The 57,671-nt window shown below is 46.0% G+C and carries 51 protein-coding genes and 2 pseudogenes (1 of these 53 only partly in view); 41 read left to right on the forward strand and 12 right to left on the reverse strand.

Annotation, left to right across the window (positions count from 1 at the left end; all coding sequences use genetic code 11):
* The 22 genes and pseudogenes from B9N86_RS13145 to B9N86_RS13245 all read left to right on the forward strand — a co-directional run.
* Positions 1-779, forward strand: partial view of a pilus assembly PilX N-terminal domain-containing protein gene (locus B9N86_RS13145; protein WP_208919674.1) — the 3' portion only. The gene continues 349 nt to the left of window position 1, outside the view; 779 of the gene's 1,128 nt are visible here — the last part of the coding sequence; its start codon lies beyond the left edge, outside the window; the stop codon is at positions 777-779.
* 23 nt (positions 780-802) lie between these two features.
* Positions 803-1,261, forward strand: a complete 459-nt coding sequence (locus B9N86_RS13150; protein ID WP_208919675.1) for a carbohydrate-binding protein — start codon at positions 803-805, stop codon at positions 1,259-1,261.
* A 40-nt stretch (positions 1,262-1,301) separates the two neighbouring features.
* A complete protein-coding gene (locus B9N86_RS13155; RefSeq protein WP_208919676.1) occupies positions 1,302-1,883 on the forward strand; it encodes a PulJ/GspJ family protein in 582 nt (193 codons plus the stop codon).
* Positions 1,884-1,924: 41 nt separating this feature from the next.
* On the forward strand, positions 1,925-3,586 hold the full coding sequence (locus B9N86_RS13160; protein ID WP_208919677.1) for a GspE/PulE family protein: 1,662 nt from the start codon (positions 1,925-1,927) through the stop codon (positions 3,584-3,586).
* Between the two features lie 7 nt (positions 3,587-3,593).
* The gene (locus B9N86_RS13165; protein ID WP_208920341.1) at positions 3,594-4,634 is read left to right on the forward strand and encodes a type IV pilus twitching motility protein PilT; all 1,041 of its coding nucleotides are present in this window, start codon (positions 3,594-3,596) and stop codon (positions 4,632-4,634) included.
* A complete protein-coding gene (locus B9N86_RS13170; protein WP_208919678.1) occupies positions 4,634-5,842 on the forward strand; it encodes a type II secretion system F family protein in 1,209 nt (402 codons plus the stop codon). The genes B9N86_RS13165 and B9N86_RS13170 overlap by 1 nt, the downstream gene beginning before the upstream one ends.
* Before the next feature lie 54 nt (positions 5,843-5,896).
* Complete coding sequence (locus B9N86_RS13175) at positions 5,897-6,415, forward strand: prepilin-type N-terminal cleavage/methylation domain-containing protein (RefSeq protein ID WP_244563073.1); 519 nt, start codon at positions 5,897-5,899, stop codon at positions 6,413-6,415.
* 59 nt (positions 6,416-6,474) lie between these two features.
* Positions 6,475-6,570, forward strand: a pseudogene (locus tag B9N86_RS30275) (prepilin-type cleavage/methylation domain-containing protein); the annotation flags it as partial.
* Positions 6,571-6,773: 203 nt separating this feature from the next.
* Positions 6,774-7,529 (forward strand): prepilin peptidase, encoded by a 756-nt coding sequence (locus tag B9N86_RS13180; RefSeq protein ID WP_208919679.1) that lies wholly within the window; start codon positions 6,774-6,776, stop codon positions 7,527-7,529.
* Between the two features lie 18 nt (positions 7,530-7,547).
* Positions 7,548-8,630, forward strand: a complete 1,083-nt coding sequence (pilM, locus tag B9N86_RS13185; RefSeq protein ID WP_208919680.1) for a type IV pilus biogenesis protein PilM — start codon at positions 7,548-7,550, stop codon at positions 8,628-8,630.
* The gene (locus B9N86_RS13190) at positions 8,630-9,199 is read left to right on the forward strand and encodes a PilN domain-containing protein (protein ID WP_208919681.1); all 570 of its coding nucleotides are present in this window, start codon (positions 8,630-8,632) and stop codon (positions 9,197-9,199) included. The genes pilM and B9N86_RS13190 overlap by 1 nt, the downstream gene beginning before the upstream one ends.
* Positions 9,200-9,210: 11 nt before the next feature.
* A complete protein-coding gene (locus tag B9N86_RS13195) occupies positions 9,211-9,984 on the forward strand; it encodes a hypothetical protein (protein WP_208919682.1) in 774 nt (257 codons plus the stop codon).
* A gap of 18 nt (positions 9,985-10,002) precedes the next feature.
* Positions 10,003-10,359 (forward strand): annotated as a pseudogene (locus B9N86_RS30280) (response regulator); the annotation flags it as partial.
* A gap of 1,170 nt (positions 10,360-11,529) precedes the next feature.
* Positions 11,530-11,817, forward strand: a complete 288-nt coding sequence (locus B9N86_RS13205; RefSeq protein WP_208919684.1) for a hypothetical protein — start codon at positions 11,530-11,532, stop codon at positions 11,815-11,817.
* Positions 11,818-12,001: 184 nt separating this feature from the next.
* On the forward strand, positions 12,002-12,352 hold the full coding sequence (locus tag B9N86_RS13210) for a hypothetical protein (protein WP_208919685.1): 351 nt from the start codon (positions 12,002-12,004) through the stop codon (positions 12,350-12,352).
* 373 nt (positions 12,353-12,725) lie between these two features.
* On the forward strand, positions 12,726-12,884 hold the full coding sequence (locus B9N86_RS30285) for an alcohol dehydrogenase catalytic domain-containing protein (protein ID WP_280174995.1): 159 nt from the start codon (positions 12,726-12,728) through the stop codon (positions 12,882-12,884).
* A 169-nt stretch (positions 12,885-13,053) separates the two neighbouring features.
* Positions 13,054-14,154: an ATP-binding protein gene (locus B9N86_RS13220; protein ID WP_208919686.1), complete on the forward strand. Its 1,101-nt coding sequence runs from the start codon at positions 13,054-13,056 to the stop codon at positions 14,152-14,154.
* Positions 14,142-16,553, forward strand: coding sequence for a DUF5682 family protein (locus B9N86_RS13225; RefSeq protein WP_208919687.1), 2,412 nt, complete (start codon positions 14,142-14,144; stop codon positions 16,551-16,553). The genes B9N86_RS13220 and B9N86_RS13225 overlap by 13 nt, the downstream gene beginning before the upstream one ends.
* Positions 16,538-17,734 (forward strand): VWA domain-containing protein, encoded by a 1,197-nt coding sequence (locus tag B9N86_RS13230; protein ID WP_208919688.1) that lies wholly within the window; start codon positions 16,538-16,540, stop codon positions 17,732-17,734. The genes B9N86_RS13225 and B9N86_RS13230 overlap by 16 nt, the downstream gene beginning before the upstream one ends.
* Positions 17,735-17,815: 81 nt before the next feature.
* On the forward strand, positions 17,816-21,373 hold the full coding sequence (locus B9N86_RS13235) for a DUF4132 domain-containing protein (protein WP_208919689.1): 3,558 nt from the start codon (positions 17,816-17,818) through the stop codon (positions 21,371-21,373).
* Positions 21,374-21,377: 4 nt separating this feature from the next.
* Entirely contained in the window at positions 21,378-23,237 is a 1,860-nt protein-coding gene (locus B9N86_RS13240; RefSeq protein WP_208919690.1) for an SWIM zinc finger family protein, read from the forward strand.
* Positions 23,224-23,502, forward strand: coding sequence for a hypothetical protein (locus tag B9N86_RS13245; RefSeq protein WP_208919691.1), 279 nt, complete (start codon positions 23,224-23,226; stop codon positions 23,500-23,502). The genes B9N86_RS13240 and B9N86_RS13245 overlap by 14 nt, the downstream gene beginning before the upstream one ends.
* Before the next feature lie 113 nt (positions 23,503-23,615).
* Here B9N86_RS13245 and B9N86_RS30960 read toward each other — a convergent pair whose 3' ends face one another.
* On the reverse strand, positions 23,616-23,714 hold the full coding sequence (locus B9N86_RS30960; RefSeq protein ID WP_208919692.1) for a hypothetical protein: 99 nt from the start codon (positions 23,712-23,714) through the stop codon (positions 23,616-23,618).
* 184 nt (positions 23,715-23,898) lie between these two features.
* Between B9N86_RS30960 and B9N86_RS13255 the strand changes: the two genes are divergently transcribed.
* From B9N86_RS13255 to B9N86_RS13265, 3 genes are all read left to right on the forward strand, one after another.
* Positions 23,899-25,260 (forward strand): erythromycin esterase family protein, encoded by a 1,362-nt coding sequence (locus B9N86_RS13255; protein ID WP_208919693.1) that lies wholly within the window; start codon positions 23,899-23,901, stop codon positions 25,258-25,260.
* Positions 25,261-25,849: 589 nt separating this feature from the next.
* Entirely contained in the window at positions 25,850-27,352 is a 1,503-nt protein-coding gene (locus tag B9N86_RS13260) for a thiol-activated cytolysin family protein (RefSeq protein ID WP_208919694.1), read from the forward strand.
* A 42-nt stretch (positions 27,353-27,394) separates the two neighbouring features.
* Positions 27,395-27,532, forward strand: a complete 138-nt coding sequence (locus tag B9N86_RS13265; protein WP_208919695.1) for a hypothetical protein — start codon at positions 27,395-27,397, stop codon at positions 27,530-27,532.
* A gap of 361 nt (positions 27,533-27,893) precedes the next feature.
* On the opposite strand, the gene B9N86_RS13270 is transcribed toward B9N86_RS13265, so the two are convergent.
* The 4 genes from B9N86_RS13270 to B9N86_RS13285 all read right to left on the reverse strand — a co-directional run bounded on the left by B9N86_RS13270 (position 27,894) and on the right by B9N86_RS13285 (position 31,744).
* On the reverse strand, positions 27,894-28,220 hold the full coding sequence (locus B9N86_RS13270; protein ID WP_210190670.1) for a YmaF family protein: 327 nt from the start codon (positions 28,218-28,220) through the stop codon (positions 27,894-27,896).
* Between the two features lie 391 nt (positions 28,221-28,611).
* On the reverse strand, positions 28,612-29,817 hold the full coding sequence (locus B9N86_RS13275) for an MFS transporter (protein WP_208919697.1): 1,206 nt from the start codon (positions 29,815-29,817) through the stop codon (positions 28,612-28,614).
* Positions 29,818-29,838: 21 nt separating this feature from the next.
* Positions 29,839-30,657 carry a MerR family transcriptional regulator gene (locus B9N86_RS13280; protein ID WP_208919698.1) on the reverse strand — a complete coding sequence of 273 codons (819 nt, stop codon included), beginning with the start codon at positions 30,655-30,657 and terminating at the stop codon, positions 29,839-29,841.
* 76 nt (positions 30,658-30,733) lie between these two features.
* Positions 30,734-31,744, reverse strand: a complete 1,011-nt coding sequence (locus tag B9N86_RS13285) for an alpha/beta fold hydrolase (protein ID WP_208919699.1) — start codon at positions 31,742-31,744, stop codon at positions 30,734-30,736.
* Between the two features lie 134 nt (positions 31,745-31,878).
* On the opposite strand from B9N86_RS13285, the gene B9N86_RS13290 reads away from it, so the two are divergent.
* Positions 31,879-32,778 carry a LysR family transcriptional regulator gene (locus B9N86_RS13290; RefSeq protein ID WP_208919700.1) on the forward strand — a complete coding sequence of 300 codons (900 nt, stop codon included), beginning with the start codon at positions 31,879-31,881 and terminating at the stop codon, positions 32,776-32,778.
* Positions 32,779-32,911: 133 nt separating this feature from the next.
* Here the strand turns inward: B9N86_RS13290 and B9N86_RS13295 are convergent, their stop codons facing one another.
* The gene (locus B9N86_RS13295) at positions 32,912-33,781 is read right to left on the reverse strand and encodes a LysR family transcriptional regulator (RefSeq protein ID WP_208920347.1); all 870 of its coding nucleotides are present in this window, start codon (positions 33,779-33,781) and stop codon (positions 32,912-32,914) included.
* A gap of 125 nt (positions 33,782-33,906) precedes the next feature.
* Here B9N86_RS13295 and B9N86_RS13300 point away from each other — a divergent pair, with 125 nt between their 5' ends.
* The 3 genes from B9N86_RS13300 (at position 33,907) to B9N86_RS13310 (ending at position 36,142) form a co-directional block, all read left to right on the forward strand.
* Positions 33,907-34,896: a zinc-binding dehydrogenase gene (locus B9N86_RS13300; protein ID WP_208919701.1), complete on the forward strand. Its 990-nt coding sequence runs from the start codon at positions 33,907-33,909 to the stop codon at positions 34,894-34,896.
* Between the two features lie 234 nt (positions 34,897-35,130).
* A complete protein-coding gene (locus B9N86_RS13305; protein WP_208919702.1) occupies positions 35,131-35,517 on the forward strand; it encodes a hypothetical protein in 387 nt (128 codons plus the stop codon).
* The gene (locus tag B9N86_RS13310) at positions 35,504-36,142 is read left to right on the forward strand and encodes an O-methyltransferase (RefSeq protein WP_208919703.1); all 639 of its coding nucleotides are present in this window, start codon (positions 35,504-35,506) and stop codon (positions 36,140-36,142) included. The genes B9N86_RS13305 and B9N86_RS13310 overlap by 14 nt, the downstream gene beginning before the upstream one ends.
* Positions 36,143-36,229: 87 nt before the next feature.
* Here B9N86_RS13310 and B9N86_RS13315 read toward each other — a convergent pair whose 3' ends face one another.
* Entirely contained in the window at positions 36,230-37,198 is a 969-nt protein-coding gene (locus B9N86_RS13315) for an Ldh family oxidoreductase (RefSeq protein ID WP_208919704.1), read from the reverse strand.
* Between the two features lie 260 nt (positions 37,199-37,458).
* Here B9N86_RS13315 and B9N86_RS13320 point away from each other — a divergent pair, with 260 nt between their 5' ends.
* From B9N86_RS13320 to B9N86_RS30290, 3 genes are all read left to right on the forward strand, one after another.
* Positions 37,459-37,839 carry a VOC family protein gene (locus B9N86_RS13320; RefSeq protein WP_208919705.1) on the forward strand — a complete coding sequence of 127 codons (381 nt, stop codon included), beginning with the start codon at positions 37,459-37,461 and terminating at the stop codon, positions 37,837-37,839.
* 269 nt (positions 37,840-38,108) lie between these two features.
* Entirely contained in the window at positions 38,109-38,897 is a 789-nt protein-coding gene (locus tag B9N86_RS13325) for a phosphotransferase (protein WP_208919706.1), read from the forward strand.
* An 87-nt stretch (positions 38,898-38,984) separates the two neighbouring features.
* Positions 38,985-39,221, forward strand: coding sequence for an SMI1/KNR4 family protein (locus tag B9N86_RS30290; protein ID WP_280174996.1), 237 nt, complete (start codon positions 38,985-38,987; stop codon positions 39,219-39,221).
* A 327-nt stretch (positions 39,222-39,548) separates the two neighbouring features.
* Here the strand turns inward: B9N86_RS30290 and B9N86_RS13335 are convergent, their stop codons facing one another.
* Positions 39,549-40,772 carry a leucine-rich repeat domain-containing protein gene (locus tag B9N86_RS13335; RefSeq protein WP_208919707.1) on the reverse strand — a complete coding sequence of 408 codons (1,224 nt, stop codon included), beginning with the start codon at positions 40,770-40,772 and terminating at the stop codon, positions 39,549-39,551.
* A gap of 379 nt (positions 40,773-41,151) precedes the next feature.
* Between B9N86_RS13335 and B9N86_RS13340 the strand changes: the two genes are divergently transcribed.
* From B9N86_RS13340 to B9N86_RS13355, 4 genes are all read left to right on the forward strand, one after another.
* Positions 41,152-41,985: a class I SAM-dependent methyltransferase gene (locus B9N86_RS13340; protein WP_208919708.1), complete on the forward strand. Its 834-nt coding sequence runs from the start codon at positions 41,152-41,154 to the stop codon at positions 41,983-41,985.
* Positions 41,986-42,205: 220 nt separating this feature from the next.
* Positions 42,206-42,631 carry a glycosyltransferase family protein gene (locus B9N86_RS13345; RefSeq protein ID WP_208919709.1) on the forward strand — a complete coding sequence of 142 codons (426 nt, stop codon included), beginning with the start codon at positions 42,206-42,208 and terminating at the stop codon, positions 42,629-42,631.
* Between the two features lie 134 nt (positions 42,632-42,765).
* Positions 42,766-43,410, forward strand: coding sequence for a nucleoside/nucleotide kinase family protein (locus B9N86_RS13350; RefSeq protein WP_208919710.1), 645 nt, complete (start codon positions 42,766-42,768; stop codon positions 43,408-43,410).
* A gap of 156 nt (positions 43,411-43,566) precedes the next feature.
* A complete protein-coding gene (locus B9N86_RS13355; protein WP_208919711.1) occupies positions 43,567-43,947 on the forward strand; it encodes a winged helix-turn-helix transcriptional regulator in 381 nt (126 codons plus the stop codon).
* A gap of 48 nt (positions 43,948-43,995) precedes the next feature.
* Here the strand turns inward: B9N86_RS13355 and B9N86_RS13360 are convergent, their stop codons facing one another.
* Positions 43,996-45,066, reverse strand: a complete 1,071-nt coding sequence (locus B9N86_RS13360; protein WP_208919712.1) for an SDR family oxidoreductase — start codon at positions 45,064-45,066, stop codon at positions 43,996-43,998.
* Between the two features lie 301 nt (positions 45,067-45,367).
* Between B9N86_RS13360 and B9N86_RS13365 the strand changes: the two genes are divergently transcribed.
* The 5 genes from B9N86_RS13365 to B9N86_RS13385 all read left to right on the forward strand — a co-directional run bounded on the left by B9N86_RS13365 (position 45,368) and on the right by B9N86_RS13385 (position 51,363).
* Positions 45,368-45,799: a DUF2798 domain-containing protein gene (locus tag B9N86_RS13365; RefSeq protein WP_425298586.1), complete on the forward strand. Its 432-nt coding sequence runs from the start codon at positions 45,368-45,370 to the stop codon at positions 45,797-45,799.
* Positions 45,800-46,139: 340 nt separating this feature from the next.
* Positions 46,140-46,724 carry a hypothetical protein gene (locus tag B9N86_RS13370; protein ID WP_208919713.1) on the forward strand — a complete coding sequence of 195 codons (585 nt, stop codon included), beginning with the start codon at positions 46,140-46,142 and terminating at the stop codon, positions 46,722-46,724.
* A gap of 1,730 nt (positions 46,725-48,454) precedes the next feature.
* On the forward strand, positions 48,455-49,279 hold the full coding sequence (locus B9N86_RS13375; RefSeq protein ID WP_208920353.1) for a MerR family transcriptional regulator: 825 nt from the start codon (positions 48,455-48,457) through the stop codon (positions 49,277-49,279).
* Between the two features lie 71 nt (positions 49,280-49,350).
* A complete protein-coding gene (locus tag B9N86_RS13380) occupies positions 49,351-50,373 on the forward strand; it encodes a serine hydrolase domain-containing protein (protein ID WP_208919714.1) in 1,023 nt (340 codons plus the stop codon).
* Positions 50,374-50,718: 345 nt separating this feature from the next.
* Positions 50,719-51,363, forward strand: coding sequence for a DNA alkylation repair protein (locus B9N86_RS13385; RefSeq protein ID WP_280174997.1), 645 nt, complete (start codon positions 50,719-50,721; stop codon positions 51,361-51,363).
* A gap of 325 nt (positions 51,364-51,688) precedes the next feature.
* Here the strand turns inward: B9N86_RS13385 and B9N86_RS13390 are convergent, their stop codons facing one another.
* From B9N86_RS13390 to B9N86_RS13400, 3 genes are all read right to left on the reverse strand, one after another.
* Entirely contained in the window at positions 51,689-54,139 is a 2,451-nt protein-coding gene (locus B9N86_RS13390) for a sialidase family protein (RefSeq protein WP_208919716.1), read from the reverse strand.
* A gap of 89 nt (positions 54,140-54,228) precedes the next feature.
* Positions 54,229-55,824, reverse strand: a complete 1,596-nt coding sequence (locus B9N86_RS13395) for a response regulator (RefSeq protein WP_208919717.1) — start codon at positions 55,822-55,824, stop codon at positions 54,229-54,231.
* Positions 55,805-57,643: a sensor histidine kinase gene (locus B9N86_RS13400; protein ID WP_208919718.1), complete on the reverse strand. Its 1,839-nt coding sequence runs from the start codon at positions 57,641-57,643 to the stop codon at positions 55,805-55,807. The genes B9N86_RS13395 and B9N86_RS13400 overlap by 20 nt, the downstream gene beginning before the upstream one ends.
* Positions 57,644-57,671: the final 28 nt, after the last annotated feature.

The raw sequence follows: 57,671 nt of genomic DNA on the forward strand, positions 1-57,671 counted from the left end.
ACACCATCTTCGTGAAATCAATTGCCACAGTAGGGAACGTTACAAATCAAGCCACATTGACCTTAGAACCCGATGCACCAATTGTTCCTATGAATCATGCGATTTTTGCCTCAGAAAATATTGATACCAGCACTTCGGATACAGAAATAAATAATGGTGGTAGTGTTGTTGCTGGTGGTGTGATCCAAGGATCCGATAAGATAAGCTTTCAGAATGGAGGTGGTCCTCCACAATCGGGTTATCCTGCAGAAAACTTTCCGCCGGTTATCCCTTTTCCAGATACAAGTTCGTGGGGCGATCCAGTAGCAATTGGCGCAGACGCAACGATTAGTAAAAGTGGAAGATACGATGATCCTACAGGAGTTATAAGATTTTTCATCAATATAACAAACGATAAAGACCTCTATATTGTTTTTAATCATTTTAAACCGACTACAGCCGAAATCCACATTTCAGGTGCTGGCAATGGAATCATTAATATTTACGCGAACAGTATAGATATAGCTTCTTCCTTTACGATCTATAATACATCCAATAAAAAAGTAATTCTTTATGTAAAAGATTCCATTAAATTTGTCGGATCATTTAATCTGCACGGTGTTCTTCTGTATGCTCCAGAAGCCAATTATACTGCGACAAGTGGATCTACGAGTATTACAGGTGCAATGGTAACGAAGAATCTTAGTTTAGATGGTAATACAGTAGTCAACTATGACGCTAATATCGCAAACCTCATTGCAGGAACACGTAAATTCAAGAAAGTGAAATGGAGTAACTAGCCATGTATAGGGGGGGGGATCGATTGAATGCATTAAGACAAAATAAGGGGTTTACGCTGATTGAAGTCTTAATCTCTTTTGTATTGCTCGCCATTTTGGCAACGGTTACATTAAGTCTTTTCTCGCAAGGTTTTCAGTCCATTACGAAATTTGGGAACCGGAGCGAATCGATGCATCTGACCCGTAAGGATATTGAACAAGCAACGAGTGGAACCGATGGAAATTTGACGATTAATAAGGTTTCTGGCGCTGGTGCTCCGATCACCATAAATGGTGAGACGGTGAATAAGCAAATAACGGGGGCCTCGGGAAGTAGTTTGGATCTATTTATTGCAACCCCACCGCAGTGGGCGGCCACCGTTGATTATACGTTGAACGATCAGGTTAGATACAAGGGTAAGAATTACAAATGTTTAAGACCTCACACATCAAGTATTAGTAATGCGCCGGACATGGAGGGTTTTTATTGGACAGATATTTAGTAATAACGAACATGCTGTTCTTGTTAGTGTTAACGGAATCATGTTCAGAATGGGGGCGAAAATGCAGAGCTGGAAGCTGAATCAGAAAGGTCTAACCCTGTTTGAATTATTAGCATCGATTGTGTTATTGACGATTGTCGCATCTTTAGCTTTTTCCGCCTACAAGTTCGGTGTAAATGCATTTCAACGAGCCAATGAGAAAAGCGAGCTTCAAGACGAAGTACGGATTGCTTCGCATGTGATAACGTCGAAGACACGCTTCGCTAGTGAAGTTGAATTATTGAGTGATTGTCCAGCAACCTTCAAGCCAGGTTTCAACTATATCTGCATTAATCAGAAGAATGGGAGAAGTATTGAAGAGCATGTGTATGATACCGCTTCAGCTTCTCATGTGACACATAAGATCGTAACCGAAAACTTAAAGGATCCGATTACCTATACTGTTGAATTTGGCAAGACAAGCTCTTCCATTCTCGCCTACAAAATCATAAGCAACAAGAATCAGCAGAGATTCGAAGTGAATTCCGAAGTATCCCTGCTCAACATAGAATTAAACAAAAAAACGATTACAACAGTGGGGACTTCATCATTTTTTGCCCTGGCCTACAAAGAAAGCGCTTAAATTTTTTGGATCCCTATTAATTTGAAGGTAGGTGATAAAGGATGAATAAACCTCACAAAAGACTTGGAGATTTGCTTATCGAGGCGGAACTAGTCACGAATGAACAATTAGAGACTGCCCTTCGAGAAAAGAAGGCGAATCAGAAAATAGGAGAAACCTTGTTGCAATTAGGCTTTATTAGCGAGCAAAGGTTAATCGAGGTGCTGGAATTCCAACTAGGCATCCCCTACGTGAGTCTGTTTAAATATCCTATCGATACGAAGCTGCTTAACATCGTGCCGAAAGAAACGGCTGAACGAAATAAGCTGATCCCGCTGAAAAAAGAAAATAATAAGTTATTTGTTGCCATGGCGGATCCAATGGATTTCTACGCGATTGACGATCTGCGATTATCGACAGGATTCCAAATTGAAGTCGTTATCGCAACCAAAGAAGATATCCAGAAATCCATCAATAAATATTACAGTTTAGTGGATAACATGGATGATTTGCTCGGGATGGATCTGAAATCCAAAGACAAGGAAGAAGATACCGTAACCGACGAGAATTCACCTGTTGTGAAGCTGGTTAATCAAATGATTCTTGTTGGTTATCAGCAGCGGGCAAGTGATATACATATTGATCCTGGAGAAGCAGAGGTTGTGGTTCGGTATCGAGTCGATGGGATATTGAGAACGGAGCAGAAATTTCCTAAGAACATGTTAAGTATGATCGTAGCCCGCATCAAGATCATGTCTAATCTGAACATTACCGAATTTCGTGTCCCGCAGGATGGAAGGATCAAAATCATCATGGATGGCAATGCGGTGGACCTGCGTATTTCTACCCTTCCTACGGTTTACGGTGAGAAGGTGGTTATGCGGATTCTGGATCTTGGCAGTTCAGCGATTGATTTGAAGCGGATGAATTTTCACCCTACCAATTATGAGCGCTTCGTTCAAATGATTGACAAGCCAACAGGTATTGTACTCATTACGGGTCCGACAGGATCAGGGAAATCGTCGACATTGTATTCAGCGTTAAGCCAATTAAACACACCCGATGTGAATATTATTACGGTTGAAGATCCCGTCGAATATCGCTTGCAGGGCGTCAATCAAGTACAGGTAAATGCAAACACAGGGATGACATTTGCCAAAGGTTTACGAGCCATCTTGCGTCAAGATCCTAACATCGTAATGGTAGGGGAGATTCGGGATACAGAAACTGCAGAAATTTCGGTGCGTGCTTCACTTACAGGTCATCTTGTATTAAGTACCATTCATACTAATGATGCGATTAGCACGATTACACGCTTAATTGATATGGGAATAGAGCCTTTTCTCGTAGCCGCATCACTGTCTGGCGTAGTTGCCCAGCGGCTTGTCAGACGTATATGCCAGGAATGCAAAACAATCCATATGCCTACGAATCGTGAACAAGAGATTTTTAAAAATCGCGGATTACAGGTGGATACAATTGCTCGTGGCAAAGGCTGTGGAGCCTGCAATATGACAGGTTATAAAGGACGAATCGCCATCCACGAAATTCTAGTTATTGATGATGAAATCAGAAGAATGATTATGAATAATCGATCGATTGAAGAGATTAGACAAATTGCAGTGAACAAAGGGACCATTTTTCTCCTGGATGATGGGTTGATGAAGGTGAAAGAAGGTTATACAACCACGGAAGAAGTGCTGCGTGTCGCGATTAGTGAGTAGAGGTGAGATGGCGTTGGATTCATTAGAGCAATTATTACGAATGGCCTTTGAGAGTAAGGCCTCTGACTTGCATTTAACCGTGGACGTGCCTCCCATTGTGAGAATTCATGGTGAACTGAAACAGCATGGCGAGGACAAGCTTACTCCAGAAGATACAGTGAAAATGGCTAAAAGTTTAATGACAAAAGAGCAATGGGATGTTTTTCAAGAGAAGAGGGAGTTGGACTTTTCTTTCGGGATTAGAGATTTAACTCGCTTCCGTGTCAACGTCTATCACCAACGTTCGAATGTTGGTATCGCACTTCGACTCATTCCGACGGAAATTCCAGAGCTTGATAACTTACATGTACCGGAAGTATTGCGTCAACTGTCTACGAAGGCGCAAGGATTGATTTTAGTAACTGGACCAACGGGGAGTGGAAAGTCTACAACATTAGCCTCCCTGCTCAATGATATGAACCAAAAAATGCGAAAACATATCATTACGTTAGAAGATCCGATTGAATATTTGCACAGCAACCGCTACTCGGTCATTAACCAACGGGAAATCGGCTATGACTCACATAGTTTTGCGAATGGATTGCGCGCTGCGCTTCGTCAAGACCCGGATGTCATTCTTGTCGGAGAGCTTCGGGATTTGGAGACGATCTCCATTGCGATCACGGCCGCTGAGACGGGGCACTTGGTGCTGGGGACGCTGCATACACCGAATGCACCCGCGACAATTGATCGTATACTCGACGTGTTCCCCCCGAATCAGCAAGGGCAAATTCGGATTCAGTTAGCCTCCGTATTAATTGGCATATTGTCACAGCGCTTATTTCCTACGATGGATAATCGCGGCAGACATGTCGCAACAGAATTGTTGATCAATAACCATGCGATCGCGAATTTGATACGAAATGAGAAAGTGCACCAAATCTATAACTTCATGCAGACAGGCAAATCCTATGGCATGCATACACTCGAAATGTCGATGAACGAACTTATTGAGAAGAGGATTATTACGAGAGAGGTTGCAGCACCTTACTTTAGGGAGATGAGTTAATGGCGCAATTTGAGTACATCGGGCGCGATAGATCCGGCAAGGCTCGTAAAGGGAAAATAACGAGTGCCGCCCGCAAAGATGCCGTCATGGTTCTTCGTGAGAAGGGGATTGCGGTATCGGACATTGTTGAGCTGGAGACCACGGTGTTCAATCAAGAGATTTCGATCGGTAACCCTGTTAAAACCCAAGATTTTGTAATCTATTTGCGGCAATTTTCAACTTTGATCATAGCGGGTGTATCGGTCGCTGAGGCAACGAAAATATTGGCTCAACAAACCGAAAGCAAGGCACTTCGCAAAGCATTGATGAATGTTGAAGAAGAGCTGCGCTCGGGGAAGCCGTTATCTGTCGCTGCAGCGAATCATGAGAAAATTTTCCCGCCGATGTTCATCAACTTGGTACAAGCTGGGGAAGCCACCGGTAATCTGGATGAGACGTTGGATCGACTTGCTGTTTATTTTGAGAAACAGCATTATACCCGGCAAAAGGTGAGATCTGCTTTAACGTATCCAATTGCTATTGCAATCATCGCGATTGCGGTTGTGATCTTCCTATTAACGAATATCGTTCCGACTTTTGCATCGATGTTCATGCAATTTGACGCTGAGTTGCCAGCGATCACGAAGACCGTCTTGGCGATTAGTGAGTGGGTGCAGGCATTCTGGTGGCTTATGTTACTTATCCTCGCTGGCATCGTGATCGGGATCATGCTAATCCTACAAAAGCCATCCAGTAAATATTATTTCGACTATGCCATATTGAAGGTTCCAATCTTCGGAAAATTAGTACAGAAATCCGTTATCGCAAGGATGACGAGAACCTTGAGTTCTTTATTTAAAAGTTCCGTTCCAATCCTTGAAGCTCTCGTCATCGTGGAAAAGGTCGTAATGAATGAAGTAATGAATCGCGTATTGAAAGAATCAAGGAAATCGCTTGAAGGAGGAAAATCACTGTCAGACCCCATGAAACAGCATTGGATTTTCCCACCGTTAGTGACGCAAATGATCGCGATTGGGGAACAATCCGGTTCCTTGGACCTCATGCTGGAGAAAATATCTGACTTCTATGAGAAGGAAGTAGATGCAACGGCAGATGCCTTGAAGGGTCTAATCGAGCCAATCATGATCATCCTGCTTGCTGGGATGGTAGGGTTCATCGTGCTATCGATCATGGTGCCGATGTTCGATATTTTCAACCACGTCAAATAGGTTATAGTGGCAACATTATAATAGATTAATTTTAAAAAATTGGGAGGTATTCAAATGGTTCATGCAATGAGGAAGGCATTAAAAAATGAGAAAGGGTTAACGTTGATTGAGTTACTAGCGGTTGTAGTCATCTTGGGGATTATTGCGGCAATTGCGATTCCGGCGATTGCTGGAATCATTGACAACAGTAGGAAGGATGCACACGCTGCGAATGCAATTCAAATGATCAACTCAACAAAATTAGCAGTTGCAGGAGATGATCGTGCACGTCCAGATGTTACTGATACAATAAAATATATTTCGTTAGATTGGTTAGAACAGAATGGTTATATTGATCAAGTAATAGATCCAGATGGTGATGTTACATCATATAATAGAGGCACTCCAGTAGCTACTGCGATTCCAACTGGTACAACGGTTCCTGCTGGGTCTCACGTACGTGCAACGTTTGATCCTACAACTAATACTATTACGTATGCTGTATTTTTACTTAACGGTACTAGAGGGGTACAAGATACTGCTACAGGCGGTTATGTTGCTGAGGTAGATGTTGCCCGTGCTAAAGTACAATAAATCAATTTAATATGAAACATAAGTTCAATTTATAAAAAAACCAATAAGGCCTCACCCTTATCGAACTGCTAGCTGTTGTTGTCATTCTTGGCATCGTTACAGCCATCGCAATTCCAGCAATAGGTGGAATCATTGACAATAGCCGCAAGGATGCTATGTACGTGTACATGCCATTGGTAACACGCACGAATATAGTGTATTTACCAATACAAACACACGAGGCATTCATAAAGCCGACAGTGACGACGGCACCAATGCCGACGACTACGTTCCAGAAGCCAACATCGACCGTTCATCCGTTCACAACTAAACACTCCCCCTTCCGGGGGAGTGCTATTCTCATCAAGGGGAAAGAATCATGACCATTTTCTACTATAGTTATGCAGCAATTATTGGCTTATTTTTAGGTTCCTTCTATAATGTGGTGGGACTTCGGGTACCGCAAGGGGAGTCGATTATTCGACCGCGTTCGCATTGCACGAATTGTCAACACACATTAGGTCCAAGTGAACTCGTCCCTTTTTTTTCATATCTATGGTTAAAAGGTGCTTGCAGAAGCTGTGGCACGAAGATATCTCCCTTATATCTCATCACTGAAGTCGGCACGGCTTTGCTGTTTGCGATGGCCCCGTGGGTTATGGGGTGGTCGCTTGAATTACTCGTAGCATGGAGCCTAACCTCACTTCTCGTTATTATTACGATTACAGATTTACGTTATATGTTGATTCCAAATAAAATATTGATCGTGTTTGTCATTCTATTTATTCTTCTTCGATTTCTTGTTCCACTCCATCCTTGGTGGGATATGTTTGCCGGAGCGGCGAGTGGCTTTACATTGCTATTATTGATTGCCCTCATCAGCAAGAACGGCATGGGTGGTGGAGACATTAAGTTGTTTGCTGTCTTGGGGTTAGCATTGGGATGGAAGGGTGTTCTGCTCGCTTTCTTGTTCTCTACGTTTTACGGAACGCTGATTGGGGTTGTTGGAATGATCCTCGGTAAGGTTCACAGAGGTCAGCCGATGCCTTTTGGTCCAGCGATTGCGGTGGGAACCATGACCGCTTATTTGTGGGGAGATGCGTTTATTAATTGGTATTATCAGTCCTTTTTTTGATCTAGTGGAGGAGAAAATATGATTGCTAGCAGACGGGATAAAGCAAATCAAACACGTAAGGAACGTCCAGCGAATGGACTGCGTGGCTCAATCAAAGGCAACAAAAGTAGCATTCCAAAAAGGAAGATGGTTAGCTTCGTCATTAAAGATCATGTCATTCGTTATATCGATTCGAAAAAGCCAGATTTTTATGGCGTTGTTGCTTGTGGCGAGCACTTTTTGCCGTCTGGTGTTATTCAAGATGGAAAAATTGTGGATGTTGATCGCTTTCGGACGATCTTAAGAGATTGTGTTCGTAAGTGGAATTTGAAGGATCGTGAAGTCCAATTTCTTGTACCCGATTCGCTTGTAATCGTTCGTAAGATCGAAATACCTACAGATGTTCAGGACGACGAGATCAAAGGGCATCTATATCTAGAATTGGGAACGAATATTCATTTGCCGTTTGATAACCCGATCTTTGATATTGACTTTCTCGGTCAGAAAGAAGATACAAAAGAAATTTTATTATTTGCAGCTCCAGAGGATGTAATAACGGAGTATACCCAAATTATGAAAAGTGTCAATCTGAAACCAGCCGTAGCGGATGTATCTTCATTAGCAATATATCGGTTGTTCCATAAAGTCTATGGGGAATCAGATCATGTATTTCCTGACGGATCGACAACCCTTTCGGTTCAATTCGATTTACAGACTGTTACGGTTAGTGTGCTCAGTCAACATAAGTTGCTATTATTACGCCAATTTAAAATGAATCTCTCATTAGAGAACTGGGAACGAAAAATAGATAGACATGGGGCATCGGTGCCAGTATGGATCGGTGAAGAGAACTATTTGAAATATGAAATTAATGTGATGATGGGCGAAATTCAGCGTGTAATCAACTTTTATCGGACTTTAACGCAGCATGATGACGAGATTGAAATCATCCTGCTTACGGGGGATTACCCGGATCTTGAAGGCATTGGTCAAAACCTGCAGCAGGCGTTCGGGAAGGCTCCGCTGTTATTTCGCAACGAATTATTCGATACCCAATCGAAAGAATTAATTACTCCCAAATACTATTTGGCGCTTGGTTTGTCCTTAAAGGGGGGCGTCTAATGCTAAGTGACATTAATTTACTTCCACAGCGAGAGCAGCGTAGCATTTTTTTTATTCTAGCTTTATCCATTATTTTATCCATTGGACTTATCGGTGGGGGGATACTATTCTATCAGTACCAATCGTTATCGAAAGAAAAAGATGCGAAGCAGTCGGAGAGCAAGATCATTGCGGAGCAGATTGAGAAAGCAACGGCGCAACTTCTAACAGCTTCTCTCCAATCCATGACAGGACAGTATCAAGAAATTGTAAATACGCTTATAAAACTGCCCATTCAAACTGTAAAGATTCTGAATGACATGACGGCTGCTTTGCCGCAAAATGGTTATTTTAAATCGTATACCTATCAAGATACAGGTACCATTTCGCTGATAGCAACTTTCAGCAGTATGGAAGAGACAGCACAATACCTCCATCAGCTAACAGTCTCGGATTGGGTGAAGCATATTGAGATTAGTTCTGTCTCTAGACAGGATAATGAGACAGAATCCACCCTCTATGAAGCAAATTATACGGTTCAGTTGAAAAGAGAAGCTTTCCCGAGCGCGAAAGGAGCTGATGGAAATTGAACGCGAAACATATGAAAGTGCTTGTTTTAGCCGCGTTAAGTCTGATCGTCCTTTCTGGGTTGTTGATCTTTTACATGAATAAAGTTAGCCCGACGCAAAAAGAAGTTAGAACTATAGAAAAACAAATTACGCAGGATATAAAATTGCTTGAAACCTTGCAGAAGCAGATAGAAGAGCAACAGAATGTGAAAGTGGATACCGTAGCATTACAACAGAAGGTTCCAGTTCAAGCACTTGTTGATCAATTATTGCTCGACATTAGGGCGCTAGAGAAATCATCTTTGAATACTGTTCAAAATATCGGTGTTAGTTACTCCAAGACAACGATGACAGAACTATTTCAAGCTTCGGGGGTGAGTCTAGAGGCCGTAAATTCAAGTCCAAAGGAGAATTCAACGAATGAATCAATAGCATCGAACTCCAAGGAAACAGAAGAAGGAGTAGCAACGATGGAAACAGAAGCCCAAGCATCACCTTCGCCTAATAATGCAAGCGTTCAACCTGAGATTTATAAAGTGGTACTCGGGATGACTGTAAAAACACCAACATTTGCAGATCTCGAGAAATTTATTCTTGGGTTGGAGAACTTAAAGCGTGTTATAAAGGTCGATACGCTAAATTTAACGGAAGAGGTTGATACCTATAGTCTTTCAATTTCTACCTTCTACGTTCCACAAATGGAAGGTGTGGTCGAGGAGCTGCTACCAGCATCTTATCCTTTACCAAGCGGGAAAATAAACCCATTTAACGTAAACAAGCCGATAATCAATACTCCAGGAAGTTAAGAAAGAGGGTGAACTGCTATGTCACTTCGGATTCTTATCGTTGATGATACGAAATTTGTACGTTTGATGTTAACGGATATATTAATGAAATCAGGGTATGAGGTTGTGGGTCAAGCAGAGAACGGTGTCATTGCCGTCGACAAGTTCAGAGAGTTGCGGCCCGATCTGATCATTATGGATATTACGATGCCGGAGATGGACGGAATCACGGCGTTAAAGGAGATTAGGGCCATCGACCCGAAGTCTGTCATTTTAATCTGCTCCGCGATGAGTCAGCGGGATCTCATTTCCAAGGCATTAAAGGCAGGGGCGAACAATTATGTGATGAAGCCGTTTGAACCTGAGTTAGTGAAGGAAATCATTCTAGAAGTCATGCCGCTGATCGAGAACAATAAAAAAGAGCAGGCCTCCATCTTAGCCTCGGCTGAACCCGAAAATGTGCAAGAACTCGTGTTGAGGGTAGACCAGGCATCTCAATTGCATAAAATTGTGGCGGCAGAGACAACAATTGTACCTGTTACAGAGCAGATCAGTGAACAAGATAGCCTAACTGAAGCAGTCGTAGAGCCTATAGCAGCCTCTCTTCCAGAACCAGAACTAGAATTATCAATAGGAGCACTAATAGAAGCACTAATAGAACCTCGCCTAGAAGTGAAGGAAGCACTTGGCTCGGAAACGCCCGATTTGGCGGAACAGGTAGATTCCGTGTCGGAAGCAAGCCTATCTCAAGAAGCGGAAGAAGAGTTCGGCTCATTACTTAAAGGCATTAAAAATGCGGCTCCAACGTTACCCACTATAGATCATGAACGAAGTAACGCTGATCTATTGGAAGACATAACAGCTGCGTATACGGAAGCCGCAGCTTCGATAATCGTGGAAGATGAGACAAGCATTATTATGGATTCTTTAACAACTGATACTGCGATTTCAACCCATCGTCTGGATGTTAAACACGATCATATTCCCGAGGAGTCTAACTCCGGGTCGACAGAAGAGCAGCAAGCCAGCGCAGAAGAGGAAGCATCTTTAGACGAAAACATCAAAGAACAGACCGGAACAATTCATGCCGATGAGAGCGAAGCAGATGAACAAGAAGCATCACCTTCCCGTTCATTGAATCCTGCCGATTGGTTTGAACAAATGATTTTTTCCAATTCCAATAAAACGGAGGATGCTGAGATGGCAAGAAATCCGCAAATGTTAGATTCTGAGGTCGGACAGGAACATCATATGGCAACAATTGATCAAGCAAGCAGTTCTAGCCTGCTGCCAGAACTGAAACGTAAGAATATGAGGAACTTCGCAAGCAGTATCATGTGCAAGTTCTCAGAACAGGTCGATGAGAAAGAAATGGATTATTTCGTTGTCTACAACGAATTTGACAAGTCGATTCGAATCGATATGATCTCTCCAGATGAGAAGCGTAACAAAATTCAATTATCCCTGGACGGGTTCACTTTTATTATGGAATGGCTCGAGCAGAAGGGTGTACGCATCGATAAAGTCCTTGATTAAGAGAATCCATCAAAGTTAAGGAGGACAATCATGAAGAACAAGCAAATCAGTCAATTAACTTTGTGCGATTCTTATAATCATTCTCAGATCATACCTATATCCAATGCGCGGCAAATCTTTAACAAAATCGTTAAGGTATACGTGAGCCGAGAAGATATCTATAATTCTTCGAAGACGCCAAGAGAGTTCCAAGCTTATCAAAATATTGATAGCGAAACCTTGCTCATTGTCGTGAGTATCCGCAGTGATTGGTGGACGCCTTGGAAAGGCATAGTGACGGAGGATGTCTACTTTTATCGTGAACCTTTCGCGCAATGAAGTACAGAAATGAATGAAGAAGTGGGCACCTCCAATCAGGGAGAGGCACGCTTCTTTTTTTGTTCTTGCAAAATGGGCCGCTGAGAGAACAGACCTATGGTTGAAATTGTGAAAAGGTTGTACAGTGGAAATGTCGAATACAGTTATTAACTGTAACAATCAATATAGAAAAGGAGTTAACGACATGAACATCAAGAATGCATTTGAAGTCGCCAAAGAAATGGAAGCTTTAGCGAACGGATATAATGAATTAGCTGCAAGAGAATCGAGTGAAGAAGTTAGACACATATATACTGAAATGACCTATCAATTGGACGAGCTGCAATCCAAGCTGCTTCAAATCTCGAATTATTATCCTGAGGATCAAGTAGAGAAGAGCGTCACGCTTACGAGAGAAATCGAAGAGCTCCCTACGGGCAGTAAGCTTACCTTGCTGCACGCCTATGCTAACGATAATCTAGCACTCGTCGAAGATGAGGGGATGGAGCTGTATTTGGTACCATGGGATGCTCTTGAAGAAGAGTTGACTATGTAAATGTAGAGATTGTTCTGAGTGAATATTTTATTTATAGTTGAATCAATTTCATAAGTCACAAGCCTTGATTTAACAAGGTTTTTCAGACATAGAAAAAGGAGTCTCTCCCCAAATTTCGAATAGGTTAAGCGACTAAAGAGACGAGGTGAACTCCCTAGCCATATATTCGACACGAGTTTTTTTCTGCTATCGGATGGTCTTATAGCGGCGATGAATTAAATAAACAGAGGCTTATTCTTAAGCTTCTCAGGATGTCGAGATTTTCTCGACATCTATTTTTATGCCAGTAATTTAGACAAAAAAATTCCCCGAGATTATAAAAGAACATCCTACCTCTATTGTTGAATATGCCGATTTTCAGTCGAGCACTTCAATAGCTTTTGACGATTTTTCGTTTGAATTACCTCTCATACTGGGATGGGATGCAGCTGGAACCGTCATTGAGGCAGGGGAAAAAGTGAAAAAAGTCCGAGCTGGGGATATGCGGGATTTATCGACATTCCACCCTGGCCGTGTCTACATAAAAGCGTAATAAGTGTGTAAATACGCTACAAACTATGTCCTTGGACTTAGGTTTGGTGCCGCTAAAAAGGACATTTCAACTATTTTTTGGCGTTTTTAACGAAGAGAAAGAGGTATTGTGTTAATATGGAATAAATAGGAACATACGATCTGTTTATGCGAGAGGAGACGTCCTGACGATGGAGATGCTGAAACCACCCGCTGAGACACTATACGAAAAGCAGTTGCGGGCGCTGCGCGAGGAGGACACGGGCAAACGCCCCCCGAACTGGCTGTTGTCCCCGGCATATGTGCGGGACTTCATAATTGGGCGGGACGAGCCTGCCATGCTTGATAGCGAGCCGATCGAAATCACGCGCAAATTTTACGGCAATGACGTGCTGATCGAGCGCGCGGTCGTGACGCTGGCGGGCAACCGGGGCCTGATGCTGGTGGGAGAGCCGGGCACTGCCAAAACGATGCTCAGTGAGCTTTTGGCGGCGGCCGTATCGGGCACTAGCCTGAACACGATCCAAGGGACGGCCGGCACGACGGAAGACATGATCAAATATTCTTGGAACTATGCGATGCTGCTTGATAAAGGCCCCTCCGAGGCGGCACTGGTGCCGTCCCCGCTATATACCGGCATGAAGAAGGGCATCCTGACGCGGTTCGAAGAGATTACACGGAGTCCGTCGGAGGCACAGGACAGCTTGATCAGCATCCTAAGCGATAAAGTGATGAGCATTCCCGAGCTTGAAGGGGGCGTGCTGTTCGCGCAGCCTGGCTTCAACGTCATTGCTACGGCGAACATCCGGGACAAGGGGATCAACGAGATGAGCGGCGCCCTGAAGCGCCGGTTCAACTTCGAGACGATCAAGCCGATCGGCAATGTGAAGATGGAGGCCAAAATCATCGAATCCCAGGCCCGTAGCCTGCTGCAGCATAGCGGCATCGAGGTCGAAATCGATACGGAGGTGGTGGAGCTGCTGGCCACGACCTTCATGGAGCTCCGCACCGGGATGACCCGCGAGGGCTATAGGCTGGATTCGCCGCAGGCAACGATGAGCACGGCGGAAGCCGTGTCCGTGTATGTCCAGAGCGCGATGACGTCGTACTACTATGAAGGGAAGGACATCGCGCTGGATCGGCTTGTGCAGAACATGCTCGGCACAATCGCCAAGGAGAACGAGAAGGACCTGTCGATTCTCAAAACGTATTTCTCGAAGGTCGTGAAGATGCGGTCTAAGGATGAAGGCATCTGGAGCCGGTATTATGAGGAGCAAAAATGGATTGGTTAAGCCAGGTGACGGACGCGGATGTCGCGGCATTAAAAGGCCTGTTTGACGCCAAGGTACACGATCTGGGCAGCGGCACGGTCTACTTTCCGGTCCGGCACCATAGCCCGGCCTGCTGCCACCACCTGGTAAAGCTGATCGATGAATACCGGCCCGAGGCGATCCTTATCGAAGGGCCGGAGAGCGGGAATCCGCTGATCGGGGTGCTTGCCGACGAAGCCACGGTCCCCCCGGTCGCCCTCTATTACACGTACGAGCACGAGGCGGGAAGGGATGCCTGTTATTATCCGATGCTCGCGTGTTCGCCGGAATACGTGGCCCTTAAGGAAGCGGTCAAGCGAGGCATCCCAGCCAAGTTCATCGATCTGGACTACCATCACCTGGCAAGCTGCCATGCTGAGCCGGAGAATACGGAGAAGCTTGAGGCATCCACGCAGGATGAGACGCTGCTGGCCGGATCGGCCTTTATTCAGCGCCTGTGCGCGAAGCTGAACTGCCGCAGCTTTGACGAGCTGTGGGAGAAGGTATTCGAGATTGGCGGACTGGCGAAAACGACGCGCGATTTCGTTCAGGACGTATTTACGTACTGTACGCTGTCCCGCATGTGTTACCCGGAAAGCCGGCTCCTGGCTTCCGGCGATCTTGCGAGGGAAGAGCGCATGCGGGAGCGGATCGCGGAGGCGCGCCGGCAGCATGAGCGCGTGCTTGTCGTCACCGGGGGCTTCCATACGTACGGACTGATCGCCGAAGCGGCGGAGCCGGAAGCTGGGCGCCGGACCTCGGAAAAGCCGGACATGAGCGCCGGACAGGTGCAGCACCAGATTTATCCGATGGCCTACACGTTCCCCGAAGCGGACCGGCTGAACGGATATGCCAGCGGCATGCCGTACCCGAATTACTACGGCATGGTCTGGGAACGTCTTCAGCGCGGGAAGGAACAGCCTTATGGGCTTGTTGCCGTTGACCTAATCGCCCGGCTGACCCGCAAGCTGCGGAAGCTCAATGAGGGCGTATCCACCAGCGACGCGATCGAGGCCTACAGGATGGTGCAAGATCTTGCAGCTTTGCGGGGAAAAAGGGAGGGCGGCGTGTACGAGCTGATGGATGCGGCCCTGTCCTCGTTCGTAAAAGGCGAGCAGTCGCTGGCTACGGAGCAGCCCCATACGGAGCTTGGGCGGATGCTGACCGGGGATGCCGTCGGCACCGTTGCGAGAAATCCTTTTCATGTGCCGATCGTGGAAGATTTTAAGGAGCGGTGCAAGGAAGCAAAGCTCCGGATCGAAACGACAGGACGGCACAAAAAAGTGCTGGACCTCTATGCCAAAGCCGGACATCGCCGGTTAAGCCAGCTGTTTCAGTGCTTGGCCTATCTCGTTCCGACGTTTGCCGAGCGGCTGTCCGGACCGGACTGGACCGCCATGCGGGATATGAGCCTGGTTCGGGAAACGTGGGAGTATGCCTATTCCTCACGCATTGAAGCGCGTTTGATCGAAAACTCCCTGTACGGCGGAACGCTCAGGGAAGCTGCCACGCGCAAACTGGAAGAAGAAATGCAGGGCATCCCGGACCACCATAGCGGCGAGATGGCCCAAAGAATGCTGCAGGCCTTGCTGATGGGGCTGCAAGACACCGCGGCCCGGCTGTACGATCAGGTTCGCTCCGCACTGCGCAAGGATGGAAATTTTCTGTCGCTCTGCGGCAGCTTGCATGCGTTAAATCGAATCCGACAGCATGGCCGATTGTTGGGCCTGACGGAAGATCCGCGGCTGCCGGAACTGGTCGCGGAGGCATACGACAATGCCGTGGATAAGTTAGCGCAGCTGGCGCGCGCGAATTCGGACGAGCATGAGCCGATCATCCAAGGACTTAAGCTGCTGTCCATGCTCGCTGATTCTCCGGACCCGCAGTTCGGGGACGATGTGTTCCGGTCACATATGAACGAGCTCCTTGCCGATCCCGGCCTGCCTGCTCAGCTTGAAGGCGTCTGCGTAGCCATTTCTTCCGGTCTGGAGGATCGGCCGCGGCGGGAAATCGTCGAGCGGGCCCGTGCTTATATTCGCGGGGCCCCGGAACGCATGCGCCAGACGGCCCTTTATTTGCAGGGTGTCTTCGCCGTCTCGCGCGATGCGTTCCTGTACGAGGACGAGCTGTTATCCGAGCTGAACTACTTGGTCGGACAGCTGCCATATGAGGAATTCGTCGGCATGGTCCCCGAGCTGCGGCTGGCGTTTACGTATTTCACGCCGCTGGAAATTGCGCTGATCACCGAGCGGGTGGCGGGGTTGTTCCGCGTGCAGGCCGACGAGCTGGATGCGCCGGCGATGGATGAGTTGGATCTGGCACAAGCCCGGGCGTGGGACGAGGCCGTCAGGAAGGAGTTTGAAGCATGGAAGCTGATTTGAAGCGGCATAGCGGTGAGGGACCGGAAGCCGGGCCAGAGAGCAATTCCCCAAGCACCGCCTCCGAGTCGCTGAACCGTTGGCGGCTCATCCTTGGGGAAGCCGCAAATGAAGGACTTGCCCGGTCGGACGAATTCGATCCGGAGCATTTCCGGTATGCCGAAGTGGATGAAATTCTGGATTACCTGTACAGCCGCGAGCATGGCGAGGAGCAGGGCTACCGGAAAGAAGGCGGACGCGGCCCGTCGAATCTGACCGTTCCGTCCTGGCTGTACAAGGTCCGGGAGCTGTTTCCCAAGCCGACCGTCGAAATCCTGGAAAAGCAGGCGTTGGACCGCTACGGCTTGACCGAGCTGCTGACCGACAAAAAGCTGCTGGAGTCGCTTGAGCCGAACATGGGACTGCTGAAAAACATCATGCAGTTCAAGGGACGCATGAAGGGTGAGGCGCTGAAAAGCGCGAAGGACATCGTGCGCCGGGTCGTGGAGGATCTGCGCCGCAAGCTGGAGACCCAAGCGAGGGCGAGCATTATGGGCAAACGCTCAAGGTACGCGGACAGCCCCGTTCGTTCGCTGCGCAACCTCGACTTCAAGCGAACGATTGCAAAAAACCTGAAAAACTACGACCGGGAAAAACGCCGGCTGGTGATTGAGCGTCTTTATTTTGACGGCAACGTCCAAGCACGGAACAAGTGGAACGTCATCATCGGCGTGGACGAAAGCGGCAGCATGATGGATTCGGTCATTTACAGCTCCGTCATGGCCAGCATCTTTAGCCGATTGAACGCCTTGCGCACAAAGCTGTTCATTTTCGATACCGAGGTGGTGGATCTCAGCGACAGGCTGGAGGACCCGGTGGACGTGCTGATGAACGTGCAGCTTGGCGGAGGCACCCACATCGCGAAGGCGCTGCGTTACGGCGAGACGCTGATCGAGAATCCCGGCAAAACGATCTATATTTTGGTCAGCGACCTGGAGGAGGGATACCCCATCCAGCATATGTACAAAGCGTGCAAGGATATCGTCGATGCGGGCTGCAAGCTGCTGGTGCTGACCGCGCTCGATTTCGAAGGAAATTCCGTATACAACAAGCACGCGGCCCAGGTTCTGGCCGATCTTGGAGCGCACGTCGCTGCCATTACGCCGAACGAGCTTGCGGACTGGATCGGGGACATTGTCACTTGAACATCCGTTCTTCCGCCGGATAACGATAAGTTGAATCGCAACAGCCTTGCTGTTTAAAACAAACCTTTCATGGAGGTATGAATGATGATTACCGCAGACCGCACCATCGAAACGCTGGCGGAAAAATTCGCCCAGGTATGCTCCGATGAATATTCCCTGAAAACGGACCGGAGCGAGCAAATTTACGATTACATCATGGGAAACACCGACACATTCCCCGATATGCTCGGCAAAAAGAGCCATTATACATACTTGAGCACGGAAGCGCTCATGAAGCTGGGCCGGAAGGACGAAGGGGATGTCTTTTTCCGGGCAGGAGCGATCCTGATTCATCTGGAATCCGACTACCGAAATTCCTGGAGAGAAAGCGCGTTCTCCCTGTGCTTGGGCGACGATGCGAAGGCATATGGACTGGCAGGAAAAACGAAGGGCAACGACCGGATGGGCAAAGTCGCGGCACGATTGGAGAACATCCGTACCTATGCTGGCAATAGCGAGATCGTGGATGAGCTCAAGCGCAGCTTGACCAAGATGCAGAGGCATCTGGAAAACCAAAAAACGAATCATGCGAATAACAGCAACGACATGGTGGAAGCGCTGCTGCTCTTCCATGCCTACAGCGGATTGCCTGGCGATGCCAAGCATGACGCTAAGGTTCAGTCCTTCAACAACGAGCTTCCCGAGCTGTACCGGGCCGTGCTGGCAAGAGACGCGTCCTTGGTGAGGCGACTGCTCCATACGTTGTTTGAGCCGCTCGTCGTCGGATACGCGCAGACGAAGGATAACCGATCATGGCAGGAGCTGGATCAGGAGTGGTTGGAGCAGAAGCGCAAGGCGATCATGGCGAATCGATACCCGGACGCCTCGACGGGCGGGAAGGACCGCGTCACGCCGAGCGTGCTCCAGAACACGCTGATGCTCGCTTGCACGTCCTTGCTGTACCTGGTCAACGTCGCGGGCGGCAAAGAAGCCTTCCTGGACAAACAGGACGACACCGGACTTGCGTTGCTGGAAGGTCTGCGCGAGCTGCATGAGATATATCCGCTGGAAGTGCGCCATTACCTACTCAGCATGGACTATCGCGCCAAAAATACGGAAGAGCTGTTAAGCGGCCTGTTGCCGGTGGACGAGCCCTTCCGGCTGATCGAGCAGCTGTGCACCGATTTGTACAGCCACTATGTGCCGTGGCAGGCGCTGCAAGCGTCCATCGCGGGCGATCCGGAGCGGGCCAAGCGTGCATTCGACCTTTCGCGTTCCGCCTATTTCAGGGCATTCATCCATAAAGTGCTCGACGATCATGGCGTAGCGCTGCCGCCGGAAGCCGGCACGGTGGAGGATGCCGTGTTTGCCGCCTTGCGCCACCCGCTCGAAGCGGGACGCCACGGCTTGAATGCTGCACGGTACCTCTCAGGAGAGACATCGCTAGAGGACTACTGGAAAGACAACGTGAACCGCGCCCTGTTCACCCATCTGAACCGGAACCCGAAACGCATCGCCAACCTGATCAAGATCACGTTCCTGCCGGTGGAATCCGAAGCGATGCGCCGTTTCGCGGTGCTGCTCTCGCGTCCCGAAACAGGCACGATGGAGGCGCTGTCCGATCTGTATTCCTCTTATGCCTTTAGCGGACAGCAGCTGCTCAAGGCGCACGGCGATGACCCGGAGGTAAACCGCGACCATTTGCTATCCAGCCTGTTTCAGCTCAACGGCATGCGCGATTACAGCTATCGCGCGGTCCCGCACGATGAATATGCGCAAATCGTCGAGCAGAACCTGGAATTCGCGTTCAGCCAGTACAAATCGCTGCCTGCCGATACCCGCCTGCTAGCGCTGGACATTGCGTTCGGGGAAGGGAAGCAGCTCACGCTGGAGCAGATCTCCAGTACGCTTCGCCTGGGCCTTCAGGACTCGTCAAAGAAGGCGAATGCGCTTGCCGCAGCAAAATTCAACCGTACGCCGGACCCGGAGCTCTACATCCACGTTTACCGCAACGAGAAAAAGGCCGGCATCAAGGAAATGGTGCTGAACGCCATCCGCAGCCTGGAACAACCCCAAACGGTTTACCAGTCGCTGCTGACTAGCGAAAAATCCGCCGACTGGAAAACGCTGATCCGGATTTTGATGGATACGGCGGAGCTCGGCCCGATGCATGCGCATGCGGCGCTCGCGGAGCAAGCCGATGCCAAGAAACGGTCCCGCATCGGCTGGCTGTCCGCCAGCGAGCTGCCCGATCTCACAGGCGCCGATGGAGAGGTGCTGGATGAACGGATCAAAACGTATATTCTTCTTCAATCGGTCGATCATAGCGCCGCTCCGAACGAAGGATTGAACGAAGTGCGCACGTATGCCACCGCGGATTCTCTGGCACGCTTTGCGATGGAGCTGCTACAGGTTTGGATTCAGGAAGGGGCCCCGGCCAAGGAAAAGTGGGCCATGTACCTGTCCGCGCTGTTCGGTGACGTGCAGCTGGTAAGTATCTTCATGCGCCAGATCAAGGAGTGGACGGAAAACAGCCGCGGCGCGATTGCGGCCGATGCCGTCAAGGTGCTGGCCTACCTGAAGGAACCGGCCGCACTGATGGCCATCGACTCGATCAAACGCTCCGTGAAGAATCGCCAGGTGAAGACCGCAGCGGAGGAAGCGCTGCTGCTGGCTGCGGAACAAATGGGGCTCACGGCCGAGCAGCTGGAGGACCGCCTGGTGTCGTCGCTCGGCTTCGACGAGAAAGGAACACAGCGGCTCAGCTACGGCGAGCGCTCCTTCCTGATCAAGGTCAACACCGATCTTCAGCTCGTGGTGTGGAACGAAGAGGCCGGCAAAGCGGTCAAGTCGCTGCCCGCTCCCGGACAGAAGGATGATCCAGACTTGGCGTCCATGGCGAAGGCATGGTTCACTCAGCTGAAAAAGGACCTTAAAACGATGGTGAACGTGCAAATGCAGCGTTTGGAGGAATCGCTGTCCAAGCAGCGCTTATGGACGGGCGAAGATTGGAAGCGCCTGTTTGTGGACAACGTCATCATGCAGAAGTTCGCGGTCGGCCTGATCTGGGGCGTTTATGAGGATGGAGGCTTGACGCTGACCTTCCGTTACATGGAGGACGGCACGTTCAACACCGTGGACGAGGAAGAATACGAGCTGGATTTGGCGTCCAGGATCGGGCTCGTACACCCGTTGGAACTAGAGGCTTCCGTCATCGAGGCCTGGAAAACCCAGCTGGAGGATTATGAAATCGTTCAGCCGTTCGCTCAGCTGCAGCGGGAGACGCACGCCATCCTGGAAGAAGAGCAGGATAAAGGCGAGTACGAACGGCTGCCGGACGCGGAACTATCCCCGACCGGGTTTCCGAAGGCGCTCGAAAAGTATGGCTGGATCAAAGGGCAGCCGATGGACGGCGGCTGGTACCACGAGTTCTACAAAAATTACGGCGACATGAAGGCCGAGCTGACATTCAGCGGAACGAGCATATCCTATTATGAGGGCCTTGAGGATATCACGCTGGAGTCGCTCATTTTCTTCAAGGCGGGCAAGGAGAGAGATTATTCCTATTATAGCGACCGCAAGCCGATCCCGCTCGGAAAGGTTCCCGGGCGAGTATTCAGCGAAACGGTTTATGACATTTTGAGAGCGGCGGGGCGTTGAGCGCGTGACAAACTTAGAAGCGAAATTCCGGCTGTTTGCGGAGAACTGCACCGAGGATTACCTGATCCGGTACGCCAACAAAGGGCTTTACAAGCGCTCCTTAAAAGACATCGATCAAGGCGTCAGCGTGCAATATGCGTGGAATGCCTCGTCCGTAAGCTGCCGGCTTAGCGAGGGCACGACTTGTACGCTGGAGGACCGGCTGGATCAATGGCAATGCTCGTGCCCGTCCGAGCGTATCTGCAAGCATGTGCTCATTGCGATCCTGTATTACCAGAAAGAACATGGCGGCGATGTGTCGGCAATAGGGACGGCGGCATCGGAGCCTGCCGAAGCAAGCGATCCATCCGTCCGGCCGGATGCTTCCGGCAACCAGCCGGACGGGACGGTGCTTGCGCAGAAGGCTGCGGATGCGGATGCTTCCTCCCAAGCGCAGACAACGGCATCCGTTGATGGCACGCCTGCACCGAAGTCTCACGTCTCATCCAGTCGGTTTCAGTGGCTGCTGTCCTCTGACCTGAAGCGGCTGATCAAGCCATACAGCGCCGCGGTCGTGGAGGAAGCGTTGTTCCGGCTCGGATACCCTGCCGAGATTGAGGTGATCCGGGACCCGCTGTTGCTCACGGTCCGGCTGGTCAGCCAGCAGGTGGAGGTTTCCTTTACGGAGGAGCCGGATCTCGGCAAGGCACTCTTCAAGCCGAAGCAGGCGGCAGGAACCTCGGCCAAGCTCGAAGCGCTGCTGCGCTACCGGAAGCTGCATGGGCTGGATGACGCCGAAGCGTTGGGCGAAAGGGCTTATGAGGCCAAGTTTTCGTTACAGACGGTCCGGGAATGCCGCGAAATACTGGCTGGCATGCTGCGGACGGGACTGGCCCGATTGCCGCAATCGTTCATGGCGCAGCTGGAGACGCTGGCGGTAGCTGCCCACAGCGGCAACCTGCCGGACATTGAACGCAGCCTGCGCGGCATTCAGGGCGAGCTGCAGCTCTTCCTGAACCGGCATGTCCGCTTTTCCATGCCATCCCTGCTGGATCGGATTACCAAGCTGTATCTCGCGCTCCAGGTGCTGGAACAGCAGCGGGTATCGGCCATGCAGCAAAGCCAGCTCATCGGCAGCTTTCGAAGCAAGTACTTTACCGTCCCCGAGCTGCATCTGTACGGGCTCGGAGCGGACGCCTGGGAGACCCGATCGGGCTATCGGGGCATCACGTATTATTTTTACGGCCTGAATGACCAGGAAGTGTACACATACAGCGACGTGAGGGCAACGTATTACGATAACCAGCAATTCAGCTACACCGACCGTTATGCATCCAAAATTCCATGGCTGCCGGGCGTAAGCTTCCGGGAATGGGCAGGGGAGGAGCTCCGGTTCCGCAACGTTAAGGTGAACGAGGAGCGCCGTCTTTCCTCCGGAGAAGGAGCCAAGCTGGAGCTGCTTGGACGAAAACCCGTGGAAGAGGTACGTTTCGGGGAGCGGCTGATGCAGGACCCGGCTCAGATTACCCGGGAGGAGCACGCAACGGTCGACCTCTTTGCTGCACCGCGCGAACGGCTGGCACTGGTGCGAATCGCTCGGATCGCGGACCAGTCCTTCCACGCGCAAACCCAGGAGTTGCACGTCACTGTGGAGCACGAGTCAGGGGAAACCCTCGTCATGGTCTTTCCGTATGACAAGGATTGGGAGACAGCCATACATCGGCTGGAAAAAGGATACGGCTTGTCCAAACTGGAGCATTTCACCGCATTCGTTCGCATTCAGGGCGGGCGCATGTTTCCAATCAGTTTCCTAAAAGAGGACAAAGTGATTAGCCTGAAGCTGGACGTCGGATTCGGCAGGAGGGGTGCATTTGCGAGAATATAGTTCTTTGCTGGAGCAGTTGGAAGCTTGGACGAGCGAATTGTTGCTGCGCGGCGTTGCCCAAATCGGTCTTAAAGACGTTGAACGGCTGCAGGAGCTGCTGGCAGGGGCGAAACGCTGGGACATGGCATTTTTGCAAGAGCTGATGGAACCATTGATCGATAATGGACGCAAAATGGCCTTGGGCGAAGGAGACGAAACGCTGCTGCTGTTTCAATACTGCCGTCTGGCTCAGTACGTGCAGGCCGGTTTGCAGGAACGGGTCTGAAATCAGGAGCCCTTCCCGTTGGCCCCTAGGGACACGGAACGGAGTGGCAGAAATCATTGGTTAGAGGGCAGGGAAGAAGCATTCCAATGAAACATTTGTCGCAAAATGTGCTGTTACTCCATCAATTTCTGGAGCGTTTCAATTAATTCTTGTTTCGAAATTTTGTAATTTTCTCCAATCCAATTCTTTAATATCTCGATTAAGCCACTCATGTAAAAGTCGCACGCCTTATGAAGATAGATTCCAGTAGACTCAAGTCAGTTGCCACAAAAAAGTGGATTGGCTGGCTCCCGTCGATTTTCACTCTAACTTTATACTTTCTTTAGAAATCCCTGTTACGATGTCTCTGCAGATAAAGAGAAATCATAGTGGACTTCTAAGGAGGAGAATTTCAGCATGCAAGCAGTACAACGATTAAAAGGATTGATAGCTCTGGGGCTGGCATTTACGCTTATTCTATCCCCAGTCAACGCATCAGCAGCAGTAGCACCACAAAAGAACGCTGGAATGAAGGAGGATGTACGCAAGATTACATCACTAACGTCATCAGACTACAAGGATTTAGAGTTCTTGAAGCCGATTTTGAAGGATAAAACGGTCGTCAGCCTCGGCGAGAACTTCCACCGTGTTGCGGAATACAGCAGCATGAAGACGCGACTGATCAAATATTTGCACGAAGAGCTGGGATTTGACGTGATCGCATTTGAATCAGGACTTGGGGATGCCTTCATGACGGGCGAGAATGCCGGCTCATTGACCCCGAAAGAAATGATGCAGCGTTCGATTTTCCCGATCTGGCATTCCAAGGAGACGCTGAATCTGTTCGAATACATAAAGAAGCAGCAGGGAACCAAAAACCCGCTCCATCTCGCAGGTTATGACATGCAATTCACTTCGGGATACTTAACACAGTTTATTGCCGGTTGGATTTCCAAGGTGGATAAGGAGCAAGGACAACAGTATTTCAACTTCGAGATGCAAGCAATGACGGATTTGTATAAAGTGCTTAACCAATATGGCATGGACGACGGCCATCCAGAGGCGAAGGAAGCGATTAAGAAGGTCAAGGAAGCGTACGAACCGAACTATAAGGCATTGATCCAATTCATCCAAAAGCATAAGAAAGAACTCGCCGCAGCTTATCCAGCCAACCCGCATATGGTGGATATTGCGGTCAAGACGCTCGAAGATCGGATCAAGTTCATCGAGATGGGAATGTACGATACGAAGGAAAGCTATGAATTCCGCGACCGGATCATGGCCGACAACGTCGAGTGGTTAATGAAGGTGATGTATCCCGGCAAGAAAGTGATTTTATGGGCACATAATGATCATTTGGCTAAGAATACATCCAAGATTCAGACGAAAGAGCAAGGGAAATGGATCGGCAGCTTTACCAGCATGGGCGAACTGCTCAATAAGAAGCTGAAGGATAAAGCTTATGTGGTCGGACTATATATGAACAGCGGCAAAGCGAGCACCATTACGACACAGAAGATCTTCGATATCAAGCCGATGCCGAAGGGAAGTCTGGAGGAGCTGATGATGCGCAGCGGCTATAAAATTGCCTTTGCCGATCTATCCAAGCACAAATCCCCGAACCAGAGCAACTCCTGGATGTTCAAGCCGATCTATGCAGCGGAAGATGGCATGACCTCCGAGATCATCGCGCCGATGTCGATGAAATTTGTTCCGAAAGAGCAGTACGACGGCATTATCGTCTTCGATAAAGTGAAGGAACCAACAACGAAATTCTAATCTTGTCCATTGGAGACTCGATAAATCTAAAATTTATAACAAAAAGTGCCTGTAGTCCATATAGGCACTTTTTGTTATAGGGAATAGGGGATGTTCTCAAGTTCTTGTCACTAACAACGAACGCCCAGCGGCTACCAGATTAGATTCGTTGCGCTCAAGTTATTCGATTAAGCGATCAAGGCCGGTAAACTGAGTCACTTGGTCGGGTACGAAGGAACGCATGAATTCTTCGTTCAACCCTACTGAAACACCAGTAATAGTCGGTCGATCAAAGATTTGACCCATCCTTCCAACAGCAGGTCTGAACCCTCGAATTCCGGCTCCAGAATCTCCTTCTTTCCGTTAGCCTATGTAACAATTTGGAAAAAGTGTATGGAGGTGAACATTATGCCCCAGCGGACAATCAATTGTGGATTGAAACCTACCTAAGCGATAGGGCAAAGCCATCGGAGAATATGCTAGAAATATTTTGTGTTATAAAAATTACGGAGCTCTTTGTCATATAAATATAATAATTTCGCACTAAAATACCGATAAAATTATTATAGTACTATAGTACTATAATATACATAACAAGGGGTAGATTTGTATGAGGAATTCAAAACATGTGAAGGGAGCAAAAGTACTCGTAAGTCTATTAATGAGTTTACATATGTTCGCTTTTTCGAGTATTTCCTTCGCTGCAACAAACGAACCCAATGATATTGATACCGGGATCTCAGGCCTGACTTATAATCGCAATGAAGTTTTGGCCGTAAAAGGGGATCAAATCAGTAGTTTTGTTCCCAAAGAAGGCATTCAGTCCAATGGGAAATTTATCGTGATCGAACGGGACAAAAAATCACTCACAACGTCACCTGTAGATATTTCAATCATTGATTCAATCACAAATCGCACTTATCCAGGCGCAATACAGCTTGCAAATCAGGATTTTGCGGATAATCAGCCTAACCTGGTTATGTCGGCAAGAAAACCGTTAGATATTAGCATTGATCTGCCTGGGTTGAAGAACGAAAATACAATTACTGTTCAAAATCCAAATTACGGCAATGTTTCTAGTGCCGTTGATCAGCTCGTGTCGACTTGGGGTGAGAAGTACTCCGGTACGCATACGCTGCCTGCGAGATTGCAGTATGCAGAATCTATGGTTTACAGCCAAAATCAAATTTCCAGCGCACTGAATGTGAACGCTCAAGTGCTTAACGGTACACTCGGAATCGACTTTAACGCGGTCGCAAACGGCGAGAAAAAAGTGATGGTGGCTGCGTATAAGCAAATCTTTTATACCGTAAGTGCAGCCCTTCCTAACAATCCATCAGACTTGTTTGATGACAGTGTGACTTTTGCTGAGTTAGCCCGCAAAGGGGTAAGCAATGAGACTCCGCCACTCATGGTATCTAACGTAGCTTATGGCAGAACGATTTATGTAAAATTGGAGACGACTTCCAAGAGCAATGACGTACAAACGGCATTTAAGTTATTGCTCAATAATCCTAGCGTACAAACGAGCGGACAGTACAAAGATATTTATGAAAACAGTTCGTTTACGGCTGTTGTATTGGGTGGCGACGCGCAAACACATAACCAGATCGTCTCGAAAGACTTCAATGTCATTCAAAGTGTAATCAAGGACAATGCACAATTCAGCAGCAAAAACCCTGGTTACCCGATTTCATACACGAGTGTCTTCTTGAAAGACAATTCCATTGCTGCAGTTCACAACAATACAGAATACATCGAGACGAAAACGACTGAATATACGAAGGGTAAAATAACCCTTGATCATAGTGGTGCATATGTAGCTCAGTTCGAAGTATCTTGGGATGAATTCACATTTGATGAAAATGGACAAGAGATCTTGACTCGTAAAGGTTGGGAAGGAAATTGGCGTGATAAAACAGCGCATTTCTCGACAGAGATTCCAATTCCGCCTAATGCCAAGAACATCAAAATTTTTGCAAGAGAATGTACAGGTCTTGCTTGGGAATGGTGGAGAAATATTATTGATGAAACGAATGTACCGTTAACCAGCAATATCAAAGTATCGATTTGGGGTACAACGTTATATCCGTATACCTCCATTACTTACTAGTCATTACTGAAAATCTCCCCATTCATTTGGGGAGATTTTTTCATGTGGAGCTATGGCGATACAATAATCCCATTCCGGCATTATCAGGGTGATATTTACTTATCCGGCACCAATGAAGCAGTGATCCCAAAGATGATTGAGGTTGTGACTGAACTAGGGGCGGATGTGCTGAAAGGGTAATTGTTCAATACTTATATAAAGAAGGTTTCTCGGCTGCCGCTTTCCGAGCTCTGAAGCTTGTCGTATTACGTTTACGAAACATGATAATTTAATGATATAGATTGATGAGCAGGCGCTTCGGTAGCTTTCTTATTCTATTAAGCTAACGGGCAGTTTAACGTCGAGATCGGTCAGGAGAAAAAAGAAAGCTCAGTCCGAGTGAGTTATTCAGATCACCCGAATCACTGCCAGTAATTATCGTAGAAGGCATTTTAGCAGTGGGATTTGAACCACCTAGATTGTGCGACTGTGAGGCGTAACGTCAAAAAACCCTCCGTTGAAGGAGGGAATTCAAGTCCAATATGTTGAAAATCCTTCAGCATCATTTTTGTTTAATACTTTCAATGATGATGCTATGGCGGTGCTTACTTGACCCGCTAACCCGGATGGGTACGCTGGTGCGGCCTGATAGGATATGTCTGTGTCCATTTGCAATTCTCGAAACTTGACGGAACCGATGAAAGTGTCTGGCTCCCTGACCATTAATTGCATTTCCGGTGATCCCGGAATAGGAATGACGATGTCCGTTTGTGATTTGAGTAATACCATTGAATGAATGACGGTGAGTACCATTACCTGGAATAAGGCGATCCGTCAAATTGCGAAAACGATGCTGATGCCCTTGGGTCACCGTCGTGCGACCGCTCATGCGATGTTGAAATCGAGCTGTTTGAGACTTTTTCGCAGTTTTACTCAATGTAATTCCTCCTTTCCACTCTGTTACCAGTAAGATACGATCTTTATAAACATTATGGAACGGTATAGAACTAGTTCTTCAATAATTTCGACGGATGCGTACAATATTAGACCTAGCCGAATGATTTTTTAAAAAAAGGCTGTGCCTGAGAAGAGTTATGAAATTAAAGTACGAAAGACCTTTCAAGGCTGAACATAAAAATGAGGCTGGTGCAGCAACCAGAGTAGGATTAATCTCCCATGAGTGCTTCCCAAAAGGGAGCGATGGAGAAAACTAAATCGTACCGAGGGAGCTTAATAAAAAGAGCAGGCTATCGTAGCACCTGCTCATTAATGTGTGTCGTTCAACTATCGTGTCCTTTTAATATTTTTCTATCTTTAGTAACAATAGGGGTTTCAATCCCACTGCTCATTTTTTTGAATAGCAGGATCGCAAGAAGTAAAGCTATGCTTACAGCAGCAAGACCCAGCCAATTCAAATACAGGACTGATGTACGGCTGATGATAAGCCCGCCTAACCCAGATCCCAGTGCAAAACCAAATTGGATGAAGGAAGTATTTACGCTTAGGGCAATGTCCGGATTTCGAGGTGCTAGAGTAACCAAATATAGCTGCTGGGCAGGGGAAATACTCCAGGTTGCTAACATAAAGATCATTAAAACCAAGATCAATACAAAGAGATTGACACCAGCTAGAGCGAATAAAAGGAGAGTTGCTCCTTGTAACAGGAGTCCGAGACAAATTGTGAATTTCGATCCCTTTGCATCTGCCAATTGTCCGCCCACTCTTGATCCGACGAAGCTGCAAATTCCCGCCAGGAATAGAACACCGCTAATTTCGGTTATGGAAAGAGAGGATGTGGCTTGTAAGAAAGGCGTAATATAAGTAAAGAGCGTAGAGTAACCACCGATATAAAATAAAGTAATAGCCAAAGCAGTCAGAATTTTTGGATTTTTTAAGATGGAGAGCTGCATCCTGAGGGTAACTGCTTCTTCTTCTTTAATTGCCGGAACCTTTTTATATATGATAAGCAATGGAAGAACGCTTAATAAGCCAATCAAAATAAATAAAACTCTCCATCCAAACATCTCGCTAAAAAATGTGCCAATCGGAACACCCAGCACGAGCGAACTGCTGAGCCCCATCAAAATAATGCCGATGGCACGGCCTCTTTTTTCTTTTTCAACCAGTCGTGTTGCTACTGCCATGGCTACAACAGTCGCGATTCCTCCACTAGCCCCTTGAATAATTCGTACCCATAGTACTGTTTCGTAAGAAAGGTTTACAAACATAAGTCCGTTGCTGGCAATAAACACACTGAGAGTAGCCATAAGTAGTTTCTTGCGATCCATATTTATCGTTAAAGCAATCAGAATCGGAGAGACAATGGCCGCTGCGAGAGCAAATACAGTCACCAATAGCCCAGCTTCGGAAGTAGATACTCCCAAGTCCACGGCGATCATTTCAATGATTCCTGTAATAATGTATTCAATGGTTCCGATCAGAAAAACAGCCAGTGCCAGAACATAGATGATCAGGTTATTTTTCAATTCAAGTCACTCCTCCTCCCGTTATCTATTTATAATTGGAATTTGTAATTCCATTAATTGTGCATCTTGTTTTGTAGATAAGGGTAAATATATTTCCCTACCAGGTTCGTTTTCCTTGATCTGATAGTTATTTTTCTCAATCCATTTCGCTAAATCAACACAGGCAGTACAAGCAAAGGTAGAATCCGAACGAAAAGTCATTGTGGCCATCATCGGCTCTGGAGGAAGAATCCGTAGTTGAAATGCATCTGGAGATAATGGAAGCTCCCGAGTTAAAAAATATCCGACTTCAAATTCAAACTCATCCTCTTGTTCGTCTATTTCCTTCCACAAAACGACCTGGGGACTTTGAGCCAATTGGCGAGTTTCCTTTGTTAATAGTTGATTAAATGTACGAAAGAGATCTGGAATGTCTTCTTCTCTCCCGCGCGCTTTCAAAGAAAGAAACGGTTGAGTACCTTCTGCTTTGATCCTGATTTCTTGTCCTGTTTCCACTTGCCCCTCTCTATCTATAAGCTGCATACGCTCCTCAATTCGGGAGAGCTTGGCTTGTTCCATATCGATGATATGTTGGATTTCATTTTTTTTCAGCTTAAACATCCCTTGAATATGCTCCAATGTAATATCTTCGCGGAGCAACTGTATAATTTGTGGCAATGTGAACCCCAATTCCTTATAGATAAAGATTCGGTTGAGCTCAAGAAGCTGGTCTGCTGAATAGTAACGGTAGCCGGTGTCGTGATCCACCTTTCTCGGCTTTAACATGCCAATCTGGTCATAATAGCGCAATGTTTTTAAGGAGACCTTGCTTAGCCTGGAAAACTCACTGATTTTAAACAAAATATCACCTCCAATCTATAACATAATGGAAGTATACAGTTTCCCGTGCAGGGGGAAAGTCAAGTGTGCTAAGTTTTCATTCAAGCAAGAACATTTTCAGGTTTTTATCTATAAATACGGAATCTGGTTCATGCTGTCCGATGCCTGCGCAATGCCCCCACTTCGATTCAATCGGGAGGAAGAGCGCATCAGGCATATGTTGTGCCTCATATTTGTTATCTTGGGGAGGAAAGAAAAGGTCCGTGCTTCCCGGCATGACCAGTGCCCGTGCTGTAATCCTGCTTAATGCAAGTTCAAAATCGCCGTCATACACCGGATTTGCGCTAATGTCGCCGGTGATTCCGGTACGCAGCATGGTGATCAGGTCATTGGCGTCAAAGGTCAAAAACACTTGATCCCAGTAATCCACGAGATATTCCTCCAGTGTGTGGTAGCCCTCTTGCTGATAGAGCTGTTCCAGATAATAAGCCTGGGAGAAGCCCCAAGCCGCATAGACCCGACCCATGGCTGCCAATCCTGCTGTGGGCTGATGCGTGTAAAAGCCATTTTTCCAGGCAGAATCAGTCTGAAGGGCAGCGATCATTCCTTCAAATACAACCTTTGCATGTGGCCGGGTCTGTGCAGTCCCTCCGAATGGAGCGATTCGTTCGACCATATCCGGATAGCTTGCTCCCCACTGAAAGGTCTGCACGGCTCCGAGTGACCAGCCTACGACGAGGGCGATTTTCGTAATGCCAAACTTCTGGGTAACCAGTTGATGCTGCAGCCGCACATTATCATGAATCGAAACCTGCGGAAAATTAGCTTGATGATAGGGCGGGGGCGTATTGCTTGGCGAGGAGGATAATCCATTGCCCAACATATTAGGGATAATGATAAAATACTTTTCCGGATCCAGTGCCTTACCAGGTCCAATTAACCATTCATTATCGGTATGTTGGCCTGCAAACCAGGTAGGATAAAGGATGACATTGTTTTTTTCTGCATTTAGCGTTCCGTAGGTTTTGTAGGCGAGGACGGCATGTGGCAGGGTGGCACCGGATTGCAGCAGGACGTCCCCCAGTTCATAAATTTCATAATCTCTCATGTGAAAATCTCCTTTTCATAGCTAAAGATGAATTGCCTTTCTTGTCATCACTCTACGATGATGCTATTGTTAAGTCAAAGAAACGTTTATGAATAGAACGTTCATTTTTTTTGAATTAAGGGGTGGAATGTACCATGGAATTGCGCCAACTAAAGACCTTTCATACGCTTGCTTCCATACTCAACTTTAGCCGCGCTGCAGAAGTGCAAAACTATGTCCCCTCAACGGTTACGATGCAGATGAAGTCATTGGAGGAAGAACTGGGTGTCAAGCTGGTGGACAGATTGGGTAAAAAAGTGATCCTGACCGATGCGGGGAGAAGTTTTCTGCGCTATGTAGACAACATATTGAGTGAACTTGAAGAAGCACAGCATGCAGTCAAGCAATCCGGAGAGGTGACGGGTACGGTGGTTATAAGTGCAGATGAAACGTTGTTCACGTACCGTCTGCCGGCTGTACTGCGCCGGTTCCGCTTGCGCTATCCGGGGATTCGGCTGATGTTTCGACCGTTGGCTAATTCGAACCTCAAACAGAGCTTGCGGAAAGGGGACGCGGACATTATTTTTATGCTGGATGAGAACAAGGGCGAGACAGGATTTTGCGGAGAAAAAATGCTGGATGAGCCCTTTTATGTATTAGCAGCGCCCGATCATCCTTTGGCTGCAAGAACTGTGTTGGCCATTGAAGATTTTAATGGGGAGACCTTTTTATTGACGGAGAGGGGATGTTCCTATCGCACGTTTTTTGAACGAAGTCTTTCACAGAAGGGCATGGGAGGCATTACCGAATTGGAGTTTAACAGCGCTGAGGCGATTAAACAATGTGCGAAAATAGGCATGGGTATCGCCATATTGCCTGAAATGGCCGTAACCGCAGAAGTGAATCGGGGAGAACTGGTTCCGTTGCCATGGGATTTGACCGCCACATCGTTTGCAACCCAAATGTTTTGGCATGAAGAGAAGTGGATCTCACCTGCGATCGAAGCCTTTTTGAACTTGACCCGAGATACATTTTTGAAAAATAGCACCCTATAAAATAAAAATGTTGGACATCTGCGTTTCTTCGTAAAAATGGGCTGGGATCATGATTAGATAGAAAACAAGCTGGTTCCAGACACGGATCCAGCTTGTTCTTGTTAGACACTGAAGTTCTTCCCGTTGTATAGAATTATAATGAGGAAGACTCGATTAAATTAATTAATTGTACTAGTTTTAATAATGCACTCGAGTAGATCGAGTCCTGTCTATGTACAAAACATATCTCTAAATTCCGGTACCCTTCTGGCAGGCGATGGGAAGCGATCGTTCCCGACTCTTCCGCCTTAACAATCGATGATTTTGGAAGCAAAGACACGCCAAGACCAGAAGATACCCCACTTAGAATCACTTCCAACGTTCCAAACTCCATAATCTGATAAGAAGTAAATCCATTTTCATGTAGGAAGCGTTCAGCTTTTGTGCGATGTGTGCATCCAACATCAAAAAACAACATTGGCTTCGTAAGTAATTGGCGTACATCGCTCTTCTCCGGTTCCGAGATTAGAACCAATTCATCTTCAAAAGCTGGAATACTTTCAATATTTGGCTCTTCAATTGGTCCATAAACAAAAGCTCCATCAAGTTCATATTTCAGTACCTTTTGTAAGAGAGTATGTGTTTCACCTGTTATTAGCGATAGATCAACATCAGGGTAACGCGAGTGATAGTCGATCAAAAGTGGTGTCAGATGAATGGCAGCTGTCGTCTCGATTGAACCTACCCGGAGAGGACCGACAGGATGTTCCGAAAATTGTGAGGACTTCACAGCCTCGTCCATCAAAGTCAGTATTTTATCCGCATATTTCAGCAAATTTTCGCCTGCAGGCGTTAACGTCATCCCCCGATTAGATCGATAGAAAAGTGGTATCTTTAACTGAGCCTCAAGGTATTGAATACGGTTGGTCACATTGGACTGCACGTAGTTCAAGACCTCCGCAGCCTTCGTTACACTGCCCTCGCGAGCAACAGTTTGAAAAATTTTCAAGTCTTTAGTTTCCATATCTATATCACCTGCTTGGTATGATAATTTCTGATAGTCACGTTCGATTCTGTTCATTTTACTGAATAATATCCCCTATGTACAATTTTTAATAGATACACAGATACAACTTAGGAGGATATAAGATGAAAGCGATTGTACATGCAAACATTAGTGGTTTGAAGGGCTTAACGTATGAAGACATTAGTGAAAGAGCACCGGGCTATGGCGAAGTGAAAGTTAAGCTTAAAGCTGCAGGGTTGAACCATAGAGACTTGTTCATTATGGAAGATCGAAATGAAGGGGAGTCTCCCTTGATTATAGGTTCAGATGGTGCAGGAAGGATTGAAGCAGTCGGTGAAGGTGTGTTTAATCTTACAATAGGTGCCAATGTAATTATTAATCCATGTATCGGATGGGAGATGACCCATGAAGTTCCATCTGTTCCAGCAATACTAGGCGGTCCTTCAGATGGAACATTCGCCGAGTATGTTACCGTTCCAGCTACTAATGTCGTCAGCAAGCCGGCTTACCTGTCATGGGAAGAAGCGGGCGTATTGCCCTTATCTGCGCTAACAGCCTATCGAGCATTGTTCACGAGAGGACGCTTACAGCAAGGTGAACATATCCTCATTCCTGGAATTGGCGGAGGAGTAGCGACTTATGCCATGCTTATGGCGTTAGCGGTTGGTGCAAAAGTCAGTGTAACTTCACGAAGTGAAACCAAAAGACAAGCTGCACTCTCATATGGAGCTGAATATGCATTTGACAGTCATAGCAATTGGAAGGATAGTATAGGCGATGACACCGTAGACCTCATCCTAGATAGCATAGGCCCTGCAACGTTCCGACAATACTTTGATATCATTAAACCAAATGGCCGTATCGTCATGTTTGGAGCAAGCTCGGGAGACCAAATAGAGATTCCAATCAGAGACATATTCTTTCCCCAAATCAATATCATTGGCACATCAATGGGTAGCAGTGAAGAGTTCACTGAGATGCTTCAATTTATGGAACGTCACTCGCTTCATCCTATCATTGATAAGGTATATCCTTTACAAGATACAATTCAGGCATTTCATCGAATGAAACTGGGAGATCAACTGGGTAACATAGGAATACGAATAGATTAATCTAAAGTCTTTAATAGAGGCCTGGTATCTATAATGAAAATAATAAAGATGGATAAGAATAAGCGCTGACAAATGTGTCGGCGCTTTTTTTACTTCAAACTGAATATTCGAAGGGTTGACGATGTTGCTTCTTGCAAGCGCATTTGAAGTAAAATTGACAATTCGTATACATATGTATACAATCAATACTAAATTGATTTGTATACAATTGCATACAAGGAAGGGTGATTTATAATGAGAAGTGAAAAATTTAAGGACTATAAGAAAGAGGGACATCATCGTGGTGAGCGTCAGAAAGGAAGAGATGGTTCACAAGAACGTGGAGCAAAAACCTTTCGCCGGGGTAGAGCAATTGCTTTTTTAGAGAGGATGAATCTTAAGCGTTCAACCATTAAGCAACAGTTAGATAAACCAGAGTTTCAATCTATTCATCCAATTTTAGTCGGTGAATTAAAAGCCATTGATATGGTAATTAACGAATTTATTCAATTATTTGAAATACATGAAAATGAAGTAATGGATATACCCAACAATAATGAAGAAACAGAAAATTCGGTGTTGGATAGTAAAAAGTCTTTAGATAATGATGAGGAGGGAAATGGATTTAATGAAACAAATTAACAGTTATATCGATTCCGTGTTTCATAATCAAAATGCTCTTTTGGAGGAAGTCATTTCGTCCATTGAAGAAAACGGAATGCCCTCCATTTCGGTATCTCCTTCCTCTGGAAAACTTCTAACCATGCTTATATCAATTTCAGGGGCTAAAAATATTCTTGAAATAGGTGCTCTTGGAGGCTATAGCGGAATTTGCCTTGCCAGAGGATTCGGTAGAGAAGGAAAATTAACTTCCCTTGAATTAGAGGAAAGATACGCAAAGTTAGCATACAGCAATCTATCTAAAGCAGGCTTTGGCGATCAAGTATCATATATTACCGGGGAAGCTTTGCAAAGCCTCGAAAAACTAGTTGAGGATAACAAACGATTCGATTTTTTCTTTATCGATGCTGATAAAGAAAATTATGAAAATTACCTGAGATATTGCATTAGACTTGCGGATTCGGGTGCTTTAATAGTTACTGATAACGTTCTTGCTGGCGGTAGTGTAGCAGACCAGGGGGCTAAACCTAAACGTTATACTGAATTAATGAAGAGATTCAATGAAACTGTGGCCAATCATCCTCAATTAGGATCCCTTCTTATTCCAATCGGTGATGGGATGACTATTTCAAAAGTAAAGAAATGAGTCTAACATATTTGTTGCCTAATTTGATGAGAATCTAATGATGACATCCACCTTTTCCGCTTCATGTTATGACAGCTTAAAAAATCGTTAATACTGACAGTATCCCTCAAGGGTCGCAACAAGTGAAGACGGAAGATCTATTTCATCCTCAACATAGCTATTCCCAGGGACATAAATACCTTTGGAGGACAATCGCTCGATCTGAGCTGCCATTCGAGCCGAAAAACCTGGAGCGAGCAGTTCGGGGTTTAGGGCAACGATGAACAGACCTACACCAGGTGAGTGACTCCCTTCCTCGAAGGATGGAGCATCAAGTGACCAGTTAGCGCCTGTCGTACCTGCGGCGAGAATTTCAACCATGAGTGCGATATTGGCCCCGCGCACACCACCGAAAGCAAGTAAAGCCCCCTTGATCGCTTCACACGAATCAATTGTGTTTTGTCCCTTCCCATCGATGGCCCAGCCTTCGGGGATCATCTCCCCCCGTTCTGCCGCCATCCGTATGTTAACAAACGCCGTGGCGCTAGACGCCTGATCGATAACCAAGGGGGGCCTGTTGTCGACAGGCGCAGCGAATGCGAGAGGATTGGTGCCATAAACAGCCTCGCTACTTTGGCCTGCAGCCATTAAGGCAGATCCATTGGTCGCAGCCATTGCTACCAATCCCTTACGGGCGAGACGCCTTACGTAATAGCCCAATTCTCCAGCCGTATAGCTGTTCTTTAAAGCAAATACGGTTACACCATAAGCACTTGCCCGTGTATGCAATTCCTCGAATGCACGATCAAAACCAAGTTGGGCGATACCACCCTTGGCATCGACATGAATGAGTGTAGGGGCTGGAAAGAAGATCGCAGGCTCTTCTGTGCCAGTAATGCGACCACACGATAAGCCTTCTAGATAGTCGGGAAGATGAGCAAATCCAACCGAACTCCGACCGGAACATTCTGCAGCGACAGTTGCTTCAGCAAGAGAGATTGCCATCGCTTTACTCGCACCAGCAGCAACACACACGCGAATAGCAAACTCTCTTGCGCTCTTAAGATCGTATCGCATTAGCTATTTTCCTAAAACTTAACTGAATTTGTGGTTTGATTCCTTTCCTGTTTCCTCTGAGCATTTCATCACGCTCCCGACTGAATTTTCTTCTTTACTTGTGAATACAAGTTTTTATAATTATATCATGGAAATATGTTAGCCTAGACAAGCCACCGCCAGCCAATCTCATTGGTATGATCCAAGTATTTTTGTTTAATGATAGAAAGGATAAGAGTATTGTGTTTAGTATTTACTTATAAAAGGGAGTGGAAAAGTTTATGATTAGTAAAGTTGGTCAAATTATGTTGTATGTAAATAACCAAGATGAGGCAGTGGATTTTTGGACAGAAAAAGCAGGTTTTAGTGTAATTTCTGAAGAAAATAACGGTCAAGGAATGAGATGGATTGAAATTGCTCCAACAAAGGGCGCAGAAACAAGCATCATTCTGCACAATAAGGAATTCGTTGCTAAAATGTCGCCTGGATTAAATCTTGGCACACCTTCTTTAATGTTTTTTTCCGAAAATCTCGATGAATTATATAGCGACTTCTCCAATAAAAATATTAAAGTCGGAGAAATTGTAAATATGCCTTCCGGAAGAGTATTTAACTTTGCAGATAATGAAGAAAATTACTTTGCGGTAATGGAAATTAAATAAGTTAACAATGAGAGACGGCAGCCAGTTACACTGGCTGCCGTTATTTGCTCCTAATGATTTCACAATGAATTTCACGCCTTCATACCATGTCTGCTAATGTTAGTGGTGTCTAACAATTGAGGGGCAGTTCATTATGAGCAGCATGAATTCGAATATAGATTGGTTGATATATTTTTTCGGTGGAGTAAAGTATAAAATGAGAGAAATAGCCACCAAAATAATTTATTACGCATTCGTAGAATAAGAGTTAAATAGGGAGGAATATTTAGATGTCAAACCATGAAAACGAAGAAATGCTAACAGGAGGGAATGTCTCTAACGTTTATCGTTCGGGAGATACTGTGCGACGAGAATTAAAGCCAGATAGTCCAAAAATTCATAAGCTATTAAAGCATTTGGAGAACAAAGGTTTCAGTTATGCACCAAAGTTTTTAGGTATCGATGAAAAAGGAAGAGAGATATTATCATTTATTGAAGGAGAAGCTGGTAATTATCCTTTAAAAGAATACATGTGGTCTGATAATGTTTTAATAGATATAGCGAAAATGCTCCGTCTTTATCATGATTCTGTGAGTGATTTTTCATTGGATGATAGCTGGCAATCGATAGATAACACCCCCCAACAATTTGAGGTACTATGCCATAATGATTTTGCAATATACAACATTATTTTTAATCATGAAAGACCAATAGGTATTATTGATTTTGATGTCGCTGGACCTGGTCCAAGACTTTGGGATATAGCTTATACTCTTTATACTTGCGTCCCCTTAAGTAGATTTTATCTTTCTGAAACAGGTGAGAAAGTTTATTATAATTCACAGCATGCTAACCGTATAAAACAAAGAGTTAGATTGTTTTTTGAATCTTACGGTGAGGGAATAGAAGAAGATTATTTGGAAATGGTATTGCTACGATTAGAAGGGTTATGTAAAACAATTACAAGAAAAGCCAGTGAAGGTGACATTGCTTTTCAAAAGATGATAGATGAAGGGCATCTTGAACATTATCAAAACGATATTAAATTCATTCGTGACCATGGAAAAGAGTGGATTTAAGAGTAGGTTTTTGTTGAACTAACGGCTGAAGGGGGATCACCTTTTAGGTATGAGCGCTTAGCAGAGAAGCTGGACAACACAATAGCCATTAAGTGGCATCAAGGCCACCCTGTAGAAGAGGATTGGATTGTTGAAGCAGAAGCGGAGCTGGGATACAGCCTGCCGCCATCCTATCGCTGGTGGGTTAAGAAGTACGGCAACGCATTGCTTGAAGGCACGGAGATTTTGAAGCTTGCCCCGCGAGACTTAAGGGAATATGTCGATGCTGACATTTTGTATATCCACCGTCTACCCCGTCATTTGCAGTCTTTCTGGAGCAATTGATTGACGAACGCAGTGCTCGGAATTGATGTTTGTCGTGATAGCGATGGAGCAGGAGAGAACGGTATCTTGTTATCAAAGCTAAAGTATCATGCCTAAAAAGTCGCGATTACCGTGGCTTTTTTTGCTGTAATGAAATAAGTTCTTGCCCCAAGCAAGGACAAGAACATGTATTCATTAAAAATTATTTATATGTCTCGGACAGTACTTCTGTCATACCTACAAACCGGTCGCCAATCCCGGCATTTTTCAGATTTGTCTTCCGAAACGAGCAATGGCTGAATTGACGTGACACCAACGTAACATCCAGATTATGGATGGGAAATTTCACTAATAGGTTTCATAGACAAATTGGCTATTCATTTCAAGCTCGTGATTAAACACGACGTAAATGCATAGTTGCCCGGCTGGAGTATTACCTGCATCGTACCCCAACCGAATGGTGGCGTCTTCATGAAACCCAAGCTCGGACAAGACTAATTCAGTCACATCTTCGTCAGGATGAGTAGTGGCAATCAAGTCTATTGCTCGATGATGAAGCTGATCAAAGTGTTCCCAGGTTTTTCTGATTACGGGTGACAGACGTCTCATATCCGCCTTGGCTGGTACATACGCTGTTACGGAAAGTTCCTTGTCCTTATGACGGAGTGTGGTTGTATAGTAACATAGCGAGCTGTCGTATTGAAAAGTCCCCATTCCTTTGACGGTATGATCCGGCTCTACAAAGAGGTTATCGCCGTACTCCACCTGCTTCAGCACCGGATTATGGCGGGTATTCAGTTCCGAAAGTTTATTTTCCGAGCAGTAGAGCTCGATTAGAAGCGGATTATGGCTGAGATCCAAGCTTGTGAGATGATTTTGGAAACATCTTAAACTTTCTAAAACCCGACTGCGGGTTATATCCAAATTCTTTAAATGATTGCTATTGCAGCGGATTTCAACCAGGTTCGTGCAATTATGTATATTCAAGCTGATCAAATAATTGTTCCCACAATCAAGATACATGAGAGACGTATTCTGGTCTAAATCCAAATCGAATATGGAATTATAGCTGCAGTTCAGTTCCTTTAGGTTGATGTTATGCTCTAGGTGTAACTCTGAAATGATGTTCCAATAACAGACCAACTTGGTGAGCATGGGATTGTGGCTGATATCCAGATGCCGAAGGCGGTTAAAACCGCAATCCAGGGCTTCCAATTGGTCATTGGCCGTCAAATCCAATGAATGAATCTCATTTTTGTTACAAAACAGCTTCTTCAGTTTTGTGTTACGGTCCGTATTCAGAAAGGTAAGTTGATTTCCATTGCATTCCAACTTTATCAGGTTCGTATTTTTGCTAATGTCAAGTTCCGTCAAGTTATTAAACGAGCAATCAAGCTCCTCAAGAGATGTGAAGTGTTCAATCCCTTTCAGACTGCAAAATCGTCGATTCGCAAGCTGAAGGGATACGATTCCTTCCAGATCGCCTGTCTGTATCCGCCCGTGATTCCCGCAAAACTGTTCGAGTACAAATGCTTTAAAGCATTCATCCATGAAATCGTTGGTAATATCCATGACATATCTCCCCGTAAAATGGTTTCTCCGTTCAATCGTGCATGAAGCCTCGCTGTTTGACGAGATGTAACATGTTTAAAGTAATCTACTTCAAAAGCTATTGCAAGGCCAAGCGTGATTGAATCTGAAGCAATAGTCTATTTTTCGAAGAAGAGAAGTCTTACGGGTAAGTGGTATGTTCAGTACATTTGAGTTAATACAATTAAGAATAGAAGGGGAGCTCGCATCAAAGATGGTTCCGAGTCATTAAGCTAACGGGTAGGATAACGTAATAGCCACATAGAATAAACTTATAACGTGCTTTCATGGGATGAATGTCATCAGAATAATCAAAGGTTGCAATAAATCGAGGTGTGATCATATGACCAGGAGGATAGAAATGAATACATCAAATTCAACTTATAATGCAAGCAAAGCCAACATTGGAATTGAAGCAGAGATTAATCGCCTTAAAGCACAAGCTTTGATGGGATGGGAGAAGGAATATCAATATTTAAAGTGGTATGGCTTGGAAGATGGAATGAAGGTGTTAGAAGTGGGTTGTGGGCCAGGATTTGTTACGGAACAGCTTATTAAGAACTTACCAAAAAGTAAAATAACAGCATTAGATTTTGATAAAAAGCTACTAACTAATGCTAAACAGCTCAGTACTACCTCAAATGTCAACTTCATTCAATCCTCTGTTTATGATATGGGCCTTCCAGATAATGAATATGATTTCGCTATAGCTCGTTTAATTTTCCTTCACTTATACGAACCTGTAAAAGCAGCAGAAGAGATTTTTAGGGTGCTGAAACCTGGTGGGAAATTAGTAATCATTGATATAGATGATGGCATTTTTGGTGTTGTACAACCCAATATCGAGAATTTGCATTCGATCATTAACAAGTTAATTCGCATGCAAGGTGATGCTGGAGGTAATCGTGAAATTGGGCGAAGTTTACCCAGATTATTGAAAGAAACTGGTTATTGTAATATTAGTTTGGACGCAATTTCCCTACATAGTGATTTAGTTGGATTAGAAGGTTTTGTGGAGCAATTTAATCCAAAGAGATTTGAACCATTTTTTAGGAGTGGGATTCTATCTGAAAGTGACTTTCAACATATAGAAAAAGCGTATGAAAATTTATTAATTAATCCTGATTCATATGCTATGATGATTTTTCATTTAGCTTGTGGAACAAAGCCGTTAAATGGTTCGGATGATAAATGAATAGTTAGGCTCTAATGGGAACCTCCGCCGTCTTAACTTCCAGCGGGGCAGTGGAATTTCCTCCATCTCTTGGACAAAACTTATATTATAGCTGTGGGGTTTTGTGCTTGAGTAACGAACGTCCATCCGTATTAGAATATAAGAAATACCAGAATCAATATTAGAAGAACGGGATATTCAAGGCAATTTGTTATTAAATCTCGCCAACATTTCCATACACATGTTTAGATATGATTTCGTTGAAAGTTTTGTCCATCATAATACCCCGTACCACATTGCTCTGAAAAAAATACCTTATATCGATTCTAAGGGCTATGTTGTAACCCCCAGTGAACCAAATGCATACAAGTTGGAAAGATTCATTTTTGACTACTTCCGTTTGGCAGAAAAAGTTACAGTTTTAATGGTTGAACGGGAAGAGGAATTTGCTCCAGTAAAAAATAGAGAAGGACAGGACAGCCCTTTTACTGCAAGAAACCAAATTTTAAATCTCCATAAGAAATGGATAGAGAATAGTGGCGCCAGTATATTAGAACTAGAACAAAACCGACAAATTGAAGTATCTCCTTTAATCTCATACTCTGGAGAAGGAGTAAATGAAAATTTAGAAAAGATAATCACTGAGTCAGAAAGACGATTCAACTAACGGGCAGTTTACGATAATAAGAACCTGCAGCCTATACTTTACAGGAGAACAAACATTCGGTAGTCTATGTATAAGTAAATACATATAGTGGTGGCATTGATTCGTGCTACCCGATGGAGAAGGAGTGCGTCACATTGGAATTTAATAATCTAATTCTTTGGATTGGCGGTTCCCCCGACTCAGGGAAAAGCACGATAGCAAGGTACATCGTTCAAAAATACAACCTATCATACTATGATTATGATGGTAATGAGAATAGGCATCATGAAGAGATTTCCGCTCATTCAGTTGGTGCAGAAGAAATCCTTTCTTCGACTATGGAAGACAATTGGGTGTATATCACGCCAGACGAATTAGTTCATAGGTCAAATGCGTCATTTCGTGGTCGATTTCCTATGGTGGTCCGTGATTTATCTGCAATGAATGTTGATAATCCAATTTTAGCAGAAGGATTCGGACTTACGCCGAATCTAGTAGCCCCCTTTTTAGGCAATTCAAACCAAGCGATTTGGTTTGTGTCGGATGAACACTTTAAGATGACTTCTGCAAAGAAACGCAGAAAATTGTCAGGAGAATTTAAGACAATTGATATAGAAAACGTAGCACTGGAGAACTTGCATAAACGAGATATGTTAATTGACGTCCAAATAAGAGAAGAAGCAAACCAGCTCGGTCTAAAAGTTATCGAAGTAAATTCCTCAGTACCTTTTGAAGTTGCTGTTAAATTGGTTGAGAAGCAATTTGATGAATATCTAACATATTGGAGACGTCATTCTTGACCTGTAATTTTAACGGTGATGTTGAAGTAACGGCAGGATAGCGTAATATTTTGGTTGTAATTATAATGTTTAATAGGGCCATTTAATGGCTCCAATTCATGTTCATCAGGAGTTACCAATAACCTGTGTCGAAATATTTGAAAAAGGGCAAGTTGTGTGAAAAAGACTGAAAAAATTTACAACACTGCAGTAGAGGCAACTTTAGAGGTAATTGGTGGGAAGTGGAAACCTGTTATTCTCTTTCATCTGACATTCGGTAAGAAACGTAATAATGAATTTATGAACTTGATTCCCGCAATAACACAAAAGATGTTAACGCAGCACCTTCGGGAGCTTGAAGAAGAGGGCGTCATCTTACGTATTTCCTATAATCAGGTACCACCGAGAGTTGAGTATGAGTTGACAGACTACGGCTGGAGTCTAAAGGAACTCCTACATCTGATGTGCCGTTGGGGGGATTCACATATAGAGAGAAAGTACAAGGGAAAGGCTAACGTTCTGGTTAATCCAATGCTTACAGACGTAAATAACAGTTAAGAAACCGACCCAATATACAAGGTCGGCTTTCTTATTTTATACGATAGTTTAAGGGATGACTTTACGCTTTCGGAAGTCGTTGAAGATGTTCATAAACATTGCTTCGGTATCGACGAATTCGTGAAAGCCTAAACGACGAGCTTTAGTTCCGTCGGCAAAAAAATCGTAATCCCATGCAAACACGAAATCGCCGAATAGCCAAGAGGATACGTCTTTATAGGAATTCCGAGCAAGCCCATGCTTCTCAACCATTTTGTTCCAAAGCTGCTCCTTGTCCGCCATGACAACGTCCAGAGACATCTGCAACGGAGGCGCTGTTTCCATGCCAAAGTATTGAGCGATCTTCGGCCATAACTCATTCCAACGAAACAGATCGCCATTCGTAATGTTGAATGCCTGATTCGCACAGCGCTCGTCGGTCGCCGCCCATACTGTTGCTTTTGCGAGAAGCCCAGCGTCTGTCATCTCCAAGAGGCTGTTGTAAGCTCCCGACTTACCTGGAAACCGCAAAGGTATTCCAAGTTCCTTCGAAATTGAAGCGTAAATCGCTATGACCATTGCGAGGTTCATCGGATTTCCGAGCGAGAAGCCGCAGACTACAGAAGGACGGAGTGCCGACCAAGTCCAAGCCTTACCTTTTTGCCGTTGTTCTAAGAAATCTTGCTGATCAATATTGAACTCAGGAGGCATATGGTTAGCGTCTGTCTCACTAGCAGGAGTTTTGAACGGGCCGAGATGTGCACCGTATACCTTGTATCCCTGCATCAGACTGACATGTTTCAAGCCCGACGCGATTGGTTCGATCACTTCTACGATGTTCACTAACATGGCGAGATTCGGTGGAACAAGTTCAGCCCAAGTTGGACGGTCTTGGTAAGCAGCATAAAAAATGTGTGTTACCTCACTTAAATCGCTTAACTTCTCGTGAAGCTCGTCTATATTGAGTAGATCCGCAGCCACATATCGAACATGGTTGCTAGATTCTCCACCGCGACGCGATACGCCGATCACGTCCCAATCAGGGAGAGTGATGAGGTGATCGATGAGGTTGCGACCGATAACACCATTTGCACCCACGACTAAGGCGACTTTGCGTGTTGTTGTAGATTCAATATTCATAGTGTTTCAGCTCCTTCTGTACTATTTTTTGTACAACATTATTTTGCATCAACTAACCATACATAGGAAGTACGCACTTTAATGTGACATAAGCACTTTAAAGTAATCAAGGTATATTCAGACGAAAAGAAGTCAGTCAACTCTCTCTTTGGCTTTCCTAATCTCATGGTGGATGGGTATACTCGGCGCTAGCTTTTCAAAGGTAGATTAAGTTAACGGGAACGCTAGTTCAATGCAAACAGATTAAAACCTCTCATTGGAAGCAAACCTAGATTTAACAGGTTTAATGGGAGGTTTTATTATGAATTTAACTATCTCGCCTATTATTATGGGATTGGAACGTGGCTTCAGTAAAGAAGTTTACTTAGATAGTTTAAAAATTATTCCGTTTATGTGGATAATCGTAATTTTATCAGTAAGGTTGATTGCGGGACCGATCGTTGGTAAGCTGATGCCAAAATTCGTGGGACAGACAGATGGATTTAATGCCAGAGTATTATTAAATACTGTATTAAATGTAACGGTGTTATCTCTTTGGCTATCAATTATAGGAACTTGGGTGGGTACGAAACAAATAAGCTTAGAACCGTTTGAAAATTTCCTTCATATTTGGCCTAGAAACTTTGGTATAGCATTATGGATTGAATTGTTGATTGCACAGCCTATAGCAAGATTTGCAATGAAAAAATTACACGCAAGACAGGCGAGTAAAGCTGAGAGTGTAAATTCTTAACACGTAGGAGTGTGTGTCAGAACATAGGTAAATTTTTTTTCTTGTTTTGCCGATTGGTTTTTTTAAAAACCAGTCGGCTTTTTAATGCGATGAAATTGTAAGGGATTCATTATGTATGAGTTTAACGTAGGGAATTAAGTGCTCGTGTTTGCGTGTATTTATGTAGCAGGTTTAATTCTATGGTCACCAAGCAAAATGTGAGACAGATCTCCGTTTTTACGGGGGTCTATTTTCATTTGAGGAAATTGAGCGATTTGACTATTCATTTGTCCATATCCATTAAATCGATGGACTCATATATATGTTAAAGATTCGTTAATAAAAAAGGAGGGAAAATGAAATGTACAAAAGAACTGTCATAAGAAAGGCAAATAATACGGTCAAACAACTACAAGCACCTAGAAGACAAAACGGAATCCGGGCGAGTAGCGTTGCAAAGGCAATGAGAATGATGATTGCCGCACAAAGATCATTGAATACACAAAGACCGGTTGTTATTAATCAAAGAATTAGGAGAATAAGTACGGATCGAAATTGGGTAAACGCACTTGAAATCGAGCGAAATCCGGCATGGGTTGCGCCCCAATCTGGTGAATCGTACGTTTGGGGAAGAAATGACCCTAACGGTCCTGCTGCTGTGGTCGCCAGAAGATTTACGATTAGAGACGATATTGAGAGAGCTCGCTTATTCCTGTCCGTTGATAACTTTGCCATCGTTTTAATAAATGGACGGTCGGTAGTTATCGACAATCCGCAGGGCAATGTTTCATTCTTTAATCCTGGAAGAACGTTTAATATTAGGCGTTTCCTTCGGAGAGGTACAAATGATATTGTGATCGCCGCTTTTAACTTTCCGTCAAATGCAAACAGAAGCGGAGATAATCCGGCTGGTGTCCTTGCACGTATCGAAATTGAACTAGACTAAGCTAACGGGAAACTATAGTTCAATAATAACTAGGACAAGGCTGCAGGCATTAACCTGCAGCCTCTCTGCTCACAAAAGTTGACGGCTTCCCTAAATACTAGTATAAATCACTATCACATATATAATCTAAGAGAACTGGTAGGGGGGGATATACTGGTAGCGTCATACCCAAAAAAACAGAAGATAGGTGTCAGAGGACAATAACATATACATTTAGGGACCGCGTAGATACGCGGTTTTATTTGTTTGAGTATATATTACAAATATTTTACAAAAAGATCAGATGGAACAAGTCAAGTTAGCATAGTATATATTATGTTTAAAAATAACGACTTACTTTAGATTAACGATCCAATTACATCCAAATTTAATAATTCAATCAAATAAATGGGTTTATTATCCTTTAAATGTTAAAGTAATGTTATTAATCTGGAGAGAGAGGAGAAATAATTTATGAAAAAAACTCAAGACGGTACACTTAAAAATTGATTTAATCTTGTATTAATTATCGTTTTATTCGCAATTGGAACTGAATTATTAGCCAATAACTACACGCAGGCAAGAACAAGATTTAATTTCAACCCTTTCTATACAACGATGATTTCGATTGTGTGTTTCGGAGGTATTGGAGCTTTACTGGGCTTAAGTAACACAAATCTATCAGAAGATAGAACAATACATATTGATAAATCAAGATTGCTATTGCTAACTTTACCATCTTTTATCGTTTCTATGAGTCATATATGGGCATATTTCGGATTATTAAATTTTAATAAGTCGATCTATCCGTATATTCTTGAAAATAATTATATTATTGTCGTTTCTAGTATAATTTTAGGGTTTTCTGCACTCTCTAGTTTTACAATAAAAATGAGATTTATGAATTGATATTCCGTACCAATCTGTACATCAGTGCCGTTCTGCCCGGCATGATTCAAAACGAGATGAACGCATCGTTTCTGGATTCTCCCGAAGCACAGAAGCTCCCGGATCTCCTTTATATCTTTATAGGGAAAGGTACATCTGCATTGTCTAGTCAGTTCAGCGCTACTCGTTTAATATGGTTGACAGTTTATAAAAGGGAGCTCCCACGCTGTACACTGTGGAGCTCCCTTTTTCCAGTTACAGTGAGAGTTTCTGTGAGCAATGATAAAGCATGACGGACTTGCACACCCTTTGTACACTCAGTTGAACTGTTTTCGTGGTAACCTTGTACAGGGTGGCGGGTTGAATCCTGTGCTGCCCAACCTTCCGCATGGAATATGCGTTTGAGCACACAAGGAACATGCACGATTATAGGGGCTTGCTCCGTGTTTGTGGAGATGACTTCCGGTGTAATCCATTGCAGTAGGCGGTGGATACATATCTGAAAATCAGGCACAAATCTGCTTTCTATATAGAATGAACTAAAGAAATAATGACTTCAACGGAGAAGGCGGAATTATTCTGGAGAAACGACAGAGGTCGCCTTTGTCACCAGATTTCATCAACTGCATAAATACATTAAAAGAAATCTGGGGGCAACAGCGATCGGAAGAATAATCCGCATTCGTAGTGATGTTCAGACTAAAAATCTTTAGTTCAACTTATATAGATTGCCAAACTATAGAAGCACCGATATTTTTGAAGTTGACTTTGCCCTTAGGGTAAGATGTACAGTGAAATTGAACAAAGTTTCGATATTTAAAGCATTTTGTCTGTTTTAAAATATGAAGAATGGAGGTGGCTTGTTGCTATCAATTGGAGAATTTTCAAAGATATGCGAAGTATCTACAAAAACGCTTCGATATTATGATGAAATTGGATTAATTCATCCCGATGAGATTAATCTTGAAAACGGTTATAGGTATTATTCCATCAGGCAACTAAAAAAAATGCTCTTTATCAACCGTTTGAAATCCTATCATTTTTCTTTGGATGAAATCAAAGCCATTCTGGAATCGGAAGAGGATCAATCAGAAGAGAATCTTTATTCTGCCCTTAATCGTAAGCGAAGGGAAATACAGGAACAGCTAAACGCTTTTGAATATACCCTAAAACAAATGAGTAATGATATTTTAAATTTAGAGAAGGGCATACCAATGATGTCATACCTTGACAATATAGAAGTGCAACTTGTTGAAACCCAGCCAATGAATATCCTTTATATGCGTCAGATGATGAGTAGTGATGACTATGCTCTAGGATATGGAAAGTATTTTAGGAGGCTATATGAAAAGATTGCTACTGAAAAACTCACCTTGCTTGGTACGCCAATGACGATTTATCACAGCCCTGAATACAATCCTATCGGCAATGATACAGAGTTTGCCATCCCGATAGAGGAGACTGTGAAGGGAACGAGAGATCTGCCTGGGGGACTTTGCGCGAAGTCTGTTGTAAAGGGTTCATATGCAGAATTGACATCGGTATATGCAAAGCTAAGGGAATGGGTGGAAAATAAAGGATATGATTTGGTGAAATCACCATATGAAGTATATGTAACCGACCCCAATCAAGCCACCGTTCCTGAGGATATGATTACCGAGGTATATTTTCCTGTAAAGAAAAAATAGTAGCACGACCTGACATTATCATTAACGCTCGCTAAACAAAACAAAAAACGTCTTTTAGAGAGGTATCTATAATGGAAAGAAACTACTGGCCAACTACAGAATGGCAAACCGTAGACCCGGCAACCTTGAGAATGGACTCTGAAAAGCTTTCAGAGCTTGAACCTATAATAAAATCCGAGTATAGCAATATAAACGGTATTGTTGTTGTGAGAAATGGGTCTATTGCTTATGAAAGATATTATAATGGCTATGGCCCGGATGATGCGCACCATGTGGCTTCTGTAACGAAAAGTATAATATCTGCCCTCATTGGTATTGCCATAGATGCAGGATATATTAAAAGTGTAGATCAGAAGGTGCTGGAATTTTTCCCCGAGTATGTTCCCGGTGCTGCTGATAGGCAAAAACGAGAAATCACCATACGCCATCTTCTCACGATGACGGCTCCCTATCCATTTGAGGACTGGCACGAACCGCTGGACAAGATGTGTATGCAACCCGATTGGGTAAAGTATACGCTGGATATGCTAGGCCAAAAGGGGAATATTGGAGCTTTCAAGTATTCCACCGCAGGGGCGCATCTGTTATCGGCTATCATCACTCGCAGCACAGGAAAAAGTGCCCGTGAGTTTGCGGGCGAACGCTTATTTAAACCGATCGGCATGAAAGAAATTCCAGATTATGAAATGAAATCATTTGGGTTTGAGGATTTATTTGGGAAGAATGTGAGAGGGTGGGTGAAAGACCAGGACGGTATCTCCACAGGAGGGTGGGGGCTTACGTTAACACCTCGTGATATGGCACGTTTTGGTTTTCTATATCTGAACCGTGGCATTTGGGATGATGGTCAGATTATTTCGGGGACATGGATTGACGAATCAACAACGATGAACCCCAATAATTACGGTTATCTATGGTGGTTACGCGAAGAGGACGGAGTTTCTGCATTCTCGGCACTAGGTGATGGCGGCAATGTCATTTGCTGCATACCGGAAAAAGACCTGGTTGTAGCCATAGCATCAGAATTTATCGTTGATCCTCGTGATCGGTGGACACTGATAAAAGAGTGCGTTATCCCGGCTATCATAGACTAAATATATTATCGCCAAGTCTGGCAAAATACTTTGTAATCTACATATATACGAAATCAGTAGAACCTCTGTATTTGCAGAGGTTCTTTGGCTTATGACACAATATATATAATGGCATGTCAATTGAGCAATTGCTGTGGAGGTACCTGCCGATTAATTTCGAAAAACCAATCAGACATATACATAGTAACGCGTGCTTAATAATACAAACGAGTTTTTTATGGGAATTTGACAATTGACCATGGTTGTTGAGGAGTGATCAGATCCATGGTATTAATTGAATATAACTTCCCCTAAGGAGAGCGTCCATTGAATCTAAATGACTTGAATCAGTTAAGAAACCTTTTTTTGAAGAATGCAAACCCATTTCTAGCCCTCAAAATGAAAAGTTATATGCGTAATCAATTTGAATTCTTCGGCATACAGTCGCCGTTAAGAAGAGAACTCACATCACAATTTCTAAAAGAATACGGTTTCCCTCATGAAGAACAAGTCGTTGAAACGATCACAGAGCTGTGGAACATGAACGAAAGAGAGCTCCAGAATGCGGCTCTTCAGGTAATCGATATGAGAAAGCGCAAGTTTCATCAGGAAGATATCAAACTTATTGAACAGATTACGATAGAAAAATCCTGGTGGGATACCGTTGACCATATCGCTTCCAATCATGCTGGGCATTATTTTTCACTATATCCCGAACAGCTGTTTATCGCAGATCGATGGATAGAGTCCGATAACTTTTGGCTGCAGCGGTCGGCTATTCTGTACCAGTTGAAGTATAAGCATAATACGGATGCCGAGAGACTATTCACTTATATAAGGAAGGTCTCTGAATCCAATGAGTTTTTCATACAAAAAGCAATCGGATGGAGTCTTCGCCAATATAGCAAATATAATCCTGAAGCGGTCAGAGATTTCGTAGAATCGAATCCTTTATCCAATCTAAGCAAACGGGAAGCTTTGAAAGTTCTGAATCGGACAAGCTTATCTTAGTCTAAACTGCACGGAAACTTACCTGATTTGATCATCTGGAAAAGATTCGGAAAAAAATGTGGAGACGAAGCTTCATTTTTGGGCAGCACCGGAAGCTCAAATCTTCGAGTAATGAAATTCACATGATGATTTGTGTCTAATGACACAAAAGTCCCTTTCATAAAGTTCTAAAAGCCTGATTTTTCGGGCTTTTTTATTGTACAAGAAATCCCCCAGTTAGACTGGGGGATCAGGAAAGCTTATAGCTATGAATAGTCATCCTCTTCAGGACTCACCTACAACTTCGTTCAATAAAAAGATCCTCCATCGCTTTACAAAAAGAGGGCTAGTGCTGCGAGATCTCTACTGCTTCTTCTTCCGTCAACGCATAGCGGTACAGCCGAACCTCGTCGATAAGGCCGTTCAGCGTGGAGGACGAGTTATGGCCGACGGTCAGCGACAGCTTGTTTGATATGTTACCCCCGGTCAGCGATGCATTTTCTCCGACCAATATTCCGTCTACGTACAGCCTCAGTCCCGTGTCCCGGTCCGCTACGGCGGCGACATGATGCCACTTGCCGTCCGCGTACGCCCGGGTCGATTGCACGACATCGGCAGTGCTGCCGTAATCGAGCCAGAAACGGATCGTATCGTTGCTCTCGATTCGCAGGGCATAGGAGGCGTTCGTATCCCCCTTATTTATGATATATCTCGGCGTACCGGAAACGTCGGTCTTAAACCAAGAGGTCAGGCTGAAGTCCCGGTCTGTACCGAAGTCATAGGCGCCGGAATCCGGATCGCCCAGCTTGACGAATTGTCCGCTTCCTGAGAATTGGACGGCTCCTCCCGATTTACCCGCGGAGCTGCGCGCCGCGCCGTTCAGCAGCATCCCGTATTCATAATCGCTTACGGCGTTAGCCGTGACAATGCCGCTTCCCGCAGCCGGCTCGTCAAAGCTCCAGCTGCCGGCAACACCGCCAAGACCGAGCACCTCAAGTTCGTCCAGGACGTAATTGTATAGCTTAACCTCGTCGATCAGTCCTTTCAGCGTCAAAGCTGAATCGGAACCGATCGTCAGCGGCAGGGCACTGGATATGCTTCCTCCCGGCATGGCCGATGATTGCGCGACAAGCGCTCCGTCGACATACAGCTGCAGTCCGGCATCGCGGTCCGCCGCGCCGACGACATGATGCCATCTGTCGTCTGCAAAGGAAGCGGCGGACTGTACGGCATCGAACGTGCTGCCGTAATCGAGCAGGAACCGAAGCGAGCCGTCCGCTTCGAAACGGAGCCAGAAGGATCCATTCGTGTCGCCTTTGTTGACGATATATTGGATCGAACCGGTATGGCTTGTTTTGATCCATGCGGAGACGCTAAAGTCCTGTGCCACTCCGAAGTCAAACGAGCCGTCCGTTGGATGGCCGAGGTTGACGTGATCGCCGGCTTCGGTAAAGCTCAGCGCTGCGCCGAAGCGTCCTTCCGTGCCCGGTACGGCACCTGTGATCGAGCCGTCATGCCCTGCACCCGATGTATCGGCGGCCGTTGTCCCGGCCGTTTCGTCCAGCGGCCAGCTTCCAAGCAAGGACCGGTTCCACCAGATTCGCGACACAATGGTGCTATTAGGCTGAAGCGACTTCCATTCATTGCTGGTCACGATGCTCAGCTCCGGCGTGACGTTTAGCGTGCCGAAGTTTCCGAGCTGCGCGCGGTCGGTCGTGTTCGGCATCACGTTGCGCTCCGTTTCCTTCTTCAGCCTGAGTGTCACCGGATTCACCTCCGCCATCCAAAGAGGCGCCCGATACCGAAACACATCCGAATTGACGGCGTCCTGCCGGGTATATACGAGATACAAACCGTCCGGACGCGTAATCCAATGCATCTGCGTATTCATGCTGCCGGAGACAGGAGTGCCGTCCTCCCACAGCAGATCGACGGCAGGCTGCCAGACGATACCGTCCGCACTCTTGGCCAAGCGGTTATTCGTGTCATCCCGGCTCGTCAGGAAGTATTCACCGCCGAACTCCGTCAGCGAAGCCTCGATGCCTGAGCGATTGCCGTGCGCGCCGGTGTTCGGGACTGTGCCGCTTATGCTCTCGTATGTCAACGTGGTCCCGTCGAAGGAAGCGATCACGACTTGCAGCGCACCCGAGCCGGTGATCGAATGGATCGGCCATTGCACCTTGCCAGTCCGCTCGTCTATGTACGGGTAGGAGCTTCCCGCATGACCGAAGTCTTGCGACCAATCGAAGAGCTGCCAATCTGCGCTCCATGCTCCTGTTGCCTGATCGTAGACGGCATAGGCGGGATAGGTTTGCTTTTTGGCGTAATTGGCGTCGTACGACTGGGCCATGCCGAGCAGTAACACATTGCCGGTAGCGGCGTGATAGACGGGGACGGGATCGATCAGCATGCCCATATAGCCATTCGGAAGCGTCTTCCAATTGTATTGTGGAATAACGGTGTAAGGCGTCCAGTTGTCTCCAAGATCGGTGCTGATCGTGTAGGCGATGTCGTAAAACACGTCGGTGTGGTTGTCGTTCAAATCCTTGGACGCCGTGCACAAAATCGCCGGAGCGCCATCTTGGCCTTGGCCCGGCAGGGCGGCACAGCGCGTATGGGACCACCAAAAATCGTTGGTGCCGTTATTGGCATAGATCCGTTTCGGATCGACCCTGTAACCGGAAGCGGCTGCAGGCAGCGCCAAAGTGGCCATTAGACAAACGAGCAGCAAACAGGAAACGGCTTGTTTCAAGGGATTCATCAGCTCCTTGGGATACAAAATATGAAACGCTTTCATATAAAATCATACCAAATCGACCCTTTCCAACCTATTGGACAGAGTCTAGATTTGGTAGACTTTTTTAACGTTTCGAGCGGTAAGGCCGATCAAGTCTCGCGGTTGCGGTATTCGGTCGGAGTCAGGCCTGTTCTTTTTTTGAACAGACGGCTGAAATATTTCTCGTCCTGATAGCCGGAGCGGAGCGCCACCTCATAGGTTTTGAGCGAGGTTCCTGCAAGGAGACGCTTCGCTTCGGCAAGCCGTATTTCGGTCAAGTAGTCGGACAGGTTGACGCCTTCGACCTGCTTGAACAGAAAGCTGAGGTAGACGGGAGACAAGTAGACTTCCTGTGCTGCTGTCTCCAGCGTGATGTTCTCCCGGAAATGCTCCTCGATGAAGCGCTTCGTCTTTTCCACGATCGCGTTTTTGCCGACTTTGCGCAAATCGAGGGTCCGCCGCAGAAGTCCTTCCAGATAGCGGCGCATCTCTTCAGTCAACTGCTCCAGCGTCGACGTCTCGAAGAAAAGCGTAATCTGCCCGGCGGGAAGCAGCTCGTCGAGCGCCAGCTTCGGGTGCATGGCCGCCAGAGAGTCGGCAGCTGCCACCATGTGCTGGAGGGCGATGGATTTGGTCACCTGCACGGGGTAGTCGCTGCTCTTCAAATGCCGGACAAAGTCGTCCAGCCAACATGCAAGCTGCTCGGGATTACCGATTTTGAGCGCAAGCTGAAGCGCTTCGTCAACCGGAGTGGAAGCCGGGAGCTTCAGATTCGGGGCGACGGCGTTTTCCCATTCCAGATCCTCGACGAACACGATCTCGTTCGGACCGGTATAGTATTTGTACTCCAGCGCCGTCCGGGCCGATTGATAGAGGCTTTTGCCCTCCGAATTGAGACTCATCCCATGCACGGATACCCCGATCATGACCATGTAGCGGAGCGCCTTGCGCAGATTGTCCGCCAGCCGGCGCAGATCGTCTCGAAACCGCGCCTTGTCTTCCAGCGTGACATTGGCCAGCAGAACGAAGCGGTTGTGCACGGGGCTAATCAAAAATTTGTCCGGCCATGACGCCAGCGTCTCCTTAGCAATATTCATCACGGCGAAGTTCATCAGTTGCTGATCCTCGTAGGAGTAGTTTTTCGGAAAGTCCGGATCTTCCTCCAGCTCGACGACCGCCAGATAAACGGGGCCAATCCGTAGGGGGATGTGCAGGAACTCGGTTTTCTCTGCAAACAGATCGTCGTTGAAGCTGGCTCCTTCCAGCAAGGAGGTAAGGAAACGGAAGCGGATCAGCGGCAGATGGTCCTTGAGTTGACTTTTGAGCTTCTGCTCCTCCTTCCATTGCTGCTTGATTGACAGGACAACATTCAGCAGCTGGTCGAGATCCGGCGGCTTCAGCAAATAATCAAGGGCGCCCAGCTTAAGCGCCTGCTGCGCGTAAGTGAACTCGTCGTGTCCGCTCAAGATGACCGATTTGACCGGCAGCTCCCGCGCATGGATTTCCTCCAGCAGCTCTAATCCGGTTTTGCCCGGCATCCGGCAATCCAGCAGCAGCAGATCGGGCTTATCTCGCTCGATTAGCTCCAGCGCTTCATCTCCGTTGTCGGCGGGCGGCAGCCATGTAAAACCGTGCTCCTCCCATGGAATGAGGGCCCGCAGGGCTTGGGGCACGATGGGCTCGTCGTCAATGACCATGATTTTCATAGAGCAACCTCCATTGGTTATCGTCGTATATGAGCGGAATGACCAGCATAACACGCGTGCCGTGGCCCGGTTCGCTCTCGATGCGTAGCGCGTATTCCGGCCCGAACATCATCGTCAGCCTTTCGTTGACGTTGCGGATGCCGTAGCCGGTGCCGCCGGCTTGGCCGTTGATCGCATCAGTCGCATGGTTTGTCCCGGCTTCACCGGACAGCAGCGAGCTTGCCAGCTCCGGGCTCATGCCGCAACCGTCGTCTTCGACGACGAATTCTACCCGCTGCCCGTCGAGCTTTCTCCCTTTGACTGAGAGCGTGCCGGGCCGTTCCCGTTTCGTATTGAAGGCGTGCAGGATGGCGTTTTCCGCCAGCGGCTGCAGCAGCAGCTTCATTGTATAAAAGGGAAATATGTCCGGGTCGATCTCGTAACGGGGTACGAACCGGTTCGGGAAGCGAGCATGCTGTATATGGATATAGGCCTTGACCTGGCTTAGTTCCTGCCGGATCGTATAGTAATCCTTGCCTTTGTTCAGGGAAAGGCGGAACAGCTCGGTTAGCGATTGCGTCACTTGGGCCGTATTATCGTCTCCGTTCATTTTGGAATTGAGAAAAATATAGTCCAGCGTATTGTACAGAAAGTGCGGTTCGATCTGGGTCTGAAGCGTCTTGAGCTCGATCATCTTTTGCTTTGTCTGACTGACGTATACTTTCTGGATGAGGCTGTTCGTTTCCATGACCATATCATTGTACTTTTGGGTAAGAAGACCAATCTCGTCACGCGAGGTGACCTCGACCTTCTGGTTGAAGTCGCCCCGTTTGAAGTTGTTCATTGAGCGCAGCAGCTTCTTGATCGGCCTTGTAATGCTGCGGGACAGGTATACCGAGCAGAGTCCGACGAGGGCGAGCAGCGATAACGACAGCGCCAGGGTCACATTTAGCATGATGCGGTGTTCGCTGCGGATGATTTCCAGCGGCGTGAGGCTCACGATGTTCCAATTATACGGTTCCACGACCGTGCTGGCGACGGAATAACGCTTCCCGTTGATATCGTAGATCTCCGAATGTGTCTTGAGAGAAAGCTGCCGCTTGAGCTTCAGGTCGTCCGTCAGCGTTTTTTTCAACTCGTTGTCTTGGCTCTTGCTCGATACGAGATTGTAGTTGTCATCAAAAATAAAGATGTTGGACGAACGAACAATCTCGATGTCCTGAATGATGTTGCCGATCGCGTCGCGGTTTACACCCATAAACAGCAAGCCGAGCTTGTTGTCCGGGTCATATAAATCGACGATCCGCCGTCCGATCATAATTTCATTGTAGCTGTGCCCGTACGTAAAGAGGGGGGTGCTGGAATATGCCCAGAACGCTTCGCCGTCCCGGGAAGCAACGGCGGTGTAAAGCGGCATCTCGATGAAGTCGGTATAAGGGATGACCTGCCGGTAAAATTCGCTGAAATCGCGGTATAAAAAGCCGTTTTGCCCGTAGATGACGAGGAAGCTGACGTATTTTTTGGCGGTTTTGAAATTGTCGAGATAAGCGAGCGCGGCAGCCTGCTCAACGTTGACCGGTCCGTTATAATCCTGGCTGAGCAGGCTTTGCAAGCTGACGTTGTTCATAATGTAGGAGGTGATGTCGCCGGCATCGTCCAGCATCAGCTTGATATTGTTGCCGATCAGGCGTACCGTCTGGGCTTGGTTTTGCTCCGTCTCCTTCTCCAGGGAGGAAGTGGCGGTGCGAAACGAAAAGAAGCCGAGTGTCAGCAGCGGAATGAGGACAAGCAGCACAAAGGAAACGAACAATTTGGTCTGCAGCTGTCTGAATACGAACATGGAATGCCTCCCAGCAGGCGGCGCTTGA

The organism is Paenibacillus uliginis N3/975 (genome assembly GCF_900177425.1).
In the GTDB taxonomy this organism is placed as follows: domain Bacteria; phylum Bacillota; class Bacilli; order Paenibacillales; family Paenibacillaceae; genus Paenibacillus_AQ; species Paenibacillus_AQ uliginis.

Excerpts from the sequence above, each read along its gene's own strand:
- B9N86_RS13345 (WP_208919709.1), top strand. The coding sequence starts at position 42,206 with ATGTTTAGATATGATTTCGTTGAAAGTTTTGTCCATCATAATACCCCG.
- B9N86_RS13390 (WP_208919716.1), bottom strand. The coding sequence starts at position 54,139 with ATGAAAGCGTTTCATATTTTGTATCCCAAGGAGCTGATGAATCCCTTG.
- B9N86_RS13170 (WP_208919678.1), top strand. The coding sequence starts at position 4,634 with ATGGCGCAATTTGAGTACATCGGGCGCGATAGATCCGGCAAGGCTCGT.
- B9N86_RS13260 (WP_208919694.1), top strand. The coding sequence starts at position 25,850 with ATGAGGAATTCAAAACATGTGAAGGGAGCAAAAGTACTCGTAAGTCTA.
- B9N86_RS13400 (WP_208919718.1), bottom strand. The coding sequence starts at position 57,643 with ATGTTCGTATTCAGACAGCTGCAGACCAAATTGTTCGTTTCCTTTGTG.
- B9N86_RS13265 (WP_208919695.1), top strand. The coding sequence starts at position 27,395 with ATGTGGAGCTATGGCGATACAATAATCCCATTCCGGCATTATCAGGGT.
- B9N86_RS13255 (WP_208919693.1), top strand. The coding sequence starts at position 23,899 with ATGCAAGCAGTACAACGATTAAAAGGATTGATAGCTCTGGGGCTGGCA.
- B9N86_RS13295 (WP_208920347.1), bottom strand. The coding sequence starts at position 33,781 with ATGGAAACTAAAGACTTGAAAATTTTTCAAACTGTTGCTCGCGAGGGC.
- B9N86_RS13300 (WP_208919701.1), top strand. The coding sequence starts at position 33,907 with ATGAAAGCGATTGTACATGCAAACATTAGTGGTTTGAAGGGCTTAACG.
- B9N86_RS13380 (WP_208919714.1), top strand. The coding sequence starts at position 49,351 with ATGGAAAGAAACTACTGGCCAACTACAGAATGGCAAACCGTAGACCCG.
- B9N86_RS13225 (WP_208919687.1), top strand. The coding sequence starts at position 14,142 with ATGGATTGGTTAAGCCAGGTGACGGACGCGGATGTCGCGGCATTAAAA.
- B9N86_RS13305 (WP_208919702.1), top strand. The coding sequence starts at position 35,131 with ATGAGAAGTGAAAAATTTAAGGACTATAAGAAAGAGGGACATCATCGT.
- B9N86_RS13315 (WP_208919704.1), bottom strand. The coding sequence starts at position 37,198 with ATGCGATACGATCTTAAGAGCGCAAGAGAGTTTGCTATTCGCGTGTGT.
- B9N86_RS13220 (WP_208919686.1), top strand. The coding sequence starts at position 13,054 with ATGGAGATGCTGAAACCACCCGCTGAGACACTATACGAAAAGCAGTTG.
- B9N86_RS13155 (WP_208919676.1), top strand. The coding sequence starts at position 1,302 with ATGTTCAGAATGGGGGCGAAAATGCAGAGCTGGAAGCTGAATCAGAAA.
- B9N86_RS13190 (WP_208919681.1), top strand. The coding sequence starts at position 8,630 with ATGCTAAGTGACATTAATTTACTTCCACAGCGAGAGCAGCGTAGCATT.
- B9N86_RS13325 (WP_208919706.1), top strand. The coding sequence starts at position 38,109 with ATGTCAAACCATGAAAACGAAGAAATGCTAACAGGAGGGAATGTCTCT.
- B9N86_RS13395 (WP_208919717.1), bottom strand. The coding sequence starts at position 55,824 with ATGAAAATCATGGTCATTGACGACGAGCCCATCGTGCCCCAAGCCCTG.
- B9N86_RS13205 (WP_208919684.1), top strand. The coding sequence starts at position 11,530 with ATGAAGAACAAGCAAATCAGTCAATTAACTTTGTGCGATTCTTATAAT.
- B9N86_RS13180 (WP_208919679.1), top strand. The coding sequence starts at position 6,774 with ATGACCATTTTCTACTATAGTTATGCAGCAATTATTGGCTTATTTTTA.
- B9N86_RS13270 (WP_210190670.1), bottom strand. The coding sequence starts at position 28,220 with ATGAGCGGTCGCACGACGGTGACCCAAGGGCATCAGCATCGTTTTCGC.
- B9N86_RS13310 (WP_208919703.1), top strand. The coding sequence starts at position 35,504 with ATGAAACAAATTAACAGTTATATCGATTCCGTGTTTCATAATCAAAAT.
- B9N86_RS13160 (WP_208919677.1), top strand. The coding sequence starts at position 1,925 with ATGAATAAACCTCACAAAAGACTTGGAGATTTGCTTATCGAGGCGGAA.
- B9N86_RS13285 (WP_208919699.1), bottom strand. The coding sequence starts at position 31,744 with ATGAGAGATTATGAAATTTATGAACTGGGGGACGTCCTGCTGCAATCC.
- B9N86_RS13370 (WP_208919713.1), top strand. The coding sequence starts at position 46,140 with ATGTACAAAAGAACTGTCATAAGAAAGGCAAATAATACGGTCAAACAA.
- B9N86_RS13320 (WP_208919705.1), top strand. The coding sequence starts at position 37,459 with ATGATTAGTAAAGTTGGTCAAATTATGTTGTATGTAAATAACCAAGAT.
- B9N86_RS13340 (WP_208919708.1), top strand. The coding sequence starts at position 41,152 with ATGAATACATCAAATTCAACTTATAATGCAAGCAAAGCCAACATTGGA.
- B9N86_RS13195 (WP_208919682.1), top strand. The coding sequence starts at position 9,211 with ATGAAAGTGCTTGTTTTAGCCGCGTTAAGTCTGATCGTCCTTTCTGGG.
- B9N86_RS30960 (WP_208919692.1), bottom strand. The coding sequence starts at position 23,714 with ATGAGTGGCTTAATCGAGATATTAAAGAATTGGATTGGAGAAAATTAC.
- B9N86_RS13175 (WP_244563073.1), top strand. The coding sequence starts at position 5,897 with ATGGTTCATGCAATGAGGAAGGCATTAAAAAATGAGAAAGGGTTAACG.
- pilM (WP_208919680.1), top strand. The coding sequence starts at position 7,548 with ATGATTGCTAGCAGACGGGATAAAGCAAATCAAACACGTAAGGAACGT.
- B9N86_RS13365 (WP_425298586.1), top strand. The coding sequence starts at position 45,368 with ATGAATTTAACTATCTCGCCTATTATTATGGGATTGGAACGTGGCTTC.
- B9N86_RS13230 (WP_208919688.1), top strand. The coding sequence starts at position 16,538 with ATGGAAGCTGATTTGAAGCGGCATAGCGGTGAGGGACCGGAAGCCGGG.
- B9N86_RS13290 (WP_208919700.1), top strand. The coding sequence starts at position 31,879 with ATGGAATTGCGCCAACTAAAGACCTTTCATACGCTTGCTTCCATACTC.
- B9N86_RS13335 (WP_208919707.1), bottom strand. The coding sequence starts at position 40,772 with ATGGATATTACCAACGATTTCATGGATGAATGCTTTAAAGCATTTGTA.
- B9N86_RS13360 (WP_208919712.1), bottom strand. The coding sequence starts at position 45,066 with ATGAATATTGAATCTACAACAACACGCAAAGTCGCCTTAGTCGTGGGT.
- B9N86_RS13165 (WP_208920341.1), top strand. The coding sequence starts at position 3,594 with ATGGCGTTGGATTCATTAGAGCAATTATTACGAATGGCCTTTGAGAGT.
- B9N86_RS13235 (WP_208919689.1), top strand. The coding sequence starts at position 17,816 with ATGATGATTACCGCAGACCGCACCATCGAAACGCTGGCGGAAAAATTC.
- B9N86_RS13210 (WP_208919685.1), top strand. The coding sequence starts at position 12,002 with ATGAACATCAAGAATGCATTTGAAGTCGCCAAAGAAATGGAAGCTTTA.